At 45.9% G+C, this 57,671-nt stretch carries 49 protein-coding genes (2 of these 49 only partly in view); 9 read left to right on the forward strand and 40 right to left on the reverse strand.

The annotated features are described in order from the left end of the window. Together galE and ACUC6J_RS18215 are read right to left on the reverse strand one after the other, a co-directional pair. Positions 1-427 carry the 5' end (the start) of a UDP-glucose 4-epimerase GalE gene (gene galE, locus ACUC6J_RS18210; RefSeq protein ID WP_016819067.1) on the reverse strand. It extends 563 nt beyond the left edge of the window, so only the first 427 of its 990 coding nucleotides appear in the window; the start codon lies at positions 425-427; its stop codon lies off the left edge, out of view. 1 nt (position 428) lies between these two features. After that, a complete protein-coding gene (locus ACUC6J_RS18215) occupies positions 429-1,607 on the reverse strand; it encodes a galactokinase (RefSeq protein ID WP_447249245.1) in 1,179 nt (392 codons plus the stop codon). A 220-nt stretch (positions 1,608-1,827) separates the two neighbouring features. Here ACUC6J_RS18215 and ACUC6J_RS18220 point away from each other — a divergent pair, with 220 nt between their 5' ends. Continuing rightward, positions 1,828-2,694 (forward strand): helix-turn-helix domain-containing protein, encoded by an 867-nt coding sequence (locus tag ACUC6J_RS18220; protein ID WP_447249246.1) that lies wholly within the window; start codon positions 1,828-1,830, stop codon positions 2,692-2,694. 138 nt (positions 2,695-2,832) lie between these two features. Here ACUC6J_RS18220 and mgrA read toward each other — a convergent pair whose 3' ends face one another. From mgrA to ACUC6J_RS18240, 4 genes are all read right to left on the reverse strand, one after another. Then, a complete protein-coding gene (mgrA, locus tag ACUC6J_RS18225) occupies positions 2,833-3,852 on the reverse strand; it encodes an L-glyceraldehyde 3-phosphate reductase (protein WP_447249247.1) in 1,020 nt (339 codons plus the stop codon). 84 nt (positions 3,853-3,936) lie between these two features. Then, positions 3,937-4,677, reverse strand: coding sequence for an NAD-dependent protein deacylase (locus ACUC6J_RS18230; RefSeq protein WP_016819071.1), 741 nt, complete (start codon positions 4,675-4,677; stop codon positions 3,937-3,939). Continuing rightward, a complete protein-coding gene (locus ACUC6J_RS18235; RefSeq protein WP_447249248.1) occupies positions 4,674-5,444 on the reverse strand; it encodes an HAD family hydrolase in 771 nt (256 codons plus the stop codon). The genes ACUC6J_RS18230 and ACUC6J_RS18235 overlap by 4 nt, the downstream gene beginning before the upstream one ends. A gap of 14 nt (positions 5,445-5,458) precedes the next feature. Next, positions 5,459-6,265 (reverse strand): alpha/beta fold hydrolase, encoded by an 807-nt coding sequence (locus ACUC6J_RS18240; RefSeq protein WP_126665981.1) that lies wholly within the window; start codon positions 6,263-6,265, stop codon positions 5,459-5,461. Positions 6,266-6,579: 314 nt separating this feature from the next. On the opposite strand from ACUC6J_RS18240, the gene ACUC6J_RS18245 reads away from it, so the two are divergent. The 3 genes from ACUC6J_RS18245 (at position 6,580) to ilvD (ending at position 10,067) form a co-directional block, all read left to right on the forward strand. After that, complete coding sequence (locus ACUC6J_RS18245) at positions 6,580-7,614, forward strand: acyltransferase family protein (RefSeq protein ID WP_016819074.1); 1,035 nt, start codon at positions 6,580-6,582, stop codon at positions 7,612-7,614. Positions 7,615-7,788: 174 nt separating this feature from the next. After that, on the forward strand, positions 7,789-8,037 hold the full coding sequence (locus ACUC6J_RS18250) for a KGG domain-containing protein (protein WP_013372595.1): 249 nt from the start codon (positions 7,789-7,791) through the stop codon (positions 8,035-8,037). A gap of 341 nt (positions 8,038-8,378) precedes the next feature. Continuing rightward, on the forward strand, positions 8,379-10,067 hold the full coding sequence (gene ilvD, locus ACUC6J_RS18255) for a dihydroxy-acid dehydratase (protein WP_016819075.1): 1,689 nt from the start codon (positions 8,379-8,381) through the stop codon (positions 10,065-10,067). A gap of 84 nt (positions 10,068-10,151) precedes the next feature. Here the strand turns inward: ilvD and ACUC6J_RS18260 are convergent, their stop codons facing one another. Next, positions 10,152-11,600, reverse strand: coding sequence for a polysaccharide deacetylase family protein (locus ACUC6J_RS18260; protein ID WP_017426730.1), 1,449 nt, complete (start codon positions 11,598-11,600; stop codon positions 10,152-10,154). 178 nt (positions 11,601-11,778) lie between these two features. Between ACUC6J_RS18260 and ACUC6J_RS18265 the strand changes: the two genes are divergently transcribed. Next, positions 11,779-12,933: an AI-2E family transporter gene (locus ACUC6J_RS18265; protein WP_044787255.1), complete on the forward strand. Its 1,155-nt coding sequence runs from the start codon at positions 11,779-11,781 to the stop codon at positions 12,931-12,933. Here ACUC6J_RS18265 and ACUC6J_RS18270 read toward each other — a convergent pair. The 11 genes from ACUC6J_RS18270 to ACUC6J_RS18320 all read right to left on the reverse strand — a co-directional run bounded on the left by ACUC6J_RS18270 (position 12,921) and on the right by ACUC6J_RS18320 (position 26,350). Continuing rightward, complete coding sequence (locus ACUC6J_RS18270; protein WP_447249249.1) at positions 12,921-14,696, reverse strand: peptidoglycan D,D-transpeptidase FtsI family protein; 1,776 nt, start codon at positions 14,694-14,696, stop codon at positions 12,921-12,923. The two genes, ACUC6J_RS18265 and ACUC6J_RS18270, sit on opposite strands and share 13 nt — an antisense overlap. 258 nt (positions 14,697-14,954) lie before the next feature. Then, a complete protein-coding gene (locus ACUC6J_RS18275) occupies positions 14,955-17,204 on the reverse strand; it encodes a methyl-accepting chemotaxis protein (protein ID WP_031462060.1) in 2,250 nt (749 codons plus the stop codon). 224 nt (positions 17,205-17,428) lie between these two features. Beyond that, positions 17,429-18,760 carry a peptidase U32 family protein gene (locus tag ACUC6J_RS18280; protein WP_013372602.1) on the reverse strand — a complete coding sequence of 444 codons (1,332 nt, stop codon included), beginning with the start codon at positions 18,758-18,760 and terminating at the stop codon, positions 17,429-17,431. Positions 18,761-18,792: 32 nt separating this feature from the next. After that, a complete protein-coding gene (locus ACUC6J_RS18285; protein ID WP_016819081.1) occupies positions 18,793-19,722 on the reverse strand; it encodes a peptidase U32 family protein in 930 nt (309 codons plus the stop codon). A gap of 11 nt (positions 19,723-19,733) precedes the next feature. Then, positions 19,734-20,762: an endolytic transglycosylase MltG gene (mltG, locus tag ACUC6J_RS18290; protein WP_031462061.1), complete on the reverse strand. Its 1,029-nt coding sequence runs from the start codon at positions 20,760-20,762 to the stop codon at positions 19,734-19,736. Between the two features lie 94 nt (positions 20,763-20,856). Continuing rightward, the gene (locus ACUC6J_RS18295; RefSeq protein WP_017426726.1) at positions 20,857-21,162 is read right to left on the reverse strand and encodes a DUF1292 domain-containing protein; all 306 of its coding nucleotides are present in this window, start codon (positions 21,160-21,162) and stop codon (positions 20,857-20,859) included. After that, positions 21,159-21,461, reverse strand: coding sequence for a DUF1292 domain-containing protein (locus ACUC6J_RS18300; protein WP_013372606.1), 303 nt, complete (start codon positions 21,459-21,461; stop codon positions 21,159-21,161). The genes ACUC6J_RS18295 and ACUC6J_RS18300 overlap by 4 nt, the downstream gene beginning before the upstream one ends. 13 nt (positions 21,462-21,474) lie before the next feature. Further along, positions 21,475-21,891, reverse strand: a complete 417-nt coding sequence (gene ruvX / locus ACUC6J_RS18305) for a Holliday junction resolvase RuvX (protein WP_016819084.1) — start codon at positions 21,889-21,891, stop codon at positions 21,475-21,477. A gap of 9 nt (positions 21,892-21,900) precedes the next feature. Further along, the gene (locus ACUC6J_RS18310) at positions 21,901-22,161 is read right to left on the reverse strand and encodes an IreB family regulatory phosphoprotein (protein ID WP_007431624.1); all 261 of its coding nucleotides are present in this window, start codon (positions 22,159-22,161) and stop codon (positions 21,901-21,903) included. A 136-nt stretch (positions 22,162-22,297) separates the two neighbouring features. Next, complete coding sequence (gene alaS / locus ACUC6J_RS18315; protein WP_017426725.1) at positions 22,298-24,931, reverse strand: alanine--tRNA ligase; 2,634 nt, start codon at positions 24,929-24,931, stop codon at positions 22,298-22,300. 351 nt (positions 24,932-25,282) lie between these two features. Further along, positions 25,283-26,350 (reverse strand): AI-2E family transporter, encoded by a 1,068-nt coding sequence (locus tag ACUC6J_RS18320; protein WP_242211252.1) that lies wholly within the window; start codon positions 26,348-26,350, stop codon positions 25,283-25,285. Positions 26,351-26,561: 211 nt separating this feature from the next. On the opposite strand from ACUC6J_RS18320, the gene ACUC6J_RS18325 reads away from it, so the two are divergent. Continuing rightward, entirely contained in the window at positions 26,562-28,535 is a 1,974-nt protein-coding gene (locus ACUC6J_RS18325; RefSeq protein WP_447249250.1) for a methyl-accepting chemotaxis protein, read from the forward strand. Positions 28,536-28,712: 177 nt separating this feature from the next. Here ACUC6J_RS18325 and ACUC6J_RS18330 read toward each other — a convergent pair whose 3' ends face one another. From ACUC6J_RS18330 to cymR, 4 genes are all read right to left on the reverse strand, one after another. After that, positions 28,713-28,925, reverse strand: a complete 213-nt coding sequence (locus ACUC6J_RS18330; protein ID WP_013311529.1) for a hypothetical protein — start codon at positions 28,923-28,925, stop codon at positions 28,713-28,715. Between the two features lie 10 nt (positions 28,926-28,935). Next, on the reverse strand, positions 28,936-29,457 hold the full coding sequence (locus ACUC6J_RS18335) for a PRC-barrel domain-containing protein (protein ID WP_016819088.1): 522 nt from the start codon (positions 29,455-29,457) through the stop codon (positions 28,936-28,938). Between the two features lie 135 nt (positions 29,458-29,592). Further along, entirely contained in the window at positions 29,593-30,744 is a 1,152-nt protein-coding gene (locus ACUC6J_RS18340; RefSeq protein WP_025365606.1) for a cysteine desulfurase family protein, read from the reverse strand. 389 nt (positions 30,745-31,133) lie between these two features. After that, positions 31,134-31,553: a cysteine metabolism transcriptional regulator CymR gene (cymR, locus tag ACUC6J_RS18345; protein WP_013372613.1), complete on the reverse strand. Its 420-nt coding sequence runs from the start codon at positions 31,551-31,553 to the stop codon at positions 31,134-31,136. Between the two features lie 304 nt (positions 31,554-31,857). Between cymR and mnmA the strand changes: the two genes are divergently transcribed. Next, positions 31,858-32,979, forward strand: coding sequence for a tRNA 2-thiouridine(34) synthase MnmA (gene mnmA, locus ACUC6J_RS18350; RefSeq protein ID WP_337682558.1), 1,122 nt, complete (start codon positions 31,858-31,860; stop codon positions 32,977-32,979). Between the two features lie 266 nt (positions 32,980-33,245). Here mnmA and ACUC6J_RS18355 read toward each other — a convergent pair whose 3' ends face one another. Beyond that, positions 33,246-33,902, reverse strand: coding sequence for a DUF5984 family protein (locus ACUC6J_RS18355; protein ID WP_447249251.1), 657 nt, complete (start codon positions 33,900-33,902; stop codon positions 33,246-33,248). After that, positions 33,899-35,047, reverse strand: a complete 1,149-nt coding sequence (locus ACUC6J_RS18360; protein WP_025365609.1) for a WXG100 family type VII secretion target — start codon at positions 35,045-35,047, stop codon at positions 33,899-33,901. The genes ACUC6J_RS18355 and ACUC6J_RS18360 overlap by 4 nt, the downstream gene beginning before the upstream one ends. Before the next feature lie 418 nt (positions 35,048-35,465). On the opposite strand from ACUC6J_RS18360, the gene ACUC6J_RS18365 reads away from it, so the two are divergent. Beyond that, complete coding sequence (locus ACUC6J_RS18365) at positions 35,466-36,296, forward strand: PPK2 family polyphosphate kinase (RefSeq protein WP_447249252.1); 831 nt, start codon at positions 35,466-35,468, stop codon at positions 36,294-36,296. 105 nt (positions 36,297-36,401) lie between these two features. Here the strand turns inward: ACUC6J_RS18365 and crcB (ACUC6J_RS18370) are convergent, their stop codons facing one another. The 14 genes from crcB (ACUC6J_RS18370) to ACUC6J_RS18435 form a co-directional block, all read right to left on the reverse strand. Further along, positions 36,402-36,767 carry a fluoride efflux transporter CrcB gene (crcB, locus tag ACUC6J_RS18370; RefSeq protein ID WP_016819117.1) on the reverse strand — a complete coding sequence of 122 codons (366 nt, stop codon included), beginning with the start codon at positions 36,765-36,767 and terminating at the stop codon, positions 36,402-36,404. Beyond that, complete coding sequence (crcB, locus tag ACUC6J_RS18375) at positions 36,764-37,165, reverse strand: fluoride efflux transporter CrcB (protein ID WP_016819118.1); 402 nt, start codon at positions 37,163-37,165, stop codon at positions 36,764-36,766. Before crcB (ACUC6J_RS18375) ends, crcB (ACUC6J_RS18370) begins: the two co-directional genes overlap by 4 nt. Positions 37,166-37,250: 85 nt before the next feature. Further along, a complete protein-coding gene (locus tag ACUC6J_RS18380) occupies positions 37,251-38,561 on the reverse strand; it encodes a replication-associated recombination protein A (protein WP_025365610.1) in 1,311 nt (436 codons plus the stop codon). A gap of 279 nt (positions 38,562-38,840) precedes the next feature. Further along, positions 38,841-40,982: a HelD family protein gene (locus ACUC6J_RS18385; protein WP_447249253.1), complete on the reverse strand. Its 2,142-nt coding sequence runs from the start codon at positions 40,980-40,982 to the stop codon at positions 38,841-38,843. A gap of 133 nt (positions 40,983-41,115) precedes the next feature. Continuing rightward, positions 41,116-42,942, reverse strand: coding sequence for an ABC transporter ATP-binding protein (locus ACUC6J_RS18390; protein WP_019688320.1), 1,827 nt, complete (start codon positions 42,940-42,942; stop codon positions 41,116-41,118). Between the two features lie 97 nt (positions 42,943-43,039). Next, on the reverse strand, positions 43,040-44,338 hold the full coding sequence (locus ACUC6J_RS18395) for an NCS2 family permease (RefSeq protein ID WP_222822064.1): 1,299 nt from the start codon (positions 44,336-44,338) through the stop codon (positions 43,040-43,042). Positions 44,339-44,510: 172 nt separating this feature from the next. Then, complete coding sequence (locus tag ACUC6J_RS18400) at positions 44,511-45,260, reverse strand: tRNA threonylcarbamoyladenosine dehydratase (RefSeq protein WP_016819123.1); 750 nt, start codon at positions 45,258-45,260, stop codon at positions 44,511-44,513. Positions 45,261-45,418: 158 nt separating this feature from the next. After that, on the reverse strand, positions 45,419-47,197 hold the full coding sequence (gene aspS / locus ACUC6J_RS18405) for an aspartate--tRNA ligase (protein ID WP_447249254.1): 1,779 nt from the start codon (positions 47,195-47,197) through the stop codon (positions 45,419-45,421). Between the two features lie 85 nt (positions 47,198-47,282). Then, entirely contained in the window at positions 47,283-48,527 is a 1,245-nt protein-coding gene (gene hisS / locus ACUC6J_RS18410; RefSeq protein ID WP_013372628.1) for a histidine--tRNA ligase, read from the reverse strand. A 656-nt stretch (positions 48,528-49,183) separates the two neighbouring features. Next, positions 49,184-49,654, reverse strand: coding sequence for a hypothetical protein (locus tag ACUC6J_RS18415; RefSeq protein WP_044787276.1), 471 nt, complete (start codon positions 49,652-49,654; stop codon positions 49,184-49,186). Positions 49,655-49,713: 59 nt separating this feature from the next. Continuing rightward, positions 49,714-50,220, reverse strand: coding sequence for a type 1 glutamine amidotransferase domain-containing protein (locus ACUC6J_RS18420; protein ID WP_016819126.1), 507 nt, complete (start codon positions 50,218-50,220; stop codon positions 49,714-49,716). A 229-nt stretch (positions 50,221-50,449) separates the two neighbouring features. Continuing rightward, a complete protein-coding gene (locus tag ACUC6J_RS18425) occupies positions 50,450-50,674 on the reverse strand; it encodes a hypothetical protein (RefSeq protein ID WP_447249255.1) in 225 nt (74 codons plus the stop codon). A gap of 69 nt (positions 50,675-50,743) precedes the next feature. Further along, positions 50,744-51,190 (reverse strand): D-aminoacyl-tRNA deacylase, encoded by a 447-nt coding sequence (dtd, locus tag ACUC6J_RS18430; RefSeq protein WP_013372633.1) that lies wholly within the window; start codon positions 51,188-51,190, stop codon positions 50,744-50,746. A gap of 137 nt (positions 51,191-51,327) precedes the next feature. Further along, positions 51,328-53,505, reverse strand: coding sequence for a RelA/SpoT family protein (locus ACUC6J_RS18435; protein ID WP_016819128.1), 2,178 nt, complete (start codon positions 53,503-53,505; stop codon positions 51,328-51,330). A 269-nt stretch (positions 53,506-53,774) separates the two neighbouring features. On the opposite strand from ACUC6J_RS18435, the gene uraA reads away from it, so the two are divergent. Beyond that, the gene (gene uraA, locus ACUC6J_RS18440) at positions 53,775-55,085 is read left to right on the forward strand and encodes a uracil permease (RefSeq protein ID WP_017427785.1); all 1,311 of its coding nucleotides are present in this window, start codon (positions 53,775-53,777) and stop codon (positions 55,083-55,085) included. A gap of 146 nt (positions 55,086-55,231) precedes the next feature. On the opposite strand, the gene ACUC6J_RS18445 is transcribed toward uraA, so the two are convergent. Together ACUC6J_RS18445 and ACUC6J_RS18450 are read right to left on the reverse strand one after the other, a co-directional pair. Further along, on the reverse strand, positions 55,232-57,280 hold the full coding sequence (locus ACUC6J_RS18445; RefSeq protein ID WP_447249256.1) for a methyl-accepting chemotaxis protein: 2,049 nt from the start codon (positions 57,278-57,280) through the stop codon (positions 55,232-55,234). 228 nt (positions 57,281-57,508) lie between these two features. Continuing rightward, positions 57,509-57,671, reverse strand: partial view of an adenine phosphoribosyltransferase gene (locus ACUC6J_RS18450; RefSeq protein WP_013372637.1) — the 3' end only. 350 nt of this gene lie beyond the right edge of the window; 163 of the gene's 513 nt are visible here — the last part of the coding sequence; the start codon falls outside the window, past its right edge; its stop codon occupies positions 57,509-57,511.

Consider the following 57,671-nt stretch of genomic DNA (forward strand, 5'->3'; position numbering starts at 1 on the left):
TTTCACCATACACGTTAGTTGGCTCAGTACGGTCACCTTCTTCAATCGGCACCTTTTCCGGTTCGCCATAAGTAGCGGCAGTCGAGGAAAATACGATCTTGCTTACGCCGGCATCTTTCATCGCCTCCAGCAAGCTCAACGTACCAAATACATTGTTGTCATAATACTTCCCAGGATTTTGCATGCTTTCCCCAACCAGCGAGTTGGCTGCAAAATGAATAACAGCGTCGATTTTATTTTCAGAGAACAGTTTGGACAGAAGTTCTTTATCTCTCAAATCACCTTCATACAACTTGCCTCCAAGTAATGCTCCTTTGTGTCCGGTTTGCAAGTTATCCAGCACGACAACTTCTTCTCCCAGATCCAACAGTTCTGCTACGGTATGTGAACCGATATATCCAGCTCCACCTGTGACTAAAATGGCCATGTTATTCGTCCTCCTTCAGTTCTTTAACTCCGTCTCCTGCCTTGCATACATAAAAGCTGGCTTCCAGCCCTGTACGGGCCTGATAAGCTTCGCCGACTTCCTTCACAAAACGTTCCACATCGTCCTCATGAACCAATGAAACCGTACAACCTCCAAACCCAGCCCCTGTCATGCGAGCACCCAGCGTGCCAGGAATGCGTCGTGCTTCTTCCACCATAACATCCAGCTCGGTGCAGCTGACCTCATACAGGTCACGTAATGAATCGTGTGAAGCGTTCATTAACTGACCGAAAGCTGCAAGTTCATTCGCCGCGAGAGCTTCGACAGAGGCCAGCACACGAGCGTTTTCCTCCACCACATGCTGTGCCCGGCGGCGAACTGTTTCATCTGCAATATGATGCTGAAGCTCTCCAAACCGAGCCTCATCCAGCTGTGCAAGGTACTCCAATGACGACTCCTGCTGCTGCAAAATGGACAGTGCTTCCGCACATTGACTGCGACGCTCGTTATAGGCTGAATCCACCAAACCGCGGCGCTTATTTGTATTGCCGATCACAAGCTTATAAGCTCCCGTGCGGAATGGCACTTTACGGTACTCCAGCGTATCGCACATCAGCAGAATTGCATGATCAGCCGCTCCGTTCGCTACAGCGAACTGGTCCATAATGCCGCAATTGACACCCACGTAATTGTTTTCTGCACGCTGGGATAACAAAGCAATTTCGACTGTGTCGGTTTTCTGCTTCTCGGTAGTCAGGAAAGCGTAGCCGGTCACGACCTCAATCGAGGCTGAGGAGGATAATCCAGCTCCGTTCGGTATTTCTCCATGATAGAGCAGATCGTATCCGCTAGAAGGATACACTCCCTTTTGAGCCAACTCCACCAGCACACCCACCGGATAATCCACCCACTCATCCGTTTTGCTTTTACCTATCTCTCCGCGGGGGATAGACACTTCGTACGACAGGTTTGTCGAAGCAAAATGAATTTGGTCATCATTGCGCGCACGAAGGATCAGCGTCGTACCAAATTCCAGCGCAGCCGGGAGTACATAACCACCATTATAGTCGATATGCTCTCCAATCAGATTGACGCGCCCAGGGGCATGAAATATCAGCAGTTCATTGCTGCTTTCACCATATTTTTCAATAAAATGTTTCTTTAATTCAGTAGAGTTCATATCCGCATCCACCTCATTCACCGTTAGTAAAAGTCTCCCTGATTTCCCTGTAATATCTTAATCAGGTTGACATCTCTTATGATTTCAGTATAAATGAAAGCGTCACACAATGTAATGCATCCATGTGTTTAAGCTATGGATAAATGTGACTTGGACATGTACAATGTAAGTATACCGCATCCGCTAAACTATTCACAAATGCAGGAAGGATGACTCTATTTTGCAAGCGCATTCATATAGTTATGCTGTCGCCTCTAATCCGGTGTTTTATGAAAATAGCCCGCTGCATGTGCTTTTTGCAGGAGAGAGCCAGACCAAATCCGGTCATGCCGTTGGGCCGAAAATCTATGATTACTATCTGCTCCACTTTGTAGAGTCGGGCAAAGGCATCTTTCGAACAGAACAGCACACATATCAGCTTAAAAAAAACGATTTTTTCCTTATTCATCCCGGTCAGCTGGTGAGCTATACCTCTGATGAAGAGGAACCGTGGCGCTATCGTTGGTCTGCCTTTACCGGACACCATACGAAGCAGGTGGTGCAAGAGGCAGGACTGCGTGTTCATCAGCCTGTTTTCCATGCTGTTGATCAAAGTCCTATTCCCGGTTATCTGGAACAAATGCAATTGGCCTTTTACAGCAGAAAATCTAGCTCTCATCTCTCAGCCTTGGGCTACTTGTACCTAATTATGGGGGAAGCAAGTAATTACCTGAGTGACTGGACTGATCCGTCTGGGGCGGATTCGCAAATTCGACGAACAGTCAAACAAATGGTTCAATATATGTCCACTCAGTACGCACATCCCGTATCCATTGAGCAAATGTCTGAAGGGCTTGGTTATAACCGTGCATACTTATCACGAATATTCAAAAAGGAAACGGGCGTCTCCCCCGTCACCTATCTGCTTAAGCTACGGATCGACAAATCACGTCAACTGCTGCGTGAACGTCCTGAGCTGTCGGTCGAGCAAGTGGCTGCATCTGTAGGTTTAACCGATGCTTTATACTTCTCACGTCAATTCAAACGTTTCTGTGGTCAGTCTCCAACCGAGTACCGGAGCAAGGTTAAGCAGTATCCTCAGTTGTAAAGTAAGCTTTGGCAGGTTTCCCTAGCTCCCTGCCAATAACAAACAGCCCGCATCCTTCAAGCGAATGCGGGCTGTTAGAGTATATATCGTACAAGAGAATGTGAAATTAGGTTAATGACTCCAAAATACCTTTTGTCATTAGGCTGTGCCGCCGTCTTGTCCGTTCCCAGCATTTAGAATCGAATCAATCCGGTCCAGCTCCTCCTGTGAAAACTCCAGATTGGATAAGGCTTTAACATTTTCTTCGATTTGGCTTACACGGCTAGCCCCAATCAGGACAGAGGTCAGACGTTCACCGCGTAGAGCCCATGCCAGTGAGAATTGAGCCAAACTTTGTCCACGTGCAGCAGCCATCTGGTTCAAGGCGCGCACCTTGCGAAGAGTTTCAGGCGTCACATGGTTCTCATTCAGGAAAACCGATGTGCTTGCTGCACGTGAATCCTCGGGAATTCCGTTCAAATATTTATTGGTCAGCAGTCCCTGAGCCAGTGGACAAAAGGCAATGCTGCCTATCCCGTTTTCGTCCAGTACATCTTGTAATCCATTTTCAATCCAGCGGTCAAGCAGAGAGTATCTCGGCTGATGGATCAACATCGGTGTGCCAAGCTCCTTCAAAATACGAGCTGCTTCTGCCGTTTGCTCTGCACTATAATTAGACACACCCACATACAGCGCTTTACCGGAACGTACGATATGATCCAGTGCTCCCATCGTTTCTTCCAGCGGCGTATTCGGATCGAAGCGGTGAGAGTAGAATATATCGACATAGTCCAGCCCCATTCGCTTCAGACTCTGATCCAGACTGGATATCATATACTTGCGAGATCCCCAGTCACCATATGGACCTTCCCACATATGGTAGCCTGCTTTGGTGGAGATAACCAATTCATCCCGGTACGGCTTCATATCACTGGCTAACACTTGTCCGAAAAATTCCTCAGCTGAACCCGCAGGAGGACCATAGTTATTAGCTAAATCAAAATGCGTAATGCCCAGATCAAAGGAGCGAGTAATCATGCTGCGACCATTCTCCGCGTTGTTAATCCCGCCAAAATTGTGCCACAAGCCCAGCGAAATAGCGGGCAGTTTAAGACCTGATCTCCCTGTACGGTTATATTTCATACTTTCATAACGATCTTCGCCAGCTAAATAAACCATGCTATCACAGCCTCTCTCGAAACATTGTTATGTCCATCACAACATCATCATAGCGCTTTTATCCGGGCGTTGACAAGAAAACGATTACAACCCCAATTGATGAGCAAGTTTTTCCATAACCTTACCGATCGGTTCAGTGATCAAAAGATCCGCCTTGTGATCATATGAGGTGGGGTCTGTATTCAGCAGCACTGTATGTTTTCCGCGAAAATAAGTAATCAAGCCTGCCGCAGGATGGACTGTTAGTGATGTTCCTCCAATTAACAGCAGATCTGCTTGAGAAATGGCCTGAATGGATTGCATAAGGGTATCTTGATTCAACTCTTCCTCATATAAAACGACATCCGGTTTAATCATTCCTCCATCTAACGGACATTTAGGTACAATCTCGGAACTGTTCATCACTTCATTTAGACCGTAAAAGCGGCCGCATTCCATACAGTAGTTGCGATGTATCGAGCCGTGAAGCTCCATTACATTCATACTCCCTGCAGCCTGGTGTAATCCGTCAATATTTTGCGTCACAACCGCTTTAAGACGGCCTTGCTTTTCCAAAGACGCGAGGAAATGATGACAGCCGTTCGGCTTCGCATCGGGATGCAGCATTTTGCTGCGATAGAAACCGAAGAATACTTCAGGATGCTTCACAAAAAAAGAGCGGCTAAGCATAACCTCGGGAGAATAAGGTAATTTTTCCTCGCTCTGATACAAGCCTGCTGCCGAACGAAAATCTGGAATACCACTTTCCGTCGATGTCCCTGCTCCGCCGAAAAAAACAATATTCTGCGATTGCTGTATCCAATCCGCCAACGTATTAACTTTCATGCTCTACGCACCTCCAGCTCTTTATATCCACGAACCACCTTATCCGCATCCAGCAAATGACCGGAACGCTCCGGTTCCGGAGCAAATCCAATGGCTAGCCGTACTCCGGCACGCTTGCCCATCTGCATATCTCCATTACTGTCTCCGATCACTACCACGTCCGCTGGCGACAGTCCTAGTAACGCGCAAGCTGTTTCAGCCATTTCCGGGTCAGGCTTACCGTATGTAACCCTATCATGTCCGATGATCTCGTCAAAATAGGATGTCAGCCCCATCCACTCCAGATGCTCTTGTGCAGCCTCTGTACTGTCAGAGGTCACAACCGCCAGCTTCAATCCGGCATGGCGACTCTGCTTCAATAAGGTCCGCAACCCCGGAAACACCTTCGCTGCCCGATGTCGGCGGACGTCAGCCATCGCTGTTTTATTAAATTCGCGGACAAGCCGCACAGCTTCATTCCACGGGACACCGGCAGTATAAAGCTGCCAAGCCAGCACACCTGTACTTTCATCCACCGTCCCCATTGCCAGCGGACCAGAAGGATCGTAACCGATCACACGTCCCTCCTGATCGTGAACAGTGCCTAGAATGTTGCCTTTTTCCATCGTAAAACCGGCTCCCGCCACGACAAGATGCTGCTCCATCATATCCAGTATAGAACGAGCCCAAGGGCCCCACAACTGAATAAAATCCAGTAGTGTGCCATCTTTATCGAATAAGATGCCACGGCATGAGTATCGCTTCCCCTGCACGATCAGCTCAGACATGCATCACACCTCCTTTACGGGTTCTTAGAAGCTGAATCTACACTCTCTTTCATCCAGTCCTGTAAAGCCGTTACCGTCTGATTCCATTGCTCAACAGCGCTAATTTTCGCAGGATTATCCCCTTTCTGGGCACCGTAACTGCCAAATTGGGCATGGTTCCCCCCTTCGACTGTAAAATACAGCGTGTTGGCAGGTAAATAAGTTCTCCCACTTTGGACATTTTTCATCTGGATGACTCCATCATCACTTCCTAGTAGAGAAATCACTGGCAGATTTTTATCCTTTAAATTACCCTTGTTATCCGGGTAGGAAGCAAGGAAAAATACACCTTTAACCTGATCAGGATGTGCAGCTGCATATCGGGCCGCCATCACACCACCTAACGAATGTCCGCCAATAACAAAGACTTCCTTCGGGTACGCCTTTAGCACTTCATTCGCCAAATCCGGTGAGATCAATGCAAGGTTCAGTGGCATTTTTACAATAATCACATGATGACCCTTTTCTGCCAGACGGCGTGCCAAGGGCGCATAGCTTTCGGGTTTAACCAACGCTCCTGGGTACAAAATGACTCCTGATCCACTTCCTTCGGCAGGCTCAAAACTTAACCAATGCTCTTGCTCATCTACTTTCACAGTATCTGCTATTTCGGCTAATGCAGCAGCAGCCGTCTCGTCAGGCTGATAAGGCGTAAATACCTTCCATGCTCCCCAACCCGCAATTAGCACAATGACAATTAGGATGCCTAAAAGAATTTTCCATATTTTCCGAGATCCGCGTGTTCCATAGGAGTTGTATGATCTTCTTGTTCTTCTTCTCATCGTATAAGTTCCTTTCGACTTTCGTACATCGTGATTCGTAACTTGAATCTAAATGGTGTCGCTGTATTTGTTAGCATAACTATAACCTTGTTAGGGTAACATCGTTGCCTGTACAGGGTCAAATTAGCACACGTTTCCAGACATAAGCCCATCTTTATTCCGTGTTCAAGCTTTCGCCACATAAAAAGGACATGATAACGCTTACTATTGTGAATAAAATCACAATGTTACAATCCAGAGTATCGTACCTTGTTCCATGTAAAGAATTATTTTTTAAATAGTTTAGTCGGCAGAAGCCGTTCGGAGGGAAACACATGACGACAAGCCATGATGTACAAGGGGAAAGCTTTTTTCTCAATTTGCGATTTCTGTTGATTATATGCGTATTTGCAGGAAACGCCCTGGAGCCATTAGTCGGTTCACTTCATCTTGCCCAACAATGGTTCAGCTGGATATTCATGTTTCATATGCCGTTGTTTGTTCTCGTTACAGGCTACTTTGCCAAAACCACTTTGACGGGTCTCGCAGGACAAAAGGTCCTGCTTCAGATCGGTATGCAATATCTAATTTTCCAATCCCTTTATTCAATTTTGGATGTCGTAATCTTTCACGTTCCCCATATCCATCATTCTTTTTTTGCTCCTTATCTGCTGCTTTGGTTCCTTGCCAGCCACATCTGCTGGAGACTGCTGATGCTATCTTTTCAGAAAATACCACCAGTCTTCCAACTGGGTATATCCGTGCTGCTGGGTATCCTTGTCGGATATCTCCCCGTAGACGGTATATGGCTAAGCGTATGCAGAACCTTTGTTTATTTGCCTTACTTTGTAGCAGGTTATCATTTGAATTATGCCGACGTTCGACGCTTCTTCACAACACCTGTCCGTATCATCGCTGGTATTGTATCTCTTTTACTTATGGTACTGGCGGGAACGTCGTATTTTGGCATCCCGGCAGGCTGGCTATATGGCAACATGACTTATGGTGAACTGGGCCATACCGAATGGTACGCAGGGATTTACCGTATCGGCATTTATGGAGTTCAATGGATAGCATCTATGGCGTTTCTAAGCTTTGTTCCAGCCGTCACAGGACGTATAACCGAGATGGGACGACGTACATTATATGTCTTTTTGCTGCATGGCTTAATCGTCCGTTCCGTTGTTGCAAAGGGGGTCTACGAGTATATAGATACTCCTGTGGAAGTCATGTTGATTCTAGTGTGCGCCACAGGTCTGTGCTGTCTGTTGACCATGCCTTGGGTTCGAACTGCAACACGGCCTCTGATTGAGCCACAGGTAGAGTGGATGTTGAAGCCCGCTCCTTATCTTTTTAGACGGTCTGCGTAACTTTTTATCCATTGATATGTCACAATCAGCACGCGACAACCCACTTACAGACGAGAATGGAAGTGGGTCTCCCCCTCTTTACTTCGCGCATAGTGCCTGTTTCATACAGGAAAGATGTGGTAAGTAAATGATACGCGCAACAAAAAACAACTTTTTAATAAGGAGTGATTTGTAATGGCACGTAATCAAAATCAGGGTAAAATGAGTCGCGAAGAAGCAGGCCGTATGGGTGGGGAAGCTACCTCCAAGAAGCACAATAAGGAATTTTATCAGGAGATTGGCAAGAAAGGCGGACAAGCAACCGCAAACTCACATGATAAAGAGTTTTATCAGGAAATCGGCAAAAAGGGCGGCGATGCTACAGCTGAGTCGCATGACAAAAATTTCTACAGAGACATCGGTCGTAAAGGTGGCAGAAATTAAAATATAGTTTTATATTCCACCCCCCTTTAACATAAAAACAAGCCTGAGCCCTTCCGTTTATTACGGAATGGGCTTTTCCTATTTATCCGATAGGCTAATATATCAGGATATCAGAGTTTTGAAGAATCCAATTCAAATCCTTACAGATGCAATATATAGATAAATAAAACTGTTCCTATCTATATATTGTTGCTTACAGAACACTTCTATACTTTTTTCAAAATCCTCATATATGTAGAAATATGCGCACAACTATGATAGACTCTTTAGAAAACATCTGCGCTATTACGGCGTTCATTGAACGCCATACCATTTTTATACTTTGGGGGGAAACCAGCATCATGACAGCTAAGACGAAAATGCGTTCCGATATGATTAAAAAAGGCTTTGACCGCGCTCCTCACCGCAGCTTGCTGCGCGCAGCGGGCGTCAAAGAAGAAGATTTTGACAAACCGTTTATTGCGGTATGCAACTCGTATATTGACATCGTACCGGGCCACGTCCATTTGCAGGAATTTGGCAAAATTGTCAAGCAGGCCATTCGTGAAGCAGGCGGTGTACCTTTCGAATTTAACACTATTGGTGTAGATGACGGCATTGCCATGGGACACATCGGTATGCGTTATTCTCTGCCAAGTCGTGAAATTATTGCAGACTCTTTGGAAACTGTCGTTTCCGCTCACTGGTTTGACGGCATGGTATGTATTCCTAACTGCGATAAAATTACCCCTGGTATGATGATGGGGGCATTGCGTGTTAACATTCCGACTATTTTCGTCAGCGGCGGTCCTATGAAAGCTGGTAAAGATAAGAACGGACGCTCTATTTCCCTGACTTCCGTCTTCGAAGGTGTAGGTGCATTCCAGGCTGGCAAAATCGATGATCAAAGTTTGCTTGAGCTAGAACAATACGGCTGTCCAACTTGCGGCTCCTGTTCAGGAATGTTCACAGCGAATTCTATGAACTGTCTCGCAGAAGCGATGGGACTGGCTATGCCAGGTAATGGCACCATCCTCGCCGTAGCAGAAGAACGCAAAGAATTCGTCAAACAATCTGCGCGCCAATTGATGGAATTGATTAAGCTCGATCTCAAACCACGTGATATCGTGACTAAAGAAGCCATTGATAATGCATTTGCACTGGATATGGCAATGGGTGGTTCTACGAATACCGTATTGCATACATTGGCACTTGCCCATGAAGCTGAGGTTGACTACCCTATCGAACGCATCAATGAAGTCGCGAACCGTGTACCTCATTTGTCCAAATTGGCACCTGCTTCCGACTATCACATTGAGGATGTTCATAATGCAGGTGGCGTAAGCGCAGTGCTGAATGAGCTATTGAAGAAACCGGGCGCATTGCATGGTGACTGTATTACTGTAACTGGGAAAACCCTTCGTGAAAACGTAGAGGGTCAGGAAATTTTGGACACTAACGTCATCCACAAATTGGACAACCCTTATTCCGAGCGCGGCGGTCTAGCTGTATTATTCGGCAATTTGGCACCACAAGGCTCCATTATTAAAGTCGGTGCGGTTGATCCTTCTGTTGGCGGTTATCACAAAGGCCCTGCCATCTGCTTTGATTCACAGGAAGATGCACTGGCTGGCATCGCTAACGGTAAAATTGCCGAAGGACATGTTGTTGTTATTCGTTATGAAGGTCCTAAGGGCGGACCTGGTATGCCTGAAATGCTCGCTCCGACTTCACAAATCGTGGGCATGGGGCTTGGTGCCAAGGTTGGTCTGATTACAGACGGACGATTCTCAGGTGCTTCCCGTGGTATCTCCATCGGTCATATTTCCCCCGAAGCAGCAGAAGGCGGACCTATCGCTTTTGTTGAGGACGGCGATATCATTGAGCTGGACCTGAACAATCGTAAGATTGAGCTTCACATTACGGACGAAGAATTCGACCGTCGTCGTGCCAACTGGAAAGGCTTCGAGCCGAAAGTGAAGACAGGCTACCTGGCGCGTTATTCCAAGCTGGTGACGAACGCAAGTAACGGCGGAATTATGAAAATCTAAGTGCTTTGCCAAGATAGATTATTGTATGAACCACTAAAAAGCCTCTCGACTCCTACAAAGGATCGAGAGGCTTTTTTTATTAGGTCAACTGCTTGATCCTGTATCCGCTGTTTGTGAAGCCCTGATCGAAGTATGCATAGGCTCCCCTTCTTCGGTCATTTCACTGTTGAGTGTATGAACCACATCCCTTTGATCAGTTGGATCAAAAGCCTGGTCTGCCCGGTGCGAATCCCCCGGTTGAAAACGTTCAAACAAGGTATCAATGGGCATCACGATTAGTTTCGGTACCATGACCTCTTTTTTTTCACTCAATTGTTCTGAACCCGAAGGATGGATGACACGAAATAACAGCTTTAAATATACAGTAGATGCATGCTTAAACAGTCCTTGGGGAAGCTCCTGAATTTGAAAGCCTAATTTTTCAGGCCCTCGATGAATCATACTTACTGCATAGATCGCCTTTACACCCTTCATACCAGAATCATGTACAACCCGTTGGGTAAGATCAGGCAGTTGTCTTTTCACAACCCGAATCAATTGAATCGCTAGATGTACCAAGGACTTTGCCGTCGCTCCCAATTGAAACAACATTTTATTGTCAAAATGAAGCTCAATTATGGGGTCCCCCTTTTCCAGCCACCTACCGTTCTCCATGTTGATATTGGGTCCATGATAGATACGGCGACGATAATAAAAGATCGTGTTATTCTTGCTAACAGGACGAAGGCGGAACAAGGCGTGAAAAAGGCGCTCGTATTGTAGCCATCCGAATACCATCGTTTTTTTCATCCAATCTGTACTGGACAAGCAGGAGACAGTGGAATGATAGCCAGATTGACGGCAAAACAATGTATCCACGCGGACACTGCGTAATTGCCGTTCCTGGGCGACCCTCAATAGCTTCTCTAGCGCAATGAGCATATTCTGTGGCGCTTCTGCGTCTGCCCCCAATGTCGTACCACAGTCATGGAGCAGCATCACCTCGCCACCCCTCAGCTTTTTGAGCATTCTTTCTGCTAATTGTTTCGCTCCAATGCTGGCCTTCCAGTCACCAAACATAGAGGACCATAATACGATTCGACGACCATTGTTTTTGGAAATATCAAAAAAGTTCACAATCCCCCAAGGTGGACGATAAAAGGTCGTTCCTTCGCCAGTTACTCGACGAATGACTGACTCTGTCTGGGCAATTTGTCTTCTAACAGTAACAGGCCGCATAAGCCAATTCGATTTGTGCACATAATTGTGAATACCGATCAGATGACCTTCATCATGCATGCGCTTAAGAAGCTCAGGGTGTTTTTCGGCATTCAACCCTACAACAAAAAAAGTAGCCTTGGCATCAAAACGCTTGAGTAAATCAAGCAACTGTGGTGTATAGACTGGATCAGGACCATCATCAAATGTTAGCGCATATTCTTGGTCACTTTTGCCACGTCTAAACACCCGGAAACCAAATATACGACTCACCAGCGCCGGAATAAAAGCATAAAAAGTTGAAATGTAAAACATCCATAACAGCAAAGTCTGCACGTTTTATCCCCACTTTTCTATTCTGAACTTCCAAGCAGGCCTCCTGAGGAAAACTCACTTACTTATATGTTATCACAATGATGTAAGCATGCCGAGATTTTGCCATTGCTACTGGTCAGCATTGAGATTCAATTTAGTGTACAATAAATAAAAATCTTAAAGGAGTCGTTGTATACATATGCTTCCATTGTACAAAAAATATTGGCGTACTGTCTTTGATATCGGTCTGATCGTATTAACCGTGTATTTAATTATGTTCGTATCCAGCAAACTGTATCAGCTAGCCGCACCTGTGTTCCTTTCATTCGTCGTGTTTTGGTGCATTGAACCTGCTGCCCGTTATTTTCATCGCAAAGGCATGAAAAAGCCTTTTGCCTCCGCACTCTCCGTATTGCTGTTTATCATCTTATTACTGGCTATTTTTTTCGGATTGGGCCTGATCCTGGTTACTCAATTTACAAAAGTCGCGCAAAACCTCCCACATTATACCCAGATTATCCAAACGGAATTCACGCGGATTCTTCATCTTTCTCAAGATAAAATTGCTGCCTTGCCTCCGGGTGTTACCGAACGTGTAAATGATTATTTTGCGACTGCTACCACCATTGCTACGAAATGGGCACAGCTAGGGTTATCTTTTTTCATTCAATTTCTCAGCTCTTTCACTGTTTTTATGGGCAACTTTGCGGTTGCCATCATTTTAGCGTTCTTTTTGAGTATGGAAATTAATCTCTGGAAAGGAATTGCTCGCAGTAAAACACCGAAGACACTAAAAACGGCGTACCTTTTTCTAAAAAATCATGTACTTAAAGCCATTTCCGCCTTTCTCAAGGCTCAAGCCTTACTGGTAGGAATTACCTTTGTGCTCGTATTTATAGGTTTACTCATTTTGCAAGTAGATAATGCCCTATCGTTGGCGCTCGTAGCAGCTTTGTTTGATATTCTGCCGTTGTTGGGTGTGCCTGTTATCTTTATTCCGTGGGCAGTGTATTTGTTCATCACGGGGAATACCGGCTTGGCTGTAGGCTTGCTTATTGTCATGGCTGTCACCGTGATTGTGCGCCAGTTGGCGGAGCCCAAAATTACTGGTAATTCCATCGGCGTCTCATCTGCCTATCTAATGCTTTCCTTTGCCATTATATCGTTATCCATCTTCGGATTGGCCGGATTAATCCTATCCCCCATTCTGATCATTTTGCTCAAGGAATTGTGGCAGCAAGGTTATTTGCAGCAATGGATTCGGTTTCCGACTGAGGAATTTGACGAACCTCCTTTTATCGTCAAAATTCAGGAGGAAGAGCGTGAAGCTACTCGCAGGACTCAAGAGGATTGAGCTAGCAGATCCATGACTTGGCCGAACAGTGCTGTGGCTTGATTTGCAGCATGCGTTGAAGCATTTTGCACAAGAACGGCAACCGCATAACGTGGCCGCTCTATCGGACCGTAACCAATAAACCACTGGTGATTTATGGGGCGACCGTTTTTTAAAGCTTGGGCCGTACCCGATTTACCGGCCAGCTTCCAGGTTTTGTTACGCAAGGAGGCACCTGTACCGTGTGTCACAACTTGTTCCATTGCTTCACGAAGCGTATGAGCCGTGGATGTGCGAATCGAGCGGCTGCCTTGGGGTAAAGGAGCAGCGTGAGCAGGTAGCTCCAGCAAGGTGCTTCCGTCTGCGTAGCTGACGCGTTTTACGATGCGCGGTGCATGTACTTGACCATCGTGCAGCAAGGTGACGATGAGGTTAGCTGCTTGGAGAGGCGTCACCAGCACATCACGCTGGCCGATAGCTGTCTGCACACGTACGCCTGGATCAGATGCATTCGTATGGGAGCCGAATACGGCTCCCTTTTCTTCGTGATCCAGCGGTCTGAATTGAGGTAGTCCTGCCAGATCCCGGTCCTGCCAGCCCACGGTTCGACTCAATCCTAGTGCAGAGGCTGCGGCCTGAATTTGCTCAGCGTTAAGCCGTTCGCCGAGATGGGCGAACACACTATTACAGGATACGGCAAGCCCTTCCTCCAGGTTCAGGGTTCCGTGTCCTTCTTTTTTCCAGCATGACAAGCCGTACTTGCCATAGGCTCCATGACAATGAAATTGCTCCTGCGGTTGAACCACACCTGATTCAAGTGCAGCCGCAGCCGTAACCAACTTAAAAATTGAACCAGGCGTTACTGCTTTGAGAGCACGATTAGACCAGTCTGTTTTCTGCTGCGGATCAACATGAGCGGGATTATAAAAAGGACGAGACACCATCGCCATAACATCCGCGTTACCTGCATCAAGCACAACGACTGCTCCTTCTGCCAAGTGGTTAGATTCTGTCAGCTTCTCAATCTGTTCCTGCAACGGGAGATCAATTGTAGTCTGCACCTGTAATGGATAGTGACTATTGGATGGAGCACTGACACGAAGCGGGGCATGAGTCAATGGACGACGTTGAGCATCTACAAACCGAGAGACGAATGTCTCACCAACGCCGCTTAGCAGCGGCTCTAGCGTTCTTTCCAGGCCAGCTGCCCCCATCGGCAGTTCACTTGCTCGTTCACCACGTTCATACATAAAACCAAGCCATTGTCTGCCATTGGGCAAGTCCCTATAACGTTGCGCATACGGTACAAGCTCTATGAGCGAAGGGGCTAACTTCAGAAGTCTGCCCGCTTCATTCGGATGGATTTGTACAGGCTCTCCACGTCCATCCCTCCATATGAGCGGAGATTGCAGTCCCTTCCATTGCGTCAACAGTTGCCCTTTACTCGTATGCAATAACTTGGCCAGTTCCTGTCCATGCGAAGCTGCTCGGCCATCTACATCGGGAAAAAGCACTGGCGTCCATACGACTCCTCCAGTCAAGGGCTGCCCGTGTCGGTCCGTAAACTGTCCACGCCCAGTATCAATAGCGATTCCTTCCTGTCGCTGACGTACAGACATTTCTTTAAGCGAATGCCCCCCATACAATGACAAATGAATGCCTGCTGTTCCCTGAATCCAAGCCAGTCGGAAACATAAAATCAGTAGCGATACCATGATCCCCAGGGCTATATATGCAATTCGACGTTGACGAATGAAACTGCTATGACGCCTAGACACATTCATCCTTCTTTCATCATTTTTCCAGTAGTATGTCCGGTGATGGAAAAAGAAAACCCACTCAACATGTAATGTTGAATGGGTTACCAAATTTATTGGATATCTAGTGATGAATATGGGCTCCAACCTAATATTTCATCTAACGAATAATAGACCGTTATAAAAATAGTAATGGCTAGAACCACCCAGGCCCACTTTGTGTTTGTATTCATAATCTGCTTTCCTTCTTAAGAGATTTCCCTGATAACCTTGATTTTACAACACCTACACTGTAAACCTTGAAAGCTGTTCTTTCAAATTCACTGAAACTCCTTCCAGCTTATCAGACAAGCCTACCAGCTGATTACCGATATTGGCCTGCTCATTACTGAGAGAAGCGACTTCCTGCGAAGTAGCAGAGGATTGCTCGGCTACCGCACTAACATTGGTCATTGCCTCAGACAAAGTAGTCTGCGATTCACTCAGATGATGAATGGAGGCGGTGACTGTTCCCAACCGAAGCGCGAACTCGCCCATTTGCTGCTGCACCGATTGGAAAATGTCCGTCGTTTCTCGTACGGCTCCCATCTGCTCTCGGAACAGCGGGTACACTTCAGATAACGCCTGTACCGTTTCATTCATCTCATTGACGATATTATTCGTAATACCTGTAGCTGTACGAATGGCTTGACGTGATTGTTCTGCCAACTGACGGACCTCATTTGCAACCACCATAAAACCACGCCCGGCTGTCCCTGCTCGTGCCGCTTCTATCGTCGCATTCAGGGATAGAATGTTCGTTTGTTTAGCAATATCCTGCAATACGTCCAGCACCTTAAAGACATCGGAAGTTGTCTTCTTCAGTTCATCTACTTTGCCTACCAAAGCATGCGTAGTTTCTTCCGTAACCTTAGTCTTGCTCAATAGATTTTTCAGCTGAATTGTCCCTTTTTCACTGGACTGTTCAACTTCTTGTGCGACCAGACTCATTTCATAATTAGAAGTCATAACCGTATCCATTTGCTGGGATATATTCCCCGTTAATCCGCTACCACGTTCCGCCTCTGTTGCTAAACTGGTGGCACCATGAGCAATCTCTTCCGTCGCAGCTGCAATTTCTTTGGCTGAAACGGCTGTCTTCTTCGAGGCATCACTCAGTTCCGTCGCTGTATTCAGTACCTCCTGTGCTGATGCATTCGTCTGTTCTACCAGCAGTGTAATTTGCTCCATCATTGTATCAAAGCTAGCGGACAACTGCCCAATTTCATCCTGAGCCTTATAGTTCGTTCGGATTTGCAAGTTGCCTTTGGCGCCTTCAATCATTAAATCCTTCAGGTGTGTCAGTGGACGAGCCACGAGGCGCACGATCCACAGGCCGATGAACAATGCAATGAGTGCAGCCACCGCAGCAAATACCCATGTCGTAGTTAGAATCCCCTTAGCGTCCCTCACCAGCTCAGATACAGGTACTACACCCACGAGAATCCATTTGGAAGTTCCCAGTGTATTATGAACTGTAAGCACACTTTGCTCTTTGCCATCTGCTACCTGCTCCATAATTTGATTTCCTTCGATCCCTTCAAGCTTGGAAACGTAATCCAGCTTTGTCTTTCCTCCGGCCAAGCTCTCATTGTTAGAACCTACAAACTCCCCCTTGTCTGTCACTAGGCTAATCATACTGCCTGAGCCCAAATTAACACCTTTCAACTCCTCCTCTACCGCACTGGCCTTTAAATCCATAACCAGAACATAAGTCCCTCCCAACCCGGACATGCTGTTCATGGATCGTGCCAGACGAAAGGTCTTGCTGCCATTGTCATTCACCTGCGTAGGTAGCCAAACCATTCCCTTGTTTTTCAAAATATCCTTAAACCATGCTTCCTGCCGTACATCCTTTTGTGTTCCGGTACCCATTGCAGCTAAACTGGTTTCTTCCGGGTACAAATACAATGAATCTATCGCTTTATTTGTAAAAGCAATATTGGTTAATTTCTTGTTTACTTCTCCCATAGCAACAAAAGATGCAAAGGGATTTTTATCTTGCTTTACAGCCTTTTGCAACTGATCACTTAATTCAGTATCGAAAAACACCTGTGTCGATGTGTCTTGAAAGCGCTCTAAAATAATATCAAGCTTTTCCGAAGTTTGCTGAACCGTTTGCTGATACGCTGTAGCTGCATTTTGCTCAATCGTGCTTTTAGCTCTGTAGTACGAGAGCATTCCCAAGCTGACCACAAATAACATAATGGCCGCAAAAAAGATCAGAAACAACTTCATCCCAACCGAACGGATCGGATTATAGTTTTTGACTAAATGCATAAAATCCTTACTGTATCTTTCAGGCTTAAGTAAACGCTTTAAATTGTTTGTGCATTTACGTAAGACCTCAGCTACCCAGGGAGTACCCTTCGAAGACATCACAACCGTCTCCTCCCCTTTATCCGTTGTTACTTTACTTCCTTTTAAACCTTTCATTTGATCCTTTTTCTTGGGTTGCCTTTTTGCTGTATTCCCCTCTTTTTTCCGAAAACCCATTCCTCTCACCTACCACTATATAATTAGTTTCTTGTTCCACGTCATCCATTATGTATCTATTATCTATATAGTCTCTATCGGAACTATTCGACAAGGAATGTAGCTTTCCTTTGAGTACCCACTAAATTTTGTGAAACTTTTTTCCTAGAAAACTATTCAAAAAAAAGCCTCTCCAACCGATAGGAGAGGCTTTTGAATCTTTTAACTTGTGACTTAAGACTTATTTACTTCTTTTTACGCATCATATCAAAATATGATACAGGCTGATCTACCTTCATTTTGATTCGTTGAAGCGGATGACGTGCAGCATCTAATTCGTTGCCTTCCTCATCCCAGATCGTTCCGACCGTTTGCTTGAAAAATGTTCCGTTCGGACCGAAAAATTCAATTTCATGACCTGGTTTAAAATGGTTGCGTTGTTGAATCGTTGCGATGCCACTTGCAGCATCGTAGTCCATGACCAGTCCGGCAAAATCATAAGGGACCGCTTTTTCTTCCGGCTCATAAATATGATCCTCATGATCCGGTGTATCATAGAAGAATCCAGTATTTAACGGACGATTGGCTGCCTTGTTAATTTCTTCAATCCATTCTGGTTTGAGTACATAATTTTCCGGATCAGCCATATAGGAATCAATCGCTTGACGGTAGACATTCACGACCGTAGCCACATAGTGGATGGACTTCATACGTCCCTCCACTTTAAAGCTGTCTACACCCACATCAATCAGATCAGGAATATTTTCAATCATACACAGATCCTTGGAACCCATAGAAAAAGCATTATCGCTCTCTTCAAACAATGGAAGCTGGTTAACGCCAAGCTGGAACTGTTTTAGTACATTGTTGTCCTGTGCCTCTTCCTCAGATATCCAAACCTCACCTGGACGGGCATCCTCAAACAAATCATATTTCCAGCGGCAAGACTGACAACATCCTCCACGATTAGAATCTCGGTCTGTAAAATGATTGGATAACACACAGCGACCGGAAAATGAAGAGCACATTGCACCGTGGACAAAAGCTTCGATTTCGATGTCCACATGCTTTTTAATTTCTTCGATTTCCTCCAAGCTGGTTTCACGTCCAAGTACCACACGCGGCAGTCCCTCGTCTTTCCAGAACTTTACCGCTTGCCAATTCAGCGTGGACTGCTGTGTGCTCAAATGCACTTCCAATCCGGGAACTGCCCGCAATGCCACGGATACAATAGCCGGATCAGCGACGATAACAGCATGAATTCCTACTTCATACAGATTGCGCAAGTATTCCTCAATTCCGGCAATATCTTCATTGTGAGCATAGATATTAGTCGCCACAAGCACCTTAGCACCGTACTTGTTGGCGAATTCCACACCTTCACGCATTTCTTCAAAACTGAAATTATCGGCGTTAGAACGCAGACCGTATTTTTGCCCACCTATATATACAGCATCCGCGCCATAGTGAACGGCAAACTTCAGCTTTTCTAGATTTCCGGCAGGAGCCAACAACTCCGGCTTATCCAAACGATTTCGTTTACCTGTATATTTTCTCGTTTTGGTGATCGTTCCCATGACGTTCCCCCCTCTGTAAATTCATTTTGTAATTAATAAACCTGCTCTTTGTAGAAAAATCCGAAGGAAAGTTCCCGTTCAGGGTCTTGAAGGCGGCGAACCTCATCCAGCCAGCTTTCATCATAAACATAAGCATCCGGGTCGGCTGTATAACTGTCTATAGCTTTACGGTAAGCACGGACAACTGCCTCATTGTAAGCGGTGGGTTTCAACAAGCCCTCGATCTTAAAGCTGTGCACGCCCGCCTCCATCAGAATATGCAGATCCTCCATGATACAAAAATCATCCGAACTCATAATATGTGTCCCGTTGATATCTTCGTAAATGGGGAACTTCTCTTCCTTCCGCTCTGCTTCAATCAGAAACAAGCCACGCCCTCTGCCGAGGTCACCTTCTACCGTGCGACCTTGGTGCAGCATATAGCTTTGAACAAGCTTACGCTTGGAGTGATAAATATTGGTCATTCCATGTACCTGAACCTGTGCTTCTATGTTCAACTTTGGAATCATTTCCGTAATCTCATCCATACTGAGCTCACGAGCCAAGATGACACGTGATGCCCCTTTTTCACCCCAGTAGTTGGCGGTTGCGAAGTTGGTAGAAATCATCTCTCCGTTCCAGAAGAGTTTCAGATGAGGGGCATATTCCTTCACAGCCATGAGCACTGCTGGATCATTAAACTCAATGGCGTCTACGCCGCATCCAGCTATGGTCTGCACATATTCGGGAAGAAGTGGCAATAGCTCATTCGTCATCAAATTCGTCATAGATACATATACCTGCGCCGCATGCTTCCGTGCCTCTTCCACAACCTCACGGATTTGGTCCGGGGTAAAATGTCCTGGCAGTCGCATGCCAAAGCGGTCATCTCCAATCAGCAATGCAGTTGCTCCAGCCTCCAGCATATGGCGGGCATCCTCCGGAGAGCTGGCAGTTGCCAGCAGTTCGGGTTTGTAAGCCATAGGCTCACCTCCTAATTTGTCTTACGGTTACTTATCTGAATGTTATGCAAATGTTCTTTATACGTTTTGGCAAATAAATGTTTATGTGTCCCATCTTTTTTGGTCACATAAAATAAATAATCTGTAGATTTTGGCTGTAGAGCCGCCACCACTGATTTCAGACTGGGACTTGCAATCGGTCCTGGTGGAAGTCCCTGATGCATATACGTATTATAAGGACTTTCTACAGCCAAATCCTTGTAATACAGTCGTTCCTTTTGCTTGTCCAGCATATATTGAACTGTAGCATCAATTTCCAGCTTTTTATCCTGTTGAAGACGGTTATAAATAACGCCAGCTACGATAGGCCGCTCATCGTCTACAACTACCTCGCGCTCTACCAGAGAAGCAACTGTCAGCAGCTGATGCAGTGTTTCACCCCGTTGCTGCAACCCGGCATCCAAGTCAGAAATGGTATCCAGACGTTTTTGCGTCTGCTCCAGCATCGTCTGAATGATATCCTTGGTTGTGCTTCCTTTTTTCAGTTCATAGGTTTCCGGGAAAAGATAACCTTCCAGCGCATAGCGAAGCCCCGTCTGCTTTGGTATGTCCCGCACCAGCGCGACGTCAAAAGCGGACGGATCGTTGGCCAGCTGCAAAAATTGCTGCCGGTCCGCCAGTCCTTCCTTTTGCAGTTTATCTGCCATCTGTCTAATCGTAAAACCCTCCGGGATTGTAAAACGAATCATTTCCTCTTTGACTACATCCCCAGCCGATAGCTTGGCAATCAACTGATCAAAGGTTGCGCCAGGCTGCGCTTCATATTTTCCAGCCTGAAATGCGTTTCCTTGCTGTTTGAATTTTACATAAGCCTTAAACACAAGCGCATTACGTATAAGTCCCTTTTGCTTCAGCGTATCTGCAATAGCCGATGTTCCCGTACCTCTTACCACCGTAAAAGCAACGGGTTGTGTTTTCGGCTGAACAGGCTGCATGGCATTCCATATATAGAGGAGTGCACCTCCTGCTATGCAAACAAGCAGGAGAAGCAACGTAAGCATCCTTGTCCTTCGCTTCACATCCACCCAACTCCTTCACAGCCAAAAAGGGCGGACTGGTCCGCCCTTTCAGGTTTGATCTCCTCGTTATCCAGACTTACAGCTCTTCCGGCAACGTACATTCGTCGTACAGCTCAGAAATATCTTCCCACTCATCATCATCTTCAATGGTGGTGATGGAGATTTCGCCGTCTGTGGATGAGCTTACATGATATAATTCATGTTCGCCAGCAGCAGCGCCAGGTCTACGCAATACGGCGTACCGTTGCTCACCTACCTTGAACTCTGCTTCCAACTCCATGCGTAACGCATGACCCTGTTCATCCTGCAACTCTACGTCACCATCAAAAGCTTCTTTCAAATCAGAGGTCCAGCTCAGGTCTTCACGTGAATAGCTCGTCATTTCCCGTCTTCCTCTTCTTCTTCCTCTACAAATGTATTAAAGGTCTCTTCGACGATTTCCCATTCGGCATCGTCTTGGATCACAAACAATTTAATATCATCGCCTTCTTCCTCGTAACGGAAGGCGTACACATCGGACTCATCAGCTTCAGGGTCCACTGGCGCAACCATCATGTACTTCGCTTCGGAACCATCTACCTCAAACTTCATAATGACCTCGAACTCTTCCTCGTTGCCCTCGTCATCGGCAATATAAATAATTTCCGGCTCTTCTTCCATACCCAATTGATTTTCAGCCATTACGAAATCCCCCTCACCTTGTACTGTGTGCGTCCAAATAATTTTGCAAGATCAGGCTTGCGGCCAGTTTATCTACCACCTGCTTGCGTTTTTTGCGGCTGACGTCGGCCTCCAGAAGCGCACGCTCTGCCGAACGCGTCGTCAGCCGTTCATCCCAAAGGTGAACGGGTAAACCCAGTAACTCCTTGAGCCGGTTCGCAAACTCAATGCAAATCTCACCGCGTGGACCCACGGTTCCGTTCATATTTTTCGGCAAGCCTACAACAACCTCACCAATTTCATGTTCACGAACCAAATTTGCAATTTTACCGAACTCGCTGTCGTCACCGCGTCGTTCTATGACTTCCAATCCTTGGGCGGTCCAGCCGAAGGCATCACTTACGGCGACCCCAATTCGGCGATCCCCGTAATCCAATCCCATTACTTTCATGCCTGTCTCCTAACGATGCTTAGCGAGATAGAAACGAACCAGCTCTTCAATCAATTCATCGCGTTCTTTTTTACGCACCAGGCTTCTAGCATTATTATGCCGTGGCACATAAGCCGGATCACCGGATAGCAAATACCCGACGATTTGATTGATCGGATTGTATTCTTTTTCTACCAACGCATCATATACGGTCAACAAAATCTCCTGAGCAGAAGCTTCCTTCTCATCCGCCTTGACATTAAATTTGACCGTTTTGTCCATGGAATCCATTGTTGACACCTCGCTTCCACAAAACATGTGTACATGTTTATGCCAGCTTATTCTTTTATATCATACCATAAGCAAAGCCCTTCAAGGAAATGTCTAAGTCCGTTTTTTTCCAAAAATCCGCAAAAATTATCGAACTTTATCCTTGTGAGGCTGCTGACACCAATTCATGTGCACGTTGAAGTGCTTCGTCCAGCTTGCTGGCATCCTTACCCCCGGCTTGCGCCATGTCAGGTCGTCCGCCGCCACCGCCGCCGCATACGGCCGCAATTTCTTTCACGAGCTTACCTGCATGAAGTCCTGCCTTGGTATGCTCAGCTGGGACAGCAACGACAAAATTAACTTTGTCGTCCATTGCAGCGCCTAGCACCAGCACAGCTGCAGGAAGCTTACTTTTCAGCTCATCAGCAATTGCACGCAGCGCATCCATGCTGGAGGCCTGCACGCGTGCAGCCAACAACTGCACTCCGCCAGCTTGCACAACCTGATCAGTCAGTTGACCCGCCTCAATAGCGCTCAGCTTGCTTTGCAGTGATTCATTTTCACGACTGAGGTCTTTGATCTGTTGCTGCAAAGATTCGATGCGTTTTGGCACCTCGGACAACTTGGATTTAACCAGCCCAGCCGACACCTTCAACAGCTCTAATTGACCTTCCATGTACTCAAAACCAAAACGTCCGGTCACTGCTTCAATACGACGTACACCTGATCCGATGCCGCTCTCGCTAACAAGCTTGAACAAGCCAATTTGCGAAGTATTGCTGACATGACATCCTCCGCACAGCTCGATGCTGTAATCGCCAACCTTAACGACCCGTACAATATCACCATATTTCTCACCAAACAACGCCATCGCTCCAAGCGCCTTGGCTTCGTCAATCGGTTTCAGTTCAATAGTCACATCCAGTTGGCTCCAGATGGCACGGTTAACCCGCAGTTCAATATCTGCCAGCTCTTCTGGGGTAATGCTACCAAAATGGGAGAAGTCAAAACGCAGACGCCCAGGTTCTACCAAGGAACCCGCCTGATTGACATGGTCACCCAGTACTTCTTTAAGCGCTTTGTGAAGCAAATGCGTAGCCGTATGATTCTTCTCAATTTCTCCACGTGAAGCCTGATCTACTTCAGCTTTTACCGTGTCGCCTACGTTTAGCTCACCGGCTTCTACAACGACCTGATGCACATGCTGACCTTGCGGCGCCTTGAACAGCCCTTCAACCTTCGCGGTTACCGTTCCACCACGCAGTAAGCCATGGTCACTGACTTGCCCGCCGCTTTCAGCATAGAAAGGAGTCACATCCAGCACGACTTGACAGGACTGCCCTTCACTAACACTCTCCACCAGCATATCATTATATACAATTGCCACAATTTTGGACTCAGTTATGAGGTCATTATATCCAACAAATTCACTTTTAACCGCCAGATCGGACAAAGCTCCGCCCTGAATCTTCATGCTGGCATTGTCTTGATGAGCATCACGCGCACGTTGACGCTGTTCCTGCATCGCTTCATCAAAACCTTCACGATCAACTTTCAAGCCCTGCTCGTCCGCATAATCCTCTGTGAGATCAAATGGAAACCCATACGTATCATACAGCTTGAAAGCATCTGCTCCGCTAATGACATTGCGGCCTTCGGCCTTTGCCTGAGCACTGATATCAGCCAAAATAGCTAATCCGTCTGTCAATGTTTCATGGAAACGCTCTTCTTCTGTTTTAATCACCTTGATGATGAAATCACGCTTGTCCACGACTTCAGGATAGTACACGCCCATGATGTCCCCAACGGTTTCCACTAGTTCAAACATAAATGGACGGTTCATGCCCAACATCTTTCCATAGCGAACAGCCCGGCGCAGCAAACGGCGAATGACGTAACCCCGTCCTTCGTTGGAAGGAAGTACACCGTCACCAATCGCGAAAGTCACGGTACGAACATGGTCAGCAATGACCTTGAGAGCCACATCACTGTCCACATTGTCGTTATATTTAACTCCTGCCATGGCAGCCGTTTTCTGGATTAGTGGCTGGAAGATATCCGTATCAAAATTGGAATCGACATTTTGCAAAATGGATGCAAAACGTTCCAAACCAGCTCCTGTATCTATATTTTTATTGGGAAGCGGCGTGTAGCTGCCATCTTTGTTATGGTTGAATTGTGAGAATACGAGGTTCCACACTTCCAGATAACGCTCATTTTCTCCCCCTGGATACATTTCAGGGTCCGTCATGTCGCTGCCGTAGGCTTCGCCACGATCATAAAAAATTTCCGTACAAGGTCCGCAAGGGCCTTCACCGATATCCCAGAAATTGTCTTCCAGTTTGATGATACGTTCAGCCGGAAGTCCAACTTTTTCATTCCACAGCTTGTACGCTTCTTCATCCTCAGGATATACCGTTACAGCCAGACGTTCTGGATCAAAGCCGATCCATTTCGGGTCTGTCAGAAACTCCCACGCCCATGTGATGACTTCTTCCTTGAAATAGTCGCCAATAGAAAAGTTCCCAAGCATTTCGAAAAACGTATGATGACGACGCGTTTTACCGACATTTTCAATGTCGTTCGTACGAATACATTTTTGCGAATTGGCGATACGTGGATTTTCTGGTTTTACGCGTCCGTCAAAATAAGGCTTAAGCGGCGCCATACCCGCATTAATCCATAGCAGGGAAGGATCTTTGTGTGGAACAAGCGGTGCGCTTGGTTCAATCACATGTCCCTTACTTTCAAAAAACTCCAGCCATTTGGAGCGGATTTCACTAGCTTTCATATAAGTAGCCTCCTAATTATGGTGTCACTGGTTTCTGGCACAGGCCATAAAAAAATAGAAAAACGCCCCTGAACGGATCAGGGACGATTGTATCGCGGTACCACCCTGGTTATCGCCGTCCCCTCTGTACGAAATGCCACATGTGCAAGCGCACACCAACATCTGCTTAACGGACGATCGATCGCCTTGTTTTCACTGGTAACGGGAGCATCCCGGCGGGTTCAGCCCGCACTCCGAAATGAGCTTTCCCTACTGGATAAACACATTTAAACATACTCAATTCAGTATATCCGTGTCATTTAGCCGTGTCAACGCGATTTCAGACAGCATGCATCTGGGATATAGACGAAATTAGATTGTTTTTCGCTTCACGTAATATGCAAAAAAATGCTGAAGCCCTACCTTCAAAACAGCCATCACTGGAACTGCCAAGATCAAGCCAGCAATTCCCGCAATTTCCCCACCCACTAGCAGAGCGAAAATAATGGCTAACGGATGCAGATGCAGTGTTCGCCCTACCACCTGAGGGGATATTATATTACTTTCCAGAACTTGAATACAGGAATTAACGACTACCACTAAAAGTACCATTTTTAAGGAAACCGTAGAAGCCATAATTACTGCCGGTGCAGCGCCCAAAAAGGGGCCCAAATATGGAACAATATTAAAAAGAGCCACAACTCCGGCCAGCAATAGCGCATAAGGCATGCCAATCAGCATATATCCAATATACGCCATTACGCCAATAATGACGCACACCAGCAATTGGCCCCTGACATAGTTGCCAAGCGCCTGATCAATTTCCTTAAGCACCGATACAATCGCCTTACGACGAGAACGCGGGAGATAAGAAACAATCGTCCGCTCAAACACGTCGAAATCCTTTAAAATATAAAAAATGAGAAAAGGTACGATGAACACATTAAACAACATGTTGATCATCCCACCGATGTTGTCCATAAAGGTAGAAATCCCAGTAGCCATCCGATTCTCCAGTTGGAAAAACCATTGATTCATCCCCGTACGCACCCCTTGGGGTAAAATACCGCTGTCCATATTCGTCATTAGTCCCTGCGCATGCATGGTCAGCTCTGGCAGATGCTCATTCAGCTCATCCAGTTGTTCAATGAACATCGGAATCAGATTCATCAGGATCACAATAAGACTGGCCAAAAACACAGCGTAAATAAGCAGTACAGCTACACTACGAGGCACCTTTCGACCGCCCAGCATACTCACTACAGGATTGAGTACATAGGAGATGATCATCGCTACCGCAAACGGAGCAATGATTGTTTTCAGAAATTCATACAAATGAAAAAACAAAGGTCTCAGCAGCCAGATAAAATATAGAATGACGAGTCCCAGCAGCGTCCATATGCCGTACCGGAACAGTCTACTTTTCGTTAATTGGTCCATTTTGTGCCCCCTTACCGGACTAGCCTCCTTTAAGTATATGCCTGTACCTGTACTTTAATCCTTCCCGCCAGTCTGAGATGTCCCATTAATAACCATTGTGAAAAATTGATGAAAATGGATGAAAACAATAAACAAAGTCATTCGATCTGACGATATAAGTACAAAGCACTATCCTAAGCTTTCACATTTCTGAAACATCGGGGGTCGTTACATGAACTTAAAAATGAAGCTTATTCTCCTTTTCACTTGCATTGTAATCGTTGCAGCTGGGCCTTTGTCCGTCATTAGCATGACAAGTGTTAAAAATCAGGCCAATCATGATATCCAAGAGCTTATGAACAGCAAAGCTTCCGAAACCGTCAATCAGCTCGACGGATGGACAGGCGGCAAAGCTGAAATTATTGAAACATTAGCTGCGAGTCTGGAATCCAGCGATATTTCATCAGATGCCAAAATAGCATCTCTGAAAGCAGCTTTCCAAAACTATAAGGATCAAAATATTTCCAACATTTATGCAGGGTATGAAGATGGATCATACTGGGATGGATCTGGCTGGTTTGAAGAGGGTTACGATCCTCGCGCTCGTCCGTGGTACAAGGACGCCAAAACCAAGGGAGAAATGTACTATTCCTCACCTTATACTGATGCAGGCAGCAATGACTTCACCATTTCCATTGCTAAACCTCTCAAGGATGCCAACGGCTCGATCACCGGGGTAGTCAGCGAGGATATTATGCTCAACGATATGACAAAAATGATTAAAGGCATAGACTTGAACGGATTGGGCTACGCATTTCTGATTGACCAAAAGGGAGTCGTAATCGCGCATCCAGACAACAAGCTGGCTGGCAAAAACCTCAAGGAAACCCCCGAGTTAGGATCATCGACCGCGACCCTGCTCAGCACAGCTTCGGGAAAAACAGACTATAGCTACAACGGCAGTGAACGTCAGCTTTATTTTAAAAGAATGCCTAGCACAGGCTGGATTGTAGGCCTGTCTATTTCTAAAGATATTGCTTTTCAGGAATATTACTCTACTCGTAATCAGTTGATTATTACTGTTGCTATCATTTTAGTCGTTGCTATGCTGCTGGCGATCTGGGCGGCAAACAACTTTATCAAGCCGATTCGCAGACTCCAAACAAATGTCAAACGGATAGCTGAAGGCGATATGACCGCTCGTGTGGATATTAAGGGTAAAGATGAAATTGCCAGTCTGGGGACAGATTTTAACCTCATGTCAGACAATCTCTCTCACCTGTTGCGCAAGGTATCAGATACAGCTAGCGATGTCAGTTCCGCTTCCCATGATATGCATCAACACGCCAAAGATACAGGAACCATTGCATCACAAATTTCTAGTGCAGTTCAGGAGCTAGCGCAAGGAGCCAGCGACCAAGCCGAGGCGGTATATTCCGGTTCTGAGAAGCTGACACACATGACAGGCTCCATCAACCAGATTGGCGAAAGTGTCAAACGGACCCAAACTGCTGTATTCGAAACTGATTCTGCTGTGCTGGCCGGCTATGAAACAGCAGAGCGTCAAGCGAAACTGGCAGCCGAGTCCAGACAAACAACCACTGCGGCAGGAGAAGCGGTAGATTCGCTCACGCTGAAAACCCAGGATATTGGGCGGCTGGCCGGGGCCATCCACGATATCGCCGCACAAACAAACCTACTGGCCCTCAATGCATCCATTGAAGCGGCACGGGCCGGGGAACACGGACGAGGTTTTGCCGTCGTCGCGGGAGAAGTGAGAAAGCTGGCCGAACAAGCAGGTAGCTCCAGTGACAGTATCATGAGTAAGCTGGAAGAAATTAAAATTGCGGGAGTACAAAGCGCGGAAGAAATGAAGAAGGCTCTTGCTGTAACTGTAGAGCAGGAGCATGCTGCCATTGCAACGAGACAGGCGTTTGAATCCATACGTGGCGCTTCTCAGCACATGCTTGCCCAAATTGAAGATGTTTCTGCTGCAGCAGATCATCTCCGTGTAAATGCCGGACATATTTCTGATGTCATCTCCAGCGTTGTCGCTGTTTCTGAGCAAAGTGCAGCATCTACCGAGGAAGTAGCTTCCTCAGTACAAGAACAAGGTCATGCTATGAACAATATTGCCGACCTTTCTGCCAAACTTGATTCTCATGCAGATCTTCTATTGGAAGAGGTCAAACGCTTTAAATTGTAAAACTAGCCATCTTCACAAGAAAGGATATATAGAAGAGGGTGCCCCCAGGCCAATAGCCGTTCGGGACACCCTCTCCATTTTTTATTAAGCATGATCCAACCCACTTAGCTATATGTTAAGCAATAGGTGGAAGATCACACCTCTTCGTAAACAGCCTGTCCACTTCCCGAGTCAAGCTTAGGAAGAAGCGTGAATTTGCGGCAAGTCCTGTTGTGCCATCTCATCTCCAAAGAATAAGTCGTCCAGCGAACTGAGCGTTCCATCCTCTTCCACTTGGTAGACAGACATTTTTTCACCATTCACTTGAAGTTCGATAAAGCATCCCCAGCAATAAAATTGATGGGAGCCAATTTTTCCGATATCTTTGGAATTACAATTCGGACATCTCAATAAACTCACCCTATCCATTAACAGAATATATGGCTTTTTCCAGACGCTGCTCGCTTAACGGGGGAACCATAACAGCATTTTCCCCGATGGACATATCTTCGGTGCAGGGCAGCCATTTCCGCCCTTCAATAATATCCGATACAAAACCATCACTGATTTCCAAGCCTATTATGTTATTGCCCATTTCCTGGTCAAAATAAACATCCGAGATGTGCCCGAGCATAAGCCCTTCCTCTGTTAGCACGGATAAATCCTTCAGTTTACCGGGTCCAAGCAAGTACGTATGTTGTATATCATGGGCCTCTGTTTTACGGACGGCCTGCTGATTGCGAATCATAATCGCATCCTCACCATAAGCAACGATGTCATCCCAAGCCACCATTTTGACATGAGATGAAAAAAGCCCTTTACCTTCTAGCTCAATCCCTGTAATTCGCCAATCAGCTGTCAACATAAAGTCATGTATTTTACCAATCTGCTTCCCGTCCTCGACATCGAAAACAGCAAGTCCGATCATGTCTTGAAGCCTCATATATAGGGTCCCTCCTTACTATGCAGTCCGAACGAAGGTGCGGTGTTTTTCCTACATGCCTGTCAATACCTTGCTTCCGTTCATGCAATGAAATGGAAACCGCTCCTCCCTTCTTACTAAAATGCGGAGAAATCCCTAGTACCTAGTACGCAGCCGCTTCCATATAGTTTCAATTTTCTTGGCCGTGTATTCCATTTCTTCCGTAGTATTACCCAAACCGAAGCTAAATCGAATCGCTGAATTCAAAACATCTTCAGGAAGATCCATCGCCTGCAACACATGCGATAGCTCTAGAGACCCCGAAGTGCAGGCTGATCCGCTGGCCGCTGCGATTCCTTCCATGTCGAGATTCATCAGCATGGTCTCTGTACCAATGGCTGGAAAGCTAATATTTAGCACATTAGGCACAAAATGTTCAGGATCACCATTAATTATAAACTCATGGCTGCCCAGAGAGCTTTCCAACGCTTTTAGCAGCGTTTGGCGAAGAGCCATATCGTGTGCTCCTCGCTCTTCAATGGAAGCATTGGCAAGAGTTGCGGCTTTAGCAAGCCCAGCAATGCCGGCGATGTTTTCTGTTCCTGCACGGCGTTTCTTCTCCTGAAGTCCCCCATGCATTAGCGGCTGAATGCGTGTACCCTGACGGATATACAATGCACCCACTCCTTGCGGTCCGTTAATCTTATGGCCAGACACACTAAGTAAGTCAATCGGGAGGTTCCCGCAGTCGATGGATATATGCCCGAAAGCTTGAACTGCATCTACATGAAATATAATTCCATGCTCTATCGCAATCTGTCCTACTTCTTGGATCGGCTGAATGACGCCCACTTCATTGTTGGCATACATCATGCTGATCAAAAAAGTATCCGGGCGAATAGCTGCCTCAATGTCCGCAGGATTCACACGCCCAAAGCCATTGACTGGGACATAGGTCACCTGGTATCCCGCTTTTTCCAGCTCATCGCAAGCATGAAGCACGGCGTGATGTTCAATCGCGGTTGTAATAATATGGCCGGAAGTACGACCATCTGCCGTAGCCGTCCCAAACAGGGCCAGATTATCACTCTCTGTCCCTCCGCTCGTAAATATAATTTCTTCAGGCTTGCAGCCCAAAGAGGCCGCAACGGCATCCCGCGCTGCGCTGACGGTGCGCTTGGCATCGCGGCCAAAGGCATGAACGCTCGAAGCGTTGCCGAAGTGGCCGGTCATGATATCCATCATAGTCTGCGCAACCTCAGGATGCATAGGAGTCGATGCGGCATGATCCAGATAAATTCTGTTCATGTTATCCACCTCAAATATAGAACATCTTGTTTTTAGTATTGCCGAAGTTCCATTATATACTTCTTTATTGATATAATGCACTTTAAAAGTTTTTGTAAGAGCATTTCAATTGCAAGTTTTTACGGAGGCCCCCTTGATCCGATTATCGGTGTAAGAAGACAGATACCTCGCAGAGGTCGTACTATAAAAAGCTTTGGCCAAAGCTCAAGCTACTTATGACAAAATCAAAAAAGGGATTGGTCCGTAAAAAATAACTCTCAGACATGCTCAGGCTTGGTAATTTACAGGATAGACTATTTTAATGTATTTTATATAGAATTAAAGCCCCATATAATGGGGCAAAACGTTTGATAAACCAAGATATCTCTTGTTAAATACATAATTGGAAATTAAATATAAAACATGTAGTTATCCAATTCATCATGTTCTTGGTATGTGATCAAGTCCTTGAGTGTAGTTGAATCCAGCACTTCAGCAATGCTGTCACGAATTCGCAGCCAGAGCTGGCGTTTTGCCGGATCGTCTTCTTCCGTAAAATCAACTGGAGAAATCGGGCCTTCCAGCACACGAATGATGTCTCCTGCTGTTACGCCTGACGGTTCATTCGCCAAAATATAACCGCCATAAGCACCACGGATACTTTTTACCAAACCTGCATTACGCAAAGGCGCAATGAGCTGCTCCAGATAATGCTCTGATAGCTGATTTTTTTCGGCAATACTTTTTAAAGAAGTTGGACCTTCGCCAAACCTGGCCGCAAGCTCCATCATAATGGTCAGGCCGTAACGGCCTTTCGTTGATATTTTCAATTGTGGCACCTCGCTTATATTAACAATTCCGTTAAACACGCGGAATAATTGGAGTTGTAAACCTCTCTATTCCGATCCTAACCCTCAGCTTATGTTAACATATTAGGGCAGGTAAAGGGAAACATTACGGTAACAATCTTAAAAAAAGTTGCTTTCGAGCGATTAGCAACAGATTTAGCCCGTTTTATGTAGCTTTCTTGCATCGTTCGCCGTGTCGTTTGTTCATCCAAACATCGTAACTTATTATCGTTTATGTTACAATAGGTGGGTTCTACAACAATATTGAAAGAATTGGGTGATGACCATGGCTAAAGCCAATCATGAAACCCGTGTCGTCGTCGGCATGTCCGGTGGCGTCGACTCATCCGTTACCGCGCTGCTGCTAAAGGAGCAGGGCTATGACGTAATCGGCATCTTCATGAAAAATTGGGATGACACGGATGAATTTGGCCGTTGTACGGCTGAAGAGGATGCGGAGGATGTGCGCCGCGTCTGTGAACAGATCGACATTCCTTACTATACAGTCAATTTTGAAAAAGAATACTTCGATAAAGTATTCTCCTATTTTCTTGATGAATATAAAGCTGGACGCACACCCAATCCAGATGTCATGTGCAACCGTGAAATTAAGTTCGGCGAGTTTCTGAACAAAGCGCTGGATTTGGGAGCAGATTATGTTGCTACTGGACATTATGCACGGGTTGTGGAGGAAGACGGCCGCTTTACTTTGCTGCGAGGTGTGGACAGCAACAAGGATCAGACTTATTTCCTGAATGCATTAAGCCAAACACAGTTGTCGCGAGCCATGTTCCCGATCGGTCATCTGCCGAAACCAGAAGTGCGTAAAATCGCAGAAGCTGCGGGACTTTATACAGCCAAGAAAAAAGACAGCACGGGCGTATGCTTTATCGGCGAACGCAATTTTAAGGAGTTTCTGAGTGGATATCTGCCTGCAAAAGGTGGAGATATGGTGGATATTGCTACGGGTGAAGTCAAAGGACGCCACGATGGTCTGATGTACTATACACTGGGTCAACGACAAGGCTTGGGCATTGGCGGCTCAGGTTCAGGCGAACCATGGTTCGTAGCAGATAAGGATTTGGAGAAGAATATCCTGTATGTGGTACAAGGTGATCGTCACCACAGCCTGTATTCTACCAGCCTGATTGCCACGGATGTAAACTGGATTGAAGGCGCAGATGCACGTCCATCTGGCGAATTCCGCTGCACAGCCAAGTTCCGTTACCGTCAGCCTGACCAGCAAGTCACTTTACAATGGCTTCCAGATGGAACGGTGCATGTCGTATTTGATGTACATCAAAAGGCCATTACCCCTGGACAAGCTGTTGTATTTTATGACGGGGAACGGTGTCTGGGTGGGGGAACCATTGATAAGGTTGAAAAACTTCAGCCTGAAACGGTTTGAATGAATGACAATTAACATTGAATAGCCGTAATAAAAAAGTCGTCTCTCCTGATTTGGGAGGAGCGACTTTTTTCTGTTACATGTTTTTAGCCATAAGTCGAAGGAAATTGGTGATCTGCTCTTTATGATGTCTGTCATGGACAAACATTTCTTGTAAAAAGGTTTCCAAAGTATACAGGCTATTAGGAGTTTAATAATTAGTTTATTGGACAATGATAGCCCATCGAAAAAGACCTTAGAGGCACAAAGCTAATCAAGCAGTAAAACTATTCTTGGACTATTAAGCCCTTTATTTTTTCACAAATTTTTTCGGCGTCACTTTTGTTCTTAGAATTCAATAGAAGATTATCCAAGAAATCTTCAACAAAATTCCTTACAGTAGAATCAAATATACCAATGGGAATATATTCAACTCCAATTGGATTCATGAAAGTGATCCCTTCCGAAGAGTACGTAGACTCATTATCCCATGCAATCTCTATTTTATCGTTAACTCTCCTGAAGAATACATCAGGCAAAAATGAGCCTGCTCTATTTGAAAACCATGAGTGTTTAAACTCCCATTCTTGCTTTGTATCGAACCATTGATCAAATTCAGCGTCATTGTCGGAATCAAACAACAAACAATTATCTATAAGTTCAAGAGAGTTTTGTCCTTCAACTGGAAGAGGAAATGCTTCATCACTCAATATATGCATATGATTTTCACTAAACCATTCAACAATATAAATTAAGTTCCATTGAAAAGGTGCTACAACATTCTCTTTCTTATACTCAAAAATATTTCTTCCTCGAACAAAAATTTCAATTTCTCCCCATGATTCACCAGCTAAACTCTTTTCATTAAAAGGATTATTTACAAGTTCATATTGGATAGCAAAAGTACTTTTATCTCCAAATGTTCTCAGAATAACGCACCTCACTTATTTCTTAATAGCTTATTGTACTCCACTTTCGTAATTTTACCATCCCTTAGGAACTGCCTCAATACATCGGCAGGTACTTCCCTAGCAGGGTTCGTAACCTCATATGGATGCCAACCCGTTTCACCATCTGGTTGAAATTTAACAAGCTTCCCCTCATAAATATTATATAATTGCTTATTTTTTGAAGATGAATAGGCTGCATCCAATAACTTTTGCCCTGTCTCAGCGTCTGGAATGGGGTTAGGACTCCCCCACCCACTTTGAGGATCATGTTTGGGGCTAGGCTCATATGTTCTCTTTTGAATTTCACCCGTTCCTTCAAAACCATCAGGTACCTTTTCTACCTTAACTTCTGGGGAGTTAGACGAACCTCTACCTTCTCCTTTGGCCATCTGCCACAATTCCGCTGAGCTTTCCCCTACTCCACTTGCACTTTTAACCGCAGTTGTAGCTCCATGCGCCGCCAAAGCTGCCGATCCAATTAATCCGGGCACTCCGATTATACTCCCTACGCCTGTAGATGATATAGCAACTGATAATCCTTCTCCACCCAATCCAGCTACTACCTCACCAGCCCCCTGCAATGTTGTAGCTACATTCCCGAGGATTTCACCTACTTTAGCTGCCATGGGATGATCATAATCTCGTTCTTTATCTGGCAGCATCCCCAATGTCAAATTTCCCTGAATAGCTCCTTTTGCTCCCTGTGCAGTATCCCAAAGGATTTCTCCTTGAAGTTTGCTAGCTTCCAATTGAGCTTCAGCCTTGGTAATCTCAGCTTGTCCAATCTGTTCAAAGATTTTATGTAACCAACCTTCACCTGTGGATGCCGTTTTAACAGGGGCACCAAGCCAGGGCACATTCAATACGACTTTTTCTCCATCTACCTGTGTAAAGTTTTTTGAAATAAAAATAAGTTCTTGTGCTACTGTCGATAGTCGGTCAATTGTTACACTCATGGATTGTCGAGAAACCTGAAATTCCTGAAAAAATCTCTCTTGGGTGGCACCATACCAGCCTTGTTGGACAAAATCAATTCGTCCATTCAAGAAATTCAGCATACGTTCCAATTCATGCTTTCCTTGTAAAAACTGATCAGCAACTTCCATCAGTTTGTCAGGTGGAACTAATATTCTCCCCATTTTAACCACGCCCACTTTAATTTTGATGGAAATAATCTTATCAGAAGGGGATGTTTAGGGACATCCATCTATTATCCTGATATTTCCTTTTATATTATGTGACCAATGGACTGAAATAAACAGATTACTATGTCAAAAGTATTATAATCCCTTGTTATGAGTTACATGGATCAAAGTAGAGTTAAATTTCAAGCTGCTTCTAGGAGTGGAAGTGTAACCGTTTCTGTTGATATCGTCTTTCTGCATGACTGTGAGTAATGACAACTTGCTCATTGTGGGCAACTTACGTGAAGAGGTTCATTCATGCGCTCATCGGTTGTTAAACGGATTGCGACACTAAGAAATTTTTGATAACGCCCCCATTTGGGTATATGATGTAGACAAGATCATTACTTCAATTGAAAAGGAGCGTGCCTTTATGTCTGATTCATTAGGAATGCTGACACCGGGTAAGAAAGTTTCTTTGAAAGAATGGGACCCCAAGGATACGAAGAATATTAAAAATAAAGAAGAAATCCGACAGGAAACAGATCAATTGAAGGAACGCTTTGCCGAATTACAAAGTAAATTATTTACAGAGAAAAAACAAGCCGTTTTGTTTGTATTCCAGGGTATGGATTGCAGCGGAAAAGATGGCGTGATCAAGCAGGTATTTTCTAATCTTAACCCTGCCGGGGTGACTGTACACAGCTTCAAATCACCTACGACTGAGGAATTAAGCCATGATTTCTTGTGGCGCGCCCATAGCGTAACTCCAGGACGCGGATATATTGCGGCGTTCAATCGTTCTTACTACGAGGATGTGCTGATTACACGTGTTCACGGACAGGTATCCGATAAGCAGGCCAAGCAGAATATGAAGCATATCAAGCATTTTGAACAGTTGTTGCTGGATAGTGGTGTAAAGGTGGTTAAAATCTTTTTACATATTTCAAAGCAATTTCAGTTGGAAAAGCTGATTGACCGGATTGAGAAGCCTCGCAAAAACTGGAAGCTTGATCCGAGTGATTTGCAGGAACGGAAATTTTGGAAGCAATATACCCAATACTATGAGGAGGTACTAGAGCTAAGTGCAACCAAGCAAGCACCTTGGTATGTTGTTCCTTCAGACAATCGTTGGTACAGAGATTATACTGTACTGCGGATTGCCGTCCAAACGCTAGAGGAAATGAAGCTATCTGACCCTGATCCACGACCTGACCTCAAAGCCCTTTTACCTGAATTATACAAAGAACGAGATAAAAAATAATTAAATAAGCACAGCACTAAGCTTCCGCCCTCCTATTCACGGCTGATACGCCTTGAGTGAGGGTTTGGAAGCTTTTATGGTGTGCTCACATGTCATTTTGAAAATTTATAAGGTATAACTGACCCTGTACCCGATTGCTGCAGCTATAACTCCTACTATTACAGAAGATAATACATACATAGCCATACGTCGGTATTTTTTGTGTTCCATCAGTTGAAGAGATTCATAGCCGAATGTGGAAAAGGTGGTGTAGCCGCCACAAAAACCGGTTCCCAGTAGCATCCAGAGTGCAGGAGACAAATTGTGTTGCGCAAACTCGCCATACAGCCAGCCGAGCAGCAATGAACCGCTAATATTAATGATCCACGTCCCCCACGGGAATACAGTACCCAACCTTTTTCCGGCCCACATGCCAAGCCCGTATCTCGCTAGTGTACCCACCATTCCACCTGCTGCCGCCCACCAAATCATAAATGTTCCTCCTTGGGGGCAACCTGTGTCATTTTTGTGCCTAAACGGATACCTGCCCACGTCAAAAACAAGCCCCCGCCTACGCTAAGCAGCAAGTACAATATAGCCGTCAGCATACGATCGTGAACCGTGAGGCGTACAGCATCCACTGTAAAGGTGGAAAAGGTGGTAAATCCCCCTGTAAAGCCTGTTCCGATGGCAAGTCGCCAGCGGGGGTTGATCCGCCATGATCGCAAGGTCACCGTAAAAAACCAGCCGAGAAACAGGCAGCCAAGCCAATTCATTAACAGGACGCCAAATGGAAAGTCTGCCCCAGCCGCAGGCAATAATAATTGTATACTGTAGCGAGCAGAGGTTCCGAGCGCTCCACCTGCTGCGACGAATAGTACGTCTTTCATTTCTTTTATTCCCTTCTTCACTCTTGCAAGATCATCGTGTAACCTGACAATGTCGTACACACTTCGTATATTAAAGTCACATATATTAAGACTGCGACTCCCGCCAACGTTGGTTTTGCCTGATTTTAGACTCATTTCCCTGCTCAGTGGCCTGGTAAAAGGTCTGGTCTGCTATCGAATCGGGCAAGTATTGCTGCCTTACATAGTGATTCGGATAATTATGCGGATATTGATAGCCAACATGGCCGAGTTTTTCCGAGCCTTTGTAATGTGCGTCGCGCAGATGTAGCGGCACCTCGGCCGATTTTATATCGTCCATGGCCGACATGGCCCGTGAAATCGCCGTGTATACGGCATTCGACTTGGGACTTTCCACGGCGAACAAAATGGCCTGTGCAATGTTCAGTTTGGCCTCAGGCCAGCCGTTATTGCGGTAGGCCTCAAGCGCACTCACCGCTTGCACCATCGCCTGCGGGTTCGCCAGACCAATGTCCTCGCTGCTCGCTGCAATGAGGCGGCGAATAAAAGTCATCGGGTCCATGCCGAGCTTCTCTACGGCATACAGGAACCAGAACAGCGCCGCGTCGCTGGAACCGCGAATGCTTTTGTGAAAGGCAGACAGCACGTCATATTGTGTGGACTCGTCTGCCTTGACAATCGGGCGGCGGATGGATTCCTCTGCCACTTCCAGCGTCACATGAATCGTGCCGTCTGCCAGCGGAGGGGTCGTGAGCGCCGCTAGCTCCAGTGCGTTCAATGCACGGCGGATATCGCCGTTCGCCATGGACGCGATGTGGTCCAGTGCAGCTTCATCTACCTGAAGCTGCATATAGCCGAGCCCCTTGTCCGCATCGCTCAAGGCACGGCGCATAGCAGCCAGCGAATGCTCCCGGGTTAGCGCTTCAAGCTGAAATAACGTAGAACGGCTCATTAAAGCGCCGTTGACGTAGTGAAAGGGGTTTTCCGTCGTGGCGCCGATAAATACGATCGTTCCCTTTTCCACCGCAGGCAGCAATGCATCCTGACGCGAACTGTTAAAACGATGGACCTCGTCAAGAAACAGAATAGTCTTTTTGCCATACATCGATTTATTCGTCTGTGCACGGTCAATGACTTCTCTTACATCCTTTACAGATGCTTCTACTGCATTTAGACGGACGAAATCACCTTGCGTGTGTTGAGAAATGATATGTGCCAGTGTCGTTTTGCCGCATCCCGGTGGCCCGTACAGCAATATAGAAGAAACCTGATCGGCCTCTATAGCTCTCCGCAGTAGCTTGCCTGGACCCACAACATGCTCCTGTCCAATATATTCATCCAGCGATGTCGGACGCAGGCGGTCTGCAAGCAACCGATTGTTTGGCGTTGACTCCTGGGAATATGAAAATAAGTCCAATTCATTCACTTCCTTATCATTTATGAACGAACACTTTCTTTTTTCATTGAAAACAAGTTCGCCCATACAGCTAAAAGACATGAAAATTCAATCGATCTACTGTATTAAAACGATTATAAACCGCCTCTTATTCTACCATATCGGTTAACAAGTTGCAGATAGCCTGGTCACGGTATAACTGTAGCCTTACCTGTGATTCAACTAAAAAGAAAGAACAGCCTAGGACGAAAAATGAATTTCGTGGCTGTTCTTTGGTTGGCATGACCTTCAGCGTTCTAATTACTCCGTTTGCGCCGGTACGTAACTTGGAAGTGGACCGTCATGCAATAGCCACAGCTCATGCAGCGCACGGGTACATCCCACATACAACAGCTTGGCATCCCAAGTCCGTTCTCCATAATGATCCTGGTCGGCATCGGCCACAATAACTGCATCAAACTCCAGACCTTTGGACAGATATACAGGCAGTACAGACAAGCCGCCTTCATATTGCTTTTTACCACCATCAATCAAATGGACATCCAACCCCGCACTGGTGAAAACCTCATGCAGCTCCACAGCTTCTTTTAAGGTACGTGTCAGTACGGAAACCGTACGATACTCCTTGGAGGAAAGCTCTTTTAGAGCGGTAAGTAAACTCTGTTCACGCATGGACGAGTCGTAAGACACAGTACGCACCGGATCACCGCTACGAAATACCGGAACCGCTGTAATGCCGCCACGTACTCCCTGCTCCAAAATTGTATTTGCAAATTCTATAATTTCCAAAGTTGATCTATAACTCCGTGTAAGTGCAAAATACCCCGTTTGTTCAGGCACAAATAGTGAACTCATTTCCTCCCATGCATGTACACCACGATATTCATGAATTCCCTGCGATAAATCGCCCAGTATTGTAAAGGAATGCCCTTTTACGAACAAATCCAGGAGAGCGATATGAAAAGGTGAAAAATCCTGCGCTTCATCAATGACCACATGGTCAAAACGTTGAGATGATTCTACCTCATGAATCAGCACGTGAAGATACACCAACGCAGTCAGATCCTCTTCACGGATGATCTGATTTCGCAGGTCTGACTGTGTGGCCTTAAAGATGGGAGCCGGCAAAGAAGTCTTCATTTCCGCAGCGGTCTCTGCAGGTAATCCTTTAGTTGCCTGAAAAAGCTGCTTATAAAGCGTCAGTGCGTCATATTGTGGCCATTTTTTAGCATACGCCTTTTCCCGAGATCCGGCTTTTTTCTTTCGTTCCTTGAGCGCAGCCGCCGAAGGTGACTTTTTCAGTTCCATTTCAATCCAGCGATGGACTCTTGCCAGCACACGCTCCTTCCGTTTCGCGAGCGGATAGGGCTTATATTCCTCATTGAACCAATTCAAAATCTCAGTTCGCGGCAGCACCGCCCCATCCCAAGGTGAAAAGTCGCCCTCAGGCACCGAGATAGGCTCCAGTCGTTCCACAAAATCCTGAAGCAGCTTCATAAAATGAACCGATCCCTTAAATCTACCCGGCGCCTCATCCATAGATTCCGTTCTCAAGCTGCCACTTTCAAACCAATAAGATAACGTTTCGGTAGGATCTGCCAGAGGTAAATCCAGCCCCAGCAAACCTAGCGCCCAGTCTGCAAATGTACTTTGCTGAATATTTCCGACCCCCAGCTCTGGAAGTACATCTGAAATATAATCGAGAAACATGTGGTTTGGTGCGAAAATAACCATTTTGTCCGCCGACACCTGATCCTTGTATTGATACAGCAAAAATGCGAGTCGATGGAGCGCTACGGTCGTCTTGCCACTACCGGCTACCCCTTGAATAACGAGGGCTGTATTTTTAGCCGCGCGGATGATCTGATCCTGCTCCGCTTGAATGGTAGATACGATATCCCGTAAACGGTTATCCTTGTTCTCTCCCAAACGATAAACGAGAAACTCATCAGAAACGGCAGGCTCGTCACTTTCACGATTGTACGTATCAGCTACCCGTTCCAGGATTCTTTTCCGAATGACAACGTTGCGTTTCAGATACACCAAGCCCTCGACAGTTCCCTCAGGAGCTTCGTAGGACGCCGTTTCTTCACCACCTGTAAACGAATAAAACAAACTGGCAATCGGTGCACGCCAATCAATCACCAGCGGATATGCTGATGTTTCTTCACGCTCCACCCCGATCTTACCGATATAAAGTGGCTTGCGCTGACCTCTACCGCGCTCGTCAAAATCCATACGCCCAAAATAAGGCTCCTGCGAGCTTTTCGCTAAAGCCTGGCGTTTTTCCTCCCGTGCAGATTCCAGTACTTGCTCCGTAAAGTCATGCCCGGTGTACACTGGCGTATTGCGAAGCCGTTCCAATCTCCGATCAATTTCCTCCATAGCAAGCGACAGCCTATGCTGTTCTTCTTGATAGGCACTTTGAAACTTATTCTCCATTTCAGTTACCTCCTAAGAATATCAAGTCTCGATTTCTGCATCTCATCCACTTGCTCCGATACAAAAAAAGGAAAGTAAGCGTAACACATTTGAACACAAAAATTCAACCTTATTTTCTAATACGCCCAATTCCCTACTCTTTCACAAAAGTATGAAGCTTTTCTCCCATCTCCACAAACTGCTTTTGAGCCAACTCGCGGTACACCTGATGGGTTTCTAATAACTCGGCATGGGTTCCTGCACCAGTCACATTGCCTTTGTCCAACACGATAATTTGATCGGAGTGGACCACCGTAGACAATCGGTGTGCAATGACAATCGTCGTGCGTCCTTCCATCAAGTTCGCTAAGGCCTTCTGCACCTCATGCTCGGATGAGCTGTCCAGGCTAGAGGTAGCCTCATCCAGCATGAGGATGTCAGGACTGCGAAGAAGCGCACGCGCAATGGCGATCCGTTGTCGCTGCCCGCCGGACAGCTTCATTCCCCGTTCCCCTACCTCCGTATCGTAGCCTTGAGGTAGATCCATAATAAATGTATCCGCATACGCCATCATGGCAGCTCGTCTGACTTCTTCCAAATCAGCTTCGCGCCCCAAGCCATACGTAATATTATCTCTAACCGTTCCGGTCATCATCGAGCTCTCCTGTGATACATAACCAATTTTCGAGCGCCAGGAGGACAGTGTATATGACGATATCGATTCGTCTCCATAACGAATTTCCCCTGTATCTGGCACATAAAAGCGCTCCAACAATGAAAACAAGGTGGACTTCCCACTCCCGCTCGGTCCCACGAATGCTGTCGTTCGGTTAGCCGGAATGACCAGGTTTGCACGATGAAGAACCTCTTCACCTTCGGTATAGGAAAAAGCGACATCACGAAATACAATATCTCTGCTCTCTTTTGCCGCTTCCTGCTTCAATTCAAGTGGTTCCTCTTCATGGTCTAAAATAGTCTGAATCCGTTCAGTGGCCCCAACCACCTTTTGCAGACGTGAATACAAGGTCGTGAATTGGGCCATCGGTGTAATTACCTGAAACAGTAGCAAAATAAAAGCCACCAAATCACCCGCGGTCAGTACACCCGATGCAACGCGAACACCACCAACACCCAATATAATAACGAGCACCGCAGTCAGCAAAAAGGTAGAAATGGGACCTACAAGGGCCAATATACGCGACTCCTGCAACCCGAAGCGGAACATACGGTAAATGCGATCCTCCCCGGCCTGTGCCTCTCTGCTTTCCGTTCCATAGGCCTTCACCAGCCTGATTTCGCCGATAACCTGACTCAGCACTGAGGTCAGATCTGCCATCTCATCCTGTTGTTTTTTGGAGATACGATACATTTTTCTGCCTACCGGAAATAAAATCAGGGCTGTTAGCGGAACAATGGTCAGAATAATGAGCGTCATCACCCAATCCAGATAAAATAACAATGCAATACCACCAATAATCGCAATCACATTAGAGATCAGATTCACGAGATACTCGGTAATTAAGTTCATAATCAGGCTTGTATCATTAGTGACACGACTCATCGTATCTCCTGACCGATTCCGGTCAAAGTATGGAATGGGTAGAGATAAAATTTTATGCCATAAGCGCTTGCGCAAATTAGCCACTATTTTGTGCCCGGCGTAGTTCAACATATAGATCGAAACTGCCGAAGCTACCGCTTGAAGCACAAAAGCGCCAAGCAAACCAATAATGACCATACGGTTCAGTGAAGAAAAGGTTAAGCCATCGATCAACCCTTTGGTCATCATTGGTACGATTAAACCAGCAATCGTCTGAACCAGGGTCAGTATCAGGGCGATGATCAGAATGGCCTTGGGCGGATGCGCACTCGCAATCAGTTTGATAAACCGACCCATACCAGCCTTGTCCGGCCTTTTACCCGGCTTTTCCTTCATCCGATCTTCCTGCTCATCTTGTCGCCCATGTTGTTCTTTTTCCATAAACCATCAACCTCGCTTCCTGTCTGACCATTCTTGTTCAAACAACAACACCCGCGCTCTGCGCGGGTATGAACAGTACAACCTATCTTCGAGTTTACTACACCAGAGAATGAAGCACAAAGTTAGCCACAAACAGTACAGAAATGATATATAATGCGACAGGCACTTCCTTGCCCCGTCCTGCTGCCAGCTTGGCTACGGGATATGCAATAAAACCAAATGCCATACCGTCTACAATACTGTAAGTAAAGGGCATCATGACCATGACCAGAAACGCAGGAAACGATTCGGTAAAATCACTGAAGTCCATCTCTCTTACGTTTTGTACCATTAAGCCCCCAATAATGATTAATACAGGCGCAATGGCACTGTCAGGAATATAAGCCAATAGTGGAATAAAGAAAAATGTCGCTCCGAATAAAATTGCAGTTACCAGCGGGGTCATTCCTGAACGTCCGCCTGCCGCAATACCAGCCGTCGACTCCGCAGCGGCTACCGCGGGACTGCTGCCCAGAATACCAGCAAAAATATTGGTCACAGCCAATACACGCAAGCTATTCTTAAAAGAATCCGGTCTTCCAATCATGTTGGTCTGTGCAGTAATCATTCCAACATTCTCAAACAACACAATCAGTAACAGCAAAAAAACAGCGATCCAGAAGGCTACCGAAGCGATACCTGAAAAGGAAAGCTCCCCAAACAATTGCCCATACTGTCGCACCGTTTCAGAGGTTTTTACCGTGCTTGTTGGTTCTACAGCTCCCAGTACGTATGCAAGCCCAGTTCCTGCCAAAATGCTGATAAGCAAACCGCCCTGAACGTTACGCACAAATAATACAATCGCGAGTAGCAACGTTACACAGGCCGTAATCACCTTGGGATCATTGAAATGACCAATAGCCACAAAAGTCGTTTGATGTGCAATTACGATCCCACTTTTTTGCAGACCGATAAAGGTCAAAAACAGACCAATACCTACCGTAATTCCATGCTGCAAATTATGGGGAATCGCCTGACTGATCAGCTTGTACAATGATGTAAACGCCACAACGGCAAATATCACTCCTGTGACGGCAACCACCATCAACGCTTCCTGCCAGCTGAGCTTCATGGAATGTACGAGTGTGTAAGTGAAAAAGGCATTAATCCCCATCCCTGGTACAACGACCATGGGAGACTTTCCGCCAAAAGCCATCAGCAGACAGCCGATCATCGAGGTCAGCAGCGTCCCGAGCATTGCCCCTTGAAGAGGGATCCCGGCATCTGCCAAAATGGTTGCATTAACCATAATAATATATACAACGGAAAAATAAGAAATGGCACCCGCGGCTAATTCCTTTTTCCAATGATGCTCGGGCTTGAAACCGAGACTTCTGGACCATAGCCCATCCTTCATACCAAAACCCTCCAGCAAGTTGTTCAATCTGTTTGCAGTAAGCTGCTTTTTTCAAAACAAAAAGAGCTGTAGCCTACTGTGACACCAAGAAGTGATGCACAGAACTACAGGTCTTAGGTTGAAACATACTACTGTAAATCTAACGAATGTACTGTCATGCTACATTTCAAGCTTATACACCAGCGTGCTCTAACAGGTCCTTGACAGCTACGCTGACCATAATCAATCCTGCTACCGGAGGTACAAAAGCATTGCTTGCAGGTGGTTGCTTCGCTTTCCGGATTTCAGGTGCGTTGGCAGGTACAATTTTTTTGGTAATTTCTTCACGCGGCTTCATTGGCTCCTCATCAGAGAATACAACCTTGACGCCTTTGGTAATACCTTCTTTGCGCAGCTTGGTGCGGATGACACGGGCAATCGGGTCCATTCTTGTCTTGGAAATATCGGCAACTTGAAAACGACTTGGGTCCATTTTATTCGCAGCACCCATACTGGAGATCATCGGAATTCCCCGTTTCAAGCATTCTTTAATCAAATGAACTTTGTAAATAATCGTATCCGAAGCATCCAGCACATAATCCAGATCGTACTTGAATAGCTCCTCATATGTTTCTTCCGTATAAAACATGTTCAGTGCAATTGCTTCACATTCAGGATTAATCAGCTTCACACGTTCTACCATCAGATCAGCCTTTTTTTGACCTACTGTTGTCGTCAGCGCATGAATTTGGCGATTAATATTGGTAATATCTACGACATCCTTATCAATCAAAATAATGCGTCCAACACCCGTCCGCGCCAGCGCTTCCACTGCAATCGAACCGACACCGCCGATACCCAATACAGCTACCGTGCTATTTTTCATAACCTCCAGACCTTCCGTCCCGATGGCCAGTTCCGTGCGTGAAAATTGATGCAGCATATGGTAATCCTCCCTCACTGGTTTAAACTCTATGCTTGAACTCCAGCATACAAACCACGAACCCATTATCCATAAAAGGGTAACGGGTTCAAGGCATTTTATAATCTATTTACATGCCAACAGATGGCAACTTGCACTTGCAAAATCCAACGCTTGTTTTAAGCTTTAGGTGGAACAGGCTTCGGAGCAAGACGAATATGAAGCTGATCCAATTGAGCTTGATCCACTTCGGCTGGTGCATCCATAAGTAGGTCTGTCGCGCTGGCCGTTTTCGGGAATGCAATGGTTTCACGCAGATTTGTACGACCTGCAAGCAACATAACAAGACGGTCAAAACCGAAGGCAATACCACCATGTGGAGGCGTACCGTATTCAAATGCATCCAGCAGGTAACCGAATTTATCCTTCACTTCTTCAGGCGGCAGATTGAGCGCTTTGAACATTTTCTCCTGAACTTCACGTTTGAAAATACGCATCGAGCCGCCACCCACTTCGTAGCCATTCAGCACGATGTCGTAGGCCTGAGCACGAACTTGACCTGGATCTGTGTCCAAGAGGGCCAGATCTTCTTCCTTCGGACGAGTGAACGGATGGTGCTCCGCTACATAACGTTTTTGTTCTTCGTCATAGCCCAGAAGCGGGAAGTCTACGACCCAGGCAAATTTGAATTTGTTATCGTCGATAAGCCCCAAATGACGGCCAATTTTCAGACGAAGCGCGCCCAAAACATCAGCAACTACTTTTTTATTATCCGCAGAGAACAGCAACAGGTCGCCTTCTTCGGCTCCCGTACGCTCTTTCAAGGCTTCGATTTCTTCCGGTGTGAAGAATTTAACGATAGGCCCCTTGAATTCGCCTTCTTTCACTTGAATCCAAGCCAAGCCCTTTGCTCCATAACGTGCTGCAAAAGGACCCAGGTCATCAATATCCTTACGGCTCCACGTGCCACATCCTTTGGCATTAAGGACTTTAACTTCGCCACCCTTTTCAATTACGGAAGCAAATACTTTTACCCCACTGGTTGCCACGATATCATTGACATTTATCAACTCAAGACCAAAACGCAGGTCAGGCTTGTCAGAGCCATACTTGTCCATTGCCTCTGCATGTGTAATCCGTTGGAACGGGGTTTCCAGTTCTACCCCAACTGTTTCTTTGAACAATTTCACCATAAGACGCTCCATCATAGGCAGCAAGTCATCCTGTTGCATGAAGGAAGTCTCAATGTCGATCTGCGTAAATTCAGGCTGGCGGTCAGCACGCAAATCTTCATCACGGAAACAACGTGCCACTTGGTAGTAGCGCTCCAGGCCGCCTACCATCAGCAATTGCTTGTACAATTGTGGCGATTGCGGCAAGGCAAAAAATTCGCCTTCATGCACTCGGCTAGGCACCAGATAGTCACGTGCACCCTCTGGGGAGCTTTTCGTTAAAATTGGTGTTTCTACCTCAATGAAATCTTCACCGTCCAGGAAGTCGCGGAATACTTTTGCTGCTTTGGAACGCAGTTTCAACGTCTGATGCATTTCCGGACGACGCAGGTCCAGATAACGGTATTTCAAACGCAGCGACTCGTCTACTTCTACGCCGTCTTCAATGAAGAACGGAGGTGTTTTGGATGCATTCAATACTTCGATTTCAGTGACACGCACTTCAATTTCACCTGTAGGCAGGTTCGTATTGATCGTTTCTGCATCACGTTTGACAACAGTACCAGTAACCTCAAGCACATATTCACTGCGAACACGATCCGCAATTTGCAGTGCTTCACCGGAATAGGCCGGATTAAACACGATTTGTACAATTCCGCTACGGTCACGCAAATCTATAAAAAGTACGCCCCCTAAGTCACGACGGGTCTGTACCCAACCGTTCAATGTAACTGTTTCTCCGATATGCGCATGAGTCAATGCGCCGCATTGATGACTCCTTTTCATAATACACACTCCTGTTAGGTTTAGTAGTTAATGCTATATGACAGCCAGAGGGAAGCTCCCCCTGACTGATGTTACATCATGTTGTTTAGCCTAATTCTTCCACCAGCTGATCCAGCTTAACGGTACGTTGCTCACCGGTTTCCATGTTTTTCAGTGCAATTTCACCTTTAACCAGCTCATCATCACCCAGAATCGCCGTATATCTTGCTTTAAAGCGATCTGCCGATTTCATCTGAGCCTTCATTTTACGCCCCAGATAATCTCGCTCTGCGGAAAATCCAGCTTGACGCAGCTTGAACAGTTGTTTGGTCACTTCCGTTTCTGCCGCCTCACCCAAAGCCACCATATAGATATCCAGCGGCTTGGCTTCGTTCAATTTGACACCCTGATGCTCCAAGATCAGCTGAATTCGCTCAAGCCCAATGCCAAAACCAATCCCTGGCTGATCCGGTCCGCCCAGATCTCCAACCAATCCGTTGTAGCGACCGCCTCCACCAATCGTGTCAATAGCACCAATGCCTTCGGCTTTGAACTCGAATGCTGTCAGCGTATAATAATCCAGTCCTCGTACCAGGCGTGGGTTCACTGTATATTCCACACCCATCGCATCCAAATTTTGTTTCACTTTTTCAAAGTGAGTGCTGGATTCCTCATCCAAACTATCCAAAATCGAAGGTGCCCCGCCAAATTTGTCCTGATCATCTTTGCTATCCAGCACACGCAGCGGATTACGCTCGATGCGCGCTTGGCTCTCCTTGGTCAACGTATCCTTAATGGGCATCAGGAAGTCCACCAAATGCTGCCGATAAGCAGCACGGCTGGCAGCATTACCAACAGAGTTGATTTCTACCTGTACCCCTTTCAGGCCCAGCTCACGACAGAACTGATACCCGAAAGCAATAACTTCTGCATCCAGCGCCGGGTCCATCGCCCCGAATGCTTCAATGCCAAATTGGTGAAACTGGCGCTGACGCCCAGCTTGTGGACGCTCATACCGGAACATTGGGCCGATATAGTACAGCTTAGTTACGTCCGGTTCACCATACAGTTTGTTCTCCACATAAGAGCGGACAACCCCAGCCGTTCCTTCCGGACGCAGCGTCATGCTCCGTTTGCCTTTATCCTCAAAAGTGTACATTTCCTTTTCCACCACATCGGTCGTTTCACCCACACCCCGAACGAACAAATTCGTTTGTTCGAACATTGGTGTACGAATCTCTCGGTAATTAAAGCGGCGGCTAATCTCACGAGCTTTTTCCTCGACCACTTGCCATTTTTCTACACTGCCTGGCAGCAAATCCTGTGTTCCCGTCGGTTTTTGAAAGGCCATTTACGTATCCCCCCGTCATTGTATTTCTTATAAAAACAAAAAATCCCTCGCCCTGTTATCATTAACAGGGACGAGGGATTGTCGTTTACAAATCACCCGTGGTACCACCCACATTCCGGAGTTTACCAGACCACTAGCATACAAATGACTCAGTGTCCGTCAGCATTACACTGACTCCGCTCATACGTATAACGCCCGTAACGCGCAGTACGGCTATTATGCAGGATGGTCCGCTGTTTGGCATATGCCATGCGTTACTCAGCAGAGATTCCTCATTGTTCGCCGCCTGTTCTCGGGGAGGTCATTCGTCCGCTCATCAAGGGAATTTTTACAGCCTGGAAATTCCTCTCTGCGCTTGTGGGTTCGGAGTACTTGGTCCCGTCATCAAATCATTTTTCATTATTTTATGATTTTAATGAACTGCTTCGACAAAGTCAAGACATTCCCCCTAGAATCAGACAAATAAGTCTTATAAAAAGAAAATAACCTGCGGAAACGGTCCGCAGGTCTAAAAGATATATCAAAAGGGGGTCATGCTGTTATTATAAACAACGAATATTAAGGAATGATGTTTCGAATATTACAATTGTATTACAGCCACTCTAGTGTGACTAATTTCCTCGTATTTCGACATTTTTGTGACATTCGCTCCCTTTTTAATCCAGCTGCGCCACATATGCACGATTGGAACGAAGCTTATAAATGATCTCATCATAATCGGCATCATTCACCTTGGCGGACAATACATACCGTAATTCATCATGATCACCGTTAATATACACATCTGTCGCACGGAGCAAACCTCCGTCATGATTCGTTGTTCCGCTCCGATCCTCATTCAGATCCCTTTGGGCTGCGCTAGAATTAATCTCGTCATTCTTCGCATCGGGTAGAATATTCTCGCCATAAGCCCCTGCGGCTGGAATCGCCGCACCCGCAGAACCTCCTGTGCTCACAGTGCCATTATTGTTATAAGGGACCAACGGAATTAAAACCCTCGTCTCCCGACCGAGCGTCTCATCCAGAGCACCTACTTCCAAATGTTCAGTTCTATAAGCCTGAAGCGAAGCTCTGGCGCCCTCAGCTTCATCTTCTGTGCGAAAATAAGCCTGAATCTGTTTAGCCATATCAAATCCTCCTCGTTTGGGAATTGTACTGGCAAAAATCTAGGAAGCATTCACGGAAATTACAATGCCTTTAACAACTCACGCACAAAAGCGGGCTCATCCTTAGGGGTGCGAGACGTAATAAAGTTACCGTCCACGACTGCCTCTCGATCCTCAAAATGCGCACCTGCATTAATCAAGTCATCTTTCAATGGAGGGTAAGCTGTAATCGTCCGGCCTTGTAACAAATCGGCACTCGCCAAAATTTGCGGCCCGTGACAGATAGCTCCGATCGTTTTTTTGGACTCATTTATTTCAGTTACAAACTTCAGAATATTTGCATCCAAACGCAGATTTTCCGGTGATGATCCACCAGGAATAACAACTGCATCATAGTCACTTGATTTCACATCGGCAATGGCTTTTTCAATAGTGTAGCTAACTTTGCCTTGCTTACCGTTCACTTTTTCACCTTGCTTCAGCCCAATAATATCTGCCTCATGTCCAGCCTTTTTCAGTTCATCATAAGGGACCTTCATTTCGGAATCCTCAAATTGGTCAGCCAACAAAAATGCAATTTTACTCATTATCGTTCAGATCTCCTTTCCGGTTATCCTTAAAGCGAGCTTAAAGTTAGGTTTGTTTGTTTACCACGCTTTGTTATTACCCGCTTGATCTGTGTTTATAACAATTCCAAGCAGTGAAAAAGAAAAAGGAGCCCGTTGGCTCCTCCCTGATGCACTGCTACATAATTATTTTCGATCTCTTTATAACCGCTTAAGACAATACGTCGTTAATGCTGCATTTACAAATGACTTACCTACGCGGTAGGGCACCGCGTCCTGGCTTGTCCATAGCTGTAGCAACATGCTGTAATAACGCATCAGCATTACGAGTAAGGTTGATTGCCTCCCGCATACTACCAGGATAAAGTAGCACCGTGCTTTGATATCCGTCCATTTTTGGGGTCTGACGCATAGCTTCGTCTCTCCTGTCACCCTTAAGGCTTTCCAGATGGCTGCTTACCAACCGGGATGACATTATGGTCCCTCTAAACGGCTATTTTATTCTCTTCTACTCATGTTCTCAGATCATACCAAGAATGGATACCTACGAACGTTCGCTGTCCAAAATCAACGTCACTGGACCCCAGTTGGTCAAGGAAACATCCATCATAGCTCCAAAAATCCCCGTCTCGACCTCCAGGCCCTTGGCTCGAAGCTGGCTGTTAAAGAAATCATACAGCTTCTCCGCTTCCTCAGGTTTGGCCGCTCCCATAAAGTTGGGCCTTCTCCCTTTACGGCAGTCACCATACAACGTAAATTGGGAGACAGACAAAATGGCCCCCCCGACATCCAGAACACTGTCGTTCATTTTGCCTTCAGCATCTTCAAATATACGCAATCCCGCTGTTTTATCCGCCAAATAAACGGCATCGGCTGCCGTATCTCCCTGACCAATACCAACCAGCAGCATTAATCCAGTTCCGATTTTACCGACCACCTTTTGATTCACCGTTACCTGAGCGTCTTTACAGCGCTGAATAATGATCTTCATTGCCTATTCGCTGCTCCTTTACTCTTCCCCTTACAAGGTGCTCACAGTCGTACCACGGCTCTTTCAGCCACCTATGAGTCTTTGTACCCAAGATGTATTACAAAGGCTATATAAACCTGCGTGTATGCTTCACAAATTTATTGCATAATCCGATGCACGGTGTATACATCCTTCACCCGTTTGATCCGTTCGACAACAGAATGCAAATGATCCGTATTACGAATAAGAATTGTAATGTGAATCATTGCCATTTTATTTTTATCTGTACGTCCTGTCACGGCCGAGAAGCTAGTTTTATTCTCAGAAATGGCCTGAAGCACCTCGTTCAATAAACCATTGCGGTCATGCCCTGTAATCTCAATATCGACACTATAATTGACCTCGGCTGCTTCTTCCCACTCCACTTCAATCACACGCGCCTGATCTTCGCCCACCCCCGAAGGAATATTCGGGCAATCGGTACGGTGAACAGATACGCCGCGCCCGCGTGTTACGTAGCCGATGATGTCATCACCCGGTACGGGATTACAACATCGTGCAAAGCGAACGAGCAAATTGTCGACGCCTCTGACGCTGACACCGTTGGTCGGTGTTTTTTTCCGATCACCCTGGGGTTTGTACTCCTTAACCTCGGTCGTCAGCTCAATTAGACGTGCCTCTTCTTGTTCCTTGCGCAGCTTCTCTGTCAAACGTGTACAAACCTGCGCTGCGGTTATACCGCCAAAGCCAATCGCAGACAGCATATCTTCAGAATCATTAAAAGAGAACTTTTGTGCCACATCCTGAAGTTTGTCCTCGCTCATCCACACGGATGGCTCAATATCACGCTTCCTTAGCTCACGTTCCAGACTTTCGCGGCCTTTTTCTACATTTTCCTCACGCTTTTCTTTCTTGAACCATTGCTTGATTTTACTGCGCGCGTGAGAGGACTGAGCAATTTTAAGCCAGTCCTGACTAGGTCCATAGGAGTGCTTGGACGTCATAATTTCCACGATATCGCCAGTTTTCAGACGATAATCCAAAGGAACAATTCTTCCATTTACCTTAGAGCCAATCGTTCGATTTCCAACTTCTGTATGGATACGGAAAGCAAAGTCCAGCGGAACCGATCCAGCCGGTAACTCAATGACTTCTCCCTTAGGAGTAAAGACAAACACAAGGTCTGAGAAAAAGTCCATTTTGAGTGATTCCACAAATTCCGAAGCATCCTTCGCCTCGTTTTGCAGCTCCAGAATTTCTCGGAAAAAGGTGATTTTATCCTCAAAGTTTGTGTTATTTGCCCCGTTGTTTTCTTTATAGGCCCAGTGGGCCGCAATCCCGAATTCAGCAGTGCGATGCATATCCACTGTGCGAATTTGTACTTCTGTAGGCTCTCCGTTGGGACCTACTACGGTCGTATGGAGGGACTGATACATATTAGCCTTAGGCATGGCAATATAATCCTTAAACCGCCCCGGCATCGGTTTCCACAACGTATGGATAATCCCCAATGTGGCATAACAGTCTTTAATGTTATCCACAATAATTCGAATCGCAAGCAAATCGTATATTTCATTGAATTGCTTGTTTTTTGTCGTCATCTTTTTAAACACACTGTAAATATGTTTAGGGCGTCCAGACAAATCAGCCTGAATCCCCATCTCTTCCAGCTTCTCTCTGATACGCTGTATGACATTATCAATAAATTGCTCGCGCTCTGCCCGCTTCTTATGCATCAAATTAGCGATGCGGTAATACTGCTGAGGATTCAGATAGCGCAAAGCAATGTCTTCCATTTCCCATTTAATCGCTGAAATACCCAATCGGTTTGCAACCGGACAGAAAATTTCCAACGTTTCATAAGCGATTCGACGCTGGCTTTCTTCCGATTGATATTTCAGGGTACGCATGTTGTGCAGACGATCTGCCAACTTAATGACGATGACACGAATGTCCTGCGCCATGGCAATAAACATTTTTCGATAATTTTCGTTCTGCTGTTCTTCCTTGGATCGGAACTGGATACGCTCCAGCTTCGTCAGACCATCGACAAGCATCGCACATGTATCGCCAAAATGCTCGCGAATCTGCGCCAAAGACACCGTCGTATCCTCCACAACGTCATGTAAAAGAGCGGCGATAATGGAGATGGTATCCATCTGCATATTAACGACGATATCAGCAACCGCAAGCGGATGCAGAATATAAGGTTCACCGGACTTACGAGTCTGGCCGGAATGGGCCTGCTCGGCAAAATCATAGGCGTCCCTGATGCGGATAAGATCTGCTTCTCTGGTATAGGCCCCGGCCTTTTTAAGTAATTGCTCTATCCCCATTCTGCTCTATTCCGTGTCCTTTCTATGCAAAATGGAACCCGCCGATCAATGTCGCGCAAAGGTTCCCTTTTAAAAGTGATTTCCTACAATTATGACGCTTAGCACGCCACACGTCAACTATTACAGGTTTGGCACTGTCGCATTATTTTGTCACACATGGTTAAGTAAAATCAGGATTGTTGACGAAATGAAACGAATTATATTGAAAAAATTACGAAAAGTAATTAATGTATATAAGAATAATTGAAAGAACTAAGGAGTGAACTGCGTTGCAACGCGAAATTCAAGTTAATGAAAAGCTTCCAGCAGGACCTGGGATCCTGCTCAGCGTACAGCATTTGTTTGCCATGTTTGGCAGCACCGTGCTGGTGCCCAATATTTTTGGCGTCGATCCCGGCATGATTTTGCTCATGAACGGTATCGGAACATTGTTGTACATATGGATCTGCCGTGGCAAAATCCCTGCCTATCTCGGCTCCAGCTTCGCTTTTATCGCTCCTGTCAGTCTTGTGCTTAAAAGTAACCCTGGCAGCAATGGCTATGCAATGGCCCTGGGTGCTTTCATCGTTACAGGTATTATTTTCTGTCTCGTTGCACTGGTAATCAAATACGCCGGGACACGTTGGCTAGACATCGTTTTTCCACCGGCTGTCATGGGATCAATCGTAGCCTTGATTGGTCTGGAACTGGTTCCGGTTGCTGCAGGCATGGCAGGCATTATTAATGCCGATCCTACTAAAGCCTGGACGCCAGATCCCAAAACGATCACCCTTTCCCTCGTTACGCTCGGTGTTACTGTTCTGGGTGCGGTGTTGTTTCGCGGATTTGCCAAAATCATTCATATTCTAATCGGTATCGTGGTGGGCTATGTGCTTGCTTATTTCATGGGTATGGTCAATACGCAGGCTATTGCGGACGCTCCTTTGTTCGCTCATCCCGCAATTACCACTCCAACCTTTAATGCTTCAGCTATGCTGACGATTCTTCCGGTTGCTCTGGTCGTCATCGTAGAGCATATTGGTCACTTGCTAGTGACGAGCAACATCGTCGGACGTGAGTTGTCCAAAGATCCTGGTCTCCACCGCTCTTTGCTGGGTAACGGGATTTCTACCATCATTTCCGGTTTTGTTGGTTCTACACCTAATACGACTTATGGTGAAAATATCGGTGTTATGGCATTAACTAAAGTGTACTCTGTATGGGTTATTGGCGGAGCGGCTATTATTGCCATTCTGTTGTCCTTCTCGGGTACGTTCTCAGCGATTGTTTCTAATATTCCGTCTCCAGTTATGGGTGGCGTATCCTTGCTATTATTCGGTGTGATCGCTGCCTCTGGTCTTAGAATCTTCGTCGAGCAAAAAGTTGATTTCGCCAAGCCAACTAACATGCTGCTCGCCACCATCGTGCTTGTGGTCGGAATCAGCGGTACTACGCTCACTTGGGGTGCGGTCACCTTGAAAGGTATGGCCCTGGCGACAATCATCGGTATTATTCTGAGTTTGTTCTTCAAGCTGGTTGATGTGCTCGGCTGGTCGAATGATAAAACGCAGGAACCTTTAACTGAAAAAACACCAGATTAATATCTACTTTTCAATTTTAAAACGCCGCTCCATGTTAGTTATGGATGAACACGCTCAGGCTGTATAGACAAGCGTGTAAGTATCCTTCTTACATGGAGCGGCGTCTTTTTATGCACGGCTTTTTTATTTATTTTTAAAATAAGATATCACACACGAAAACGGGATACGACCTGATTAAGGGTATCAGAAACACCTGTAAGCGACTTGGCAGAGCTATCCAGACCTTTCAGGTCCTTTAGCTGCCGTTCGGATCGTTCCGAGGCTTGCCCTGCACGTTCAGCTGAAGCTTTCGCAATATCTGCAAGATAACCAATAGATGCAGCAACTTCTTCTGAGCCTGCCGACATTTCTTCAGAGGCAGATGAAACCTCCTGCACTTCTATCGCCACCTGCTGAATATCTTGATTCATCGCCATAAAACGTTCTTCCACCTCACGTAAAATAGATACGCCTTCATCCATCTCCAGAGCCCCCTGCTGCATTCCTTCCAAAGCGAATTTGGTTTCTTCCTGCATGGATCGGATTCGACTTGTAATTTGCTCCGCAGACTCGCTTACGTTTACGGCCAGCTTTCCGATTTCTGAAGCCACTACAGCGAACCCTCGGCCATGCTCCCCAGCACGAGCGGCTTCAATGGAAGCATTCAGCGACAGTAACTTGGTCTGCCCACTAATATCCTGAATCATTCCAATAATGCTGCCAATTTGAGCGGACCGCTCATTTAACGAGCTTACTACCCTGCCTGCCTCATCCATAGACATTTTCGCTTTATGCATTCCTTGGCTGACCACGTTTAACCGTTCATTTCCTTGTTGTGCTTTATGTTCAATCTCAGTGGTAGCCTCGGATACATGCTGTATAGATTCAGCAATACGCTGTATGCCAACAGCCATTTCTTCCATTGCAGTCGCACTTTCTGCTGCTGCGGTCAACTGAAGCTCTGCCCCTTCCTTTACCTGCGCTAGTTCTCCTGTATTATGGTAGGCATCTTTAGTCGCTCCGGAAATCTCCTGAGATATTTTTAAAGATACACCTGAGATCACACCTGACTCTTCGCTCAAGCGTGACGCCATTCCTCTGGTTGCAACAATCACTTTATTGATCCCATCAGCCATTTGGCCAAACTCATCTTTACGATGATGTGGTAATCCAACGGTATAATCACCAAGTGCCATACAATTGGTCATCTGCCTAATTTTTTTAATTTCTTTGATCATGCCTGAATTGTTAATCAATACCGCTCCCATAATTAGTAAAATACCTATAACACTAACAATCAGCAGAAGTTTAAGCATTTCATTCGCAGAGCGATTCAAATCCGATTCTGGCAGTAATACACCAATTTTCCATCCGGTTTGTGGGAGTGTTTCGTACATTATCCGGTAGTCCTCATTATCAATGTGTATGGATAGTTGTCCAGACATACCACTTTGAATAGATTGTGCTGCTTCCGCATTCATCGTGTTTTTTAACGGCTCGCCTGCTTTTAAGGACTGAAGACCGGATGACAGAATGGCTCCATTCTTATCCACTAAGATCGCACTACCTTGAGTACCAAACTTCATTTTTTCAATATACGTCTGGATACTCGTCATGTTTAGGTCGCCTGTAATGACACCTAATAGTTTCCCCTCCCTGTCGTAAAATGCTTTCCCTGCCGTAATCATATTGATGTTCAGCTTGCTATCGTAAAAAGGCTCTGTGAAATTTATATCTTTACCACGTTCCACGGCTTCTGTATACCAAGGCTGCGTTAAATAGTCATATTGCGGATCGTCATATTCAGTCGATTGCTTGACTAGCTCGCCGTCTCTATGCACATATATTGAACGGTATGTCACTCCTGGGTCATACGCATCTTTAGCAAAATAAATCCCTAACCCGTAAGTCATATCATTTAATGTCAGCTCTTGTTCAAAGAGTCGTCCATAGCCCTCAATGTTCATTTCTGTTCCCAGTTGTTCCGCACTCTTAGTCAGCATCGAAACAAGCAAAGCATGACGATCTACGTTAGCTGCAATATCTGCTTGAGCCCTCGACAAGGAATGAGTAGCATTTTGGCTTATTTCCGTATCCAGCTTCTGTTTGGCAAAAAAATAAGACAAAAAGTTGATTAAAATCAGCGTTATAAGTACTAACGGAACCAAGGTAGAAAGTGTCCGTGCTTGTAAACTCTTAAATTGAAATATACCCAATGTATATCCACCTCTGTTTCTTTTTACACTTTTATCGACATTTATTTTATTTTTTTATAACTATTTTCCAATAAACCCCGTGGTAATTTGTTACAATAAGATAATTCAATTTAATTACAATCAAAAAATAGTCCGATGGAGCAACTCTTTAGATAAAGAGATGTTCCATCGGACTATTTAGGTAATCCATGTATAAATATTTCCCGGGAAACCCCGGTTTCTAAACACTTAGTACTTAATTAGGGTGAATACATCTACGTCAGGCAGCTTCGCCCGTCCGTTGAGGTCAGACAGCTCGATAAGAAAGGCAGCCCCTGCCACATTGCCACCAAGTTGGCGTACCAAGTTAACGGACGTAGCGATGGTTCCGCCTGTAGCAAGCAGATCATCA

It is taken from the genome of Paenibacillus sp. JJ1683, from assembly GCF_053006485.1.

Bases quoted from the DNA above. Each gene is read 5' to 3' on its own strand.
- ACUC6J_RS18215 (WP_447249245.1), bottom strand. From the start codon at position 1,607: ATGAACTCTACTGAATTAAAGAAACATTTTATTGAAAAATATGGTGAA.
- mgrA (WP_447249247.1), bottom strand. From the start codon at position 3,852: ATGGTTTATTTAGCTGGCGAAGATCGTTATGAAAGTATGAAATATAAC.
- ACUC6J_RS18230 (WP_016819071.1), bottom strand. From the start codon at position 4,677: ATGAAAGTTAATACGTTGGCGGATTGGATACAGCAATCGCAGAATATT.
- ACUC6J_RS18235 (WP_447249248.1), bottom strand. From the start codon at position 5,444: ATGTCTGAGCTGATCGTGCAGGGGAAGCGATACTCATGCCGTGGCATC.
- ACUC6J_RS18240 (WP_126665981.1), bottom strand. From the start codon at position 6,265: ATGAGAAGAAGAACAAGAAGATCATACAACTCCTATGGAACACGCGGA.
- ACUC6J_RS18245 (WP_016819074.1), top strand. From the start codon at position 6,580: ATGACGACAAGCCATGATGTACAAGGGGAAAGCTTTTTTCTCAATTTG.
- ACUC6J_RS18250 (WP_013372595.1), top strand. From the start codon at position 7,789: ATGGCACGTAATCAAAATCAGGGTAAAATGAGTCGCGAAGAAGCAGGC.
- ilvD (WP_016819075.1), top strand. From the start codon at position 8,379: ATGACAGCTAAGACGAAAATGCGTTCCGATATGATTAAAAAAGGCTTT.
- ACUC6J_RS18265 (WP_044787255.1), top strand. From the start codon at position 11,779: ATGCTTCCATTGTACAAAAAATATTGGCGTACTGTCTTTGATATCGGT.
- ACUC6J_RS18270 (WP_447249249.1), bottom strand. From the start codon at position 14,696: ATGAATGTGTCTAGGCGTCATAGCAGTTTCATTCGTCAACGTCGAATT.
- ACUC6J_RS18275 (WP_031462060.1), bottom strand. From the start codon at position 17,204: ATGGGTTTTCGGAAAAAAGAGGGGAATACAGCAAAAAGGCAACCCAAG.
- ACUC6J_RS18280 (WP_013372602.1), bottom strand. From the start codon at position 18,760: ATGGGAACGATCACCAAAACGAGAAAATATACAGGTAAACGAAATCGT.
- ACUC6J_RS18285 (WP_016819081.1), bottom strand. From the start codon at position 19,722: ATGGCTTACAAACCCGAACTGCTGGCAACTGCCAGCTCTCCGGAGGAT.
- mltG (WP_031462061.1), bottom strand. From the start codon at position 20,762: ATGCTTACGTTGCTTCTCCTGCTTGTTTGCATAGCAGGAGGTGCACTC.
- ACUC6J_RS18295 (WP_017426726.1), bottom strand. From the start codon at position 21,162: ATGACGAGCTATTCACGTGAAGACCTGAGCTGGACCTCTGATTTGAAA.
- ACUC6J_RS18300 (WP_013372606.1), bottom strand. From the start codon at position 21,461: ATGGCTGAAAATCAATTGGGTATGGAAGAAGAGCCGGAAATTATTTAT.
- ruvX (WP_016819084.1), bottom strand. From the start codon at position 21,891: ATGAAAGTAATGGGATTGGATTACGGGGATCGCCGAATTGGGGTCGCC.
- ACUC6J_RS18310 (WP_007431624.1), bottom strand. From the start codon at position 22,161: ATGGATTCCATGGACAAAACGGTCAAATTTAATGTCAAGGCGGATGAG.
- alaS (WP_017426725.1), bottom strand. From the start codon at position 24,931: ATGAAAGCTAGTGAAATCCGCTCCAAATGGCTGGAGTTTTTTGAAAGT.
- ACUC6J_RS18320 (WP_242211252.1), bottom strand. From the start codon at position 26,350: ATGGACCAATTAACGAAAAGTAGACTGTTCCGGTACGGCATATGGACG.
- ACUC6J_RS18325 (WP_447249250.1), top strand. From the start codon at position 26,562: ATGAACTTAAAAATGAAGCTTATTCTCCTTTTCACTTGCATTGTAATC.
- ACUC6J_RS18335 (WP_016819088.1), bottom strand. From the start codon at position 29,457: ATGAGGCTTCAAGACATGATCGGACTTGCTGTTTTCGATGTCGAGGAC.
- ACUC6J_RS18340 (WP_025365606.1), bottom strand. From the start codon at position 30,744: ATGAACAGAATTTATCTGGATCATGCCGCATCGACTCCTATGCATCCT.
- mnmA (WP_337682558.1), top strand. From the start codon at position 31,858: ATGGCTAAAGCCAATCATGAAACCCGTGTCGTCGTCGGCATGTCCGGT.
- ACUC6J_RS18360 (WP_025365609.1), bottom strand. From the start codon at position 35,047: ATGGGGAGAATATTAGTTCCACCTGACAAACTGATGGAAGTTGCTGAT.
- ACUC6J_RS18365 (WP_447249252.1), top strand. From the start codon at position 35,466: ATGTCTGATTCATTAGGAATGCTGACACCGGGTAAGAAAGTTTCTTTG.
- crcB (WP_016819117.1), bottom strand. From the start codon at position 36,767: ATGATTTGGTGGGCGGCAGCAGGTGGAATGGTGGGTACACTAGCGAGA.
- crcB (WP_016819118.1), bottom strand. From the start codon at position 37,165: ATGAAAGACGTACTATTCGTCGCAGCAGGTGGAGCGCTCGGAACCTCT.
- ACUC6J_RS18385 (WP_447249253.1), bottom strand. From the start codon at position 40,982: ATGGAGAATAAGTTTCAAAGTGCCTATCAAGAAGAACAGCATAGGCTG.
- ACUC6J_RS18390 (WP_019688320.1), bottom strand. From the start codon at position 42,942: ATGGAAAAAGAACAACATGGGCGACAAGATGAGCAGGAAGATCGGATG.
- ACUC6J_RS18395 (WP_222822064.1), bottom strand. From the start codon at position 44,338: ATGAAGGATGGGCTATGGTCCAGAAGTCTCGGTTTCAAGCCCGAGCAT.
- ACUC6J_RS18400 (WP_016819123.1), bottom strand. From the start codon at position 45,260: ATGCTGCATCAATTTTCACGCACGGAACTGGCCATCGGGACGGAAGGT.
- aspS (WP_447249254.1), bottom strand. From the start codon at position 47,197: ATGAAAAGGAGTCATCAATGCGGCGCATTGACTCATGCGCATATCGGA.
- hisS (WP_013372628.1), bottom strand. From the start codon at position 48,527: ATGGCCTTTCAAAAACCGACGGGAACACAGGATTTGCTGCCAGGCAGT.
- ACUC6J_RS18415 (WP_044787276.1), bottom strand. From the start codon at position 49,654: ATGGCTAAACAGATTCAGGCTTATTTTCGCACAGAAGATGAAGCTGAG.
- ACUC6J_RS18420 (WP_016819126.1), bottom strand. From the start codon at position 50,220: ATGAGTAAAATTGCATTTTTGTTGGCTGACCAATTTGAGGATTCCGAA.
- ACUC6J_RS18425 (WP_447249255.1), bottom strand. From the start codon at position 50,674: ATGTCATCCCGGTTGGTAAGCAGCCATCTGGAAAGCCTTAAGGGTGAC.
- dtd (WP_013372633.1), bottom strand. From the start codon at position 51,190: ATGAAGATCATTATTCAGCGCTGTAAAGACGCTCAGGTAACGGTGAAT.
- ACUC6J_RS18435 (WP_016819128.1), bottom strand. From the start codon at position 53,505: ATGGGGATAGAGCAATTACTTAAAAAGGCCGGGGCCTATACCAGAGAA.